This is a genomic window from Streptomyces sp. Ac-502 (assembly GCF_045222935.1).
In the GTDB taxonomy this organism is placed as follows: Bacteria; Actinomycetota; Actinomycetes; order Streptomycetales; family Streptomycetaceae; genus Streptomyces; species Streptomyces monomycini.
The window spans coordinates 7570001-7627671 of record NZ_JBHFFO010000001.1 but is presented as its reverse complement, the minus strand read 5'-3'; the positions used below and the strand labels follow the sequence as shown (position 1 = coordinate 7627671).

Annotated in this window: 38 protein-coding genes, 1 tRNA gene, 2 rRNA genes and 6 pseudogenes (2 of these 47 running past the window's edge); 19 read left to right on the top strand and 28 right to left on the bottom strand. The window is 71.6% G+C overall.

Annotated elements, in window-relative coordinates; translation table 11 throughout:
• On the bottom strand, positions 1-1453 hold the 5' portion of the coding sequence (gene miaB, locus ACEXOX_RS34790; RefSeq protein ID WP_406524863.1) for a tRNA (N6-isopentenyl adenosine(37)-C2)-methylthiotransferase MiaB. The gene continues 32 nt to the left of window position 1, outside the view; only the first 1453 of its 1485 coding nucleotides appear in the window; its start codon is at positions 1451-1453; the stop codon falls past the left edge of the window.
• 78 nt (positions 1454-1531) lie between these two features.
• On the opposite strand from miaB, the gene ACEXOX_RS34785 reads away from it, so the two are divergent.
• Positions 1532-2530 (top strand): TAXI family TRAP transporter solute-binding subunit, encoded by a 999-nt coding sequence (locus tag ACEXOX_RS34785; RefSeq protein ID WP_406524862.1) that lies wholly within the window; start codon positions 1532-1534, stop codon positions 2528-2530.
• A gap of 84 nt (positions 2531-2614) precedes the next feature.
• Here the strand turns inward: ACEXOX_RS34785 and ACEXOX_RS34780 are convergent, their stop codons facing one another.
• The 4 genes and pseudogenes from ACEXOX_RS34780 to ACEXOX_RS34765 form a co-directional block, all read right to left on the bottom strand.
• Positions 2615-4048: a DEAD/DEAH box helicase gene (locus tag ACEXOX_RS34780; protein ID WP_406524861.1), complete on the bottom strand. Its 1434-nt coding sequence runs from the start codon at positions 4046-4048 to the stop codon at positions 2615-2617.
• Positions 4049-4281: 233 nt separating this feature from the next.
• Positions 4282-4485, bottom strand: a complete 204-nt coding sequence (locus ACEXOX_RS34775; RefSeq protein ID WP_030020343.1) for a cold-shock protein — start codon at positions 4483-4485, stop codon at positions 4282-4284.
• A 359-nt stretch (positions 4486-4844) separates the two neighbouring features.
• Positions 4845-6250: pseudogene (locus ACEXOX_RS34770) on the bottom strand (sensor histidine kinase).
• A gap of 18 nt (positions 6251-6268) precedes the next feature.
• Positions 6269-7009 carry a response regulator transcription factor gene (locus tag ACEXOX_RS34765; protein ID WP_406524860.1) on the bottom strand — a complete coding sequence of 247 codons (741 nt, stop codon included), beginning with the start codon at positions 7007-7009 and terminating at the stop codon, positions 6269-6271.
• Between the two features lie 339 nt (positions 7010-7348).
• On the opposite strand from ACEXOX_RS34765, the gene ACEXOX_RS34760 reads away from it, so the two are divergent.
• The 8 genes and pseudogenes from ACEXOX_RS34760 (at position 7349) to ACEXOX_RS34725 (ending at position 14609) form a co-directional block, all read left to right on the top strand.
• A complete protein-coding gene (locus ACEXOX_RS34760; RefSeq protein ID WP_030020340.1) occupies positions 7349-8134 on the top strand; it encodes an amino acid ABC transporter ATP-binding protein in 786 nt (261 codons plus the stop codon).
• A gap of 55 nt (positions 8135-8189) precedes the next feature.
• Positions 8190-9098, top strand: coding sequence for a glutamate ABC transporter substrate-binding protein (locus ACEXOX_RS34755; RefSeq protein ID WP_406524859.1), 909 nt, complete (start codon positions 8190-8192; stop codon positions 9096-9098).
• 289 nt (positions 9099-9387) lie between these two features.
• Entirely contained in the window at positions 9388-10035 is a 648-nt protein-coding gene (locus tag ACEXOX_RS34750) for an amino acid ABC transporter permease (protein WP_406524858.1), read from the top strand.
• Positions 10032-10997, top strand: coding sequence for an amino acid ABC transporter permease (locus ACEXOX_RS34745; RefSeq protein ID WP_406524857.1), 966 nt, complete (start codon positions 10032-10034; stop codon positions 10995-10997). The genes ACEXOX_RS34750 and ACEXOX_RS34745 overlap by 4 nt, the downstream gene beginning before the upstream one ends.
• 163 nt (positions 10998-11160) lie before the next feature.
• Positions 11161-12980 (top strand): annotated as a pseudogene (locus tag ACEXOX_RS34740) (FAD-dependent monooxygenase); the annotation flags it as partial.
• A 539-nt stretch (positions 12981-13519) separates the two neighbouring features.
• On the top strand, positions 13520-13606 hold the full coding sequence (locus ACEXOX_RS34735) for a putative leader peptide (protein ID WP_324607239.1): 87 nt from the start codon (positions 13520-13522) through the stop codon (positions 13604-13606).
• A 77-nt stretch (positions 13607-13683) separates the two neighbouring features.
• Positions 13684-14223 (top strand): cysteine dioxygenase, encoded by a 540-nt coding sequence (locus ACEXOX_RS34730; protein WP_030020334.1) that lies wholly within the window; start codon positions 13684-13686, stop codon positions 14221-14223.
• Positions 14220-14609: a rhodanese-like domain-containing protein gene (locus ACEXOX_RS34725; RefSeq protein WP_406524856.1), complete on the top strand. Its 390-nt coding sequence runs from the start codon at positions 14220-14222 to the stop codon at positions 14607-14609. Before ACEXOX_RS34730 ends, ACEXOX_RS34725 begins: the two co-directional genes overlap by 4 nt.
• 138 nt (positions 14610-14747) lie before the next feature.
• Here the strand turns inward: ACEXOX_RS34725 and ACEXOX_RS34720 are convergent, their stop codons facing one another.
• From ACEXOX_RS34720 to ACEXOX_RS34700, 5 genes and pseudogenes are all read right to left on the bottom strand, one after another.
• Entirely contained in the window at positions 14748-16055 is a 1308-nt protein-coding gene (locus ACEXOX_RS34720; RefSeq protein ID WP_406524855.1) for a hypothetical protein, read from the bottom strand.
• Positions 16056-16399: 344 nt separating this feature from the next.
• The gene (gene recX / locus ACEXOX_RS34715; protein WP_406524854.1) at positions 16400-17065 is read right to left on the bottom strand and encodes a recombination regulator RecX; all 666 of its coding nucleotides are present in this window, start codon (positions 17063-17065) and stop codon (positions 16400-16402) included.
• A gap of 6 nt (positions 17066-17071) precedes the next feature.
• Positions 17072-18226 carry a recombinase RecA gene (gene recA / locus ACEXOX_RS34710; RefSeq protein ID WP_406524853.1) on the bottom strand — a complete coding sequence of 385 codons (1155 nt, stop codon included), beginning with the start codon at positions 18224-18226 and terminating at the stop codon, positions 17072-17074.
• 268 nt (positions 18227-18494) lie between these two features.
• Positions 18495-19705 (bottom strand): annotated as a pseudogene (locus ACEXOX_RS34705) (AI-2E family transporter).
• A gap of 271 nt (positions 19706-19976) precedes the next feature.
• Positions 19977-20171, bottom strand: a complete 195-nt coding sequence (locus ACEXOX_RS34700; RefSeq protein ID WP_361155678.1) for a DUF3046 domain-containing protein — start codon at positions 20169-20171, stop codon at positions 19977-19979.
• Between the two features lie 434 nt (positions 20172-20605).
• Here ACEXOX_RS34700 and ACEXOX_RS34695 point away from each other — a divergent pair, with 434 nt between their 5' ends.
• The 3 genes from ACEXOX_RS34695 (at position 20606) to ACEXOX_RS34685 (ending at position 23391) form a co-directional block, all read left to right on the top strand.
• Positions 20606-21532 carry a hypothetical protein gene (locus ACEXOX_RS34695; protein ID WP_406524852.1) on the top strand — a complete coding sequence of 309 codons (927 nt, stop codon included), beginning with the start codon at positions 20606-20608 and terminating at the stop codon, positions 21530-21532.
• A 465-nt stretch (positions 21533-21997) separates the two neighbouring features.
• Positions 21998-22990 (top strand): MFS transporter, encoded by a 993-nt coding sequence (locus tag ACEXOX_RS34690; protein WP_406524851.1) that lies wholly within the window; start codon positions 21998-22000, stop codon positions 22988-22990.
• Positions 22987-23391, top strand: a complete 405-nt coding sequence (locus ACEXOX_RS34685; protein ID WP_406524850.1) for an MFS transporter — start codon at positions 22987-22989, stop codon at positions 23389-23391. The genes ACEXOX_RS34690 and ACEXOX_RS34685 overlap by 4 nt, the downstream gene beginning before the upstream one ends.
• Positions 23392-23430: 39 nt before the next feature.
• On the opposite strand, the gene ACEXOX_RS34680 is transcribed toward ACEXOX_RS34685, so the two are convergent.
• From ACEXOX_RS34680 to ACEXOX_RS34670, 3 genes are all read right to left on the bottom strand, one after another.
• The gene (locus ACEXOX_RS34680; protein WP_406524849.1) at positions 23431-23739 is read right to left on the bottom strand and encodes an AzlD domain-containing protein; all 309 of its coding nucleotides are present in this window, start codon (positions 23737-23739) and stop codon (positions 23431-23433) included.
• Positions 23736-24533, bottom strand: coding sequence for an AzlC family ABC transporter permease (locus ACEXOX_RS34675; RefSeq protein WP_406526563.1), 798 nt, complete (start codon positions 24531-24533; stop codon positions 23736-23738). The genes ACEXOX_RS34680 and ACEXOX_RS34675 overlap by 4 nt, the downstream gene beginning before the upstream one ends.
• Positions 24534-24654: 121 nt before the next feature.
• Entirely contained in the window at positions 24655-25611 is a 957-nt protein-coding gene (locus ACEXOX_RS34670; protein WP_406524848.1) for an AraC family ligand binding domain-containing protein, read from the bottom strand.
• A gap of 134 nt (positions 25612-25745) precedes the next feature.
• On the opposite strand from ACEXOX_RS34670, the pseudogene ACEXOX_RS34665 reads away from it, so the two are divergent.
• From ACEXOX_RS34665 to ACEXOX_RS34645, 5 genes and pseudogenes are all read left to right on the top strand, one after another.
• Positions 25746-30561: pseudogene (locus tag ACEXOX_RS34665) on the top strand (ATP-dependent helicase).
• A 316-nt stretch (positions 30562-30877) separates the two neighbouring features.
• Positions 30878-31713: pseudogene (locus ACEXOX_RS34660) on the top strand (Fpg/Nei family DNA glycosylase).
• A gap of 861 nt (positions 31714-32574) precedes the next feature.
• Positions 32575-33186 carry a hydroxymethylbilane synthase gene (gene hemC, locus ACEXOX_RS34655; protein ID WP_406524847.1) on the top strand — a complete coding sequence of 204 codons (612 nt, stop codon included), beginning with the start codon at positions 32575-32577 and terminating at the stop codon, positions 33184-33186.
• Positions 33183-33596 carry a hypothetical protein gene (locus ACEXOX_RS34650; RefSeq protein WP_406524846.1) on the top strand — a complete coding sequence of 138 codons (414 nt, stop codon included), beginning with the start codon at positions 33183-33185 and terminating at the stop codon, positions 33594-33596. Before hemC ends, ACEXOX_RS34650 begins: the two co-directional genes overlap by 4 nt.
• A 103-nt stretch (positions 33597-33699) precedes the next feature.
• Positions 33700-34209 carry a hypothetical protein gene (locus tag ACEXOX_RS34645; RefSeq protein ID WP_406524845.1) on the top strand — a complete coding sequence of 170 codons (510 nt, stop codon included), beginning with the start codon at positions 33700-33702 and terminating at the stop codon, positions 34207-34209.
• Positions 34210-34419: 210 nt separating this feature from the next.
• Here ACEXOX_RS34645 and ACEXOX_RS34640 read toward each other — a convergent pair whose 3' ends face one another.
• The gene (locus tag ACEXOX_RS34640) at positions 34420-34839 is read right to left on the bottom strand and encodes a PPOX class F420-dependent oxidoreductase (RefSeq protein WP_406524844.1); all 420 of its coding nucleotides are present in this window, start codon (positions 34837-34839) and stop codon (positions 34420-34422) included.
• Positions 34840-35200: 361 nt separating this feature from the next.
• Here ACEXOX_RS34640 and ACEXOX_RS34635 point away from each other — a divergent pair, with 361 nt between their 5' ends.
• Entirely contained in the window at positions 35201-36421 is a 1221-nt protein-coding gene (locus tag ACEXOX_RS34635) for a methyltransferase domain-containing protein (RefSeq protein ID WP_406524843.1), read from the top strand.
• Between the two features lie 73 nt (positions 36422-36494).
• On the opposite strand, the gene ACEXOX_RS34630 is transcribed toward ACEXOX_RS34635, so the two are convergent.
• The 10 genes and pseudogenes from ACEXOX_RS34630 to ACEXOX_RS34585 form a co-directional block, all read right to left on the bottom strand.
• Positions 36495-36965: a Dps family protein gene (locus tag ACEXOX_RS34630; protein WP_030024639.1), complete on the bottom strand. Its 471-nt coding sequence runs from the start codon at positions 36963-36965 to the stop codon at positions 36495-36497.
• Positions 36966-37332: 367 nt separating this feature from the next.
• Positions 37333-37716, bottom strand: coding sequence for a helix-turn-helix domain-containing protein (locus tag ACEXOX_RS34625; RefSeq protein WP_406524842.1), 384 nt, complete (start codon positions 37714-37716; stop codon positions 37333-37335).
• Positions 37717-37806: 90 nt separating this feature from the next.
• Entirely contained in the window at positions 37807-38382 is a 576-nt protein-coding gene (locus ACEXOX_RS34620; RefSeq protein ID WP_406524841.1) for a CinA family protein, read from the bottom strand.
• A 159-nt stretch (positions 38383-38541) separates the two neighbouring features.
• A complete protein-coding gene (gene pgsA / locus ACEXOX_RS34615; RefSeq protein ID WP_406524840.1) occupies positions 38542-39285 on the bottom strand; it encodes a CDP-diacylglycerol--glycerol-3-phosphate 3-phosphatidyltransferase in 744 nt (247 codons plus the stop codon).
• Positions 39282-40775, bottom strand: coding sequence for a 30S ribosomal protein S12 methylthiotransferase RimO (gene rimO / locus ACEXOX_RS34610; protein WP_406524839.1), 1494 nt, complete (start codon positions 40773-40775; stop codon positions 39282-39284). Before rimO ends, pgsA begins: the two co-directional genes overlap by 4 nt.
• Positions 40776-40877: 102 nt before the next feature.
• Positions 40878-41693, bottom strand: coding sequence for a helix-turn-helix domain-containing protein (locus ACEXOX_RS34605; RefSeq protein ID WP_406524838.1), 816 nt, complete (start codon positions 41691-41693; stop codon positions 40878-40880).
• Positions 41694-41735: 42 nt separating this feature from the next.
• Entirely contained in the window at positions 41736-44186 is a 2451-nt protein-coding gene (locus ACEXOX_RS34600; protein ID WP_406524837.1) for a DNA translocase FtsK, read from the bottom strand.
• A gap of 5 nt (positions 44187-44191) precedes the next feature.
• Positions 44192-44830 (bottom strand): hypothetical protein, encoded by a 639-nt coding sequence (locus tag ACEXOX_RS34595; RefSeq protein WP_406524836.1) that lies wholly within the window; start codon positions 44828-44830, stop codon positions 44192-44194.
• A 229-nt stretch (positions 44831-45059) separates the two neighbouring features.
• Positions 45060-45719 carry a two-component system response regulator gene (locus tag ACEXOX_RS34590; RefSeq protein WP_030024631.1) on the bottom strand — a complete coding sequence of 220 codons (660 nt, stop codon included), beginning with the start codon at positions 45717-45719 and terminating at the stop codon, positions 45060-45062.
• Between the two features lie 253 nt (positions 45720-45972).
• A pseudogene (locus ACEXOX_RS34585) lies at positions 45973-51482 on the bottom strand (HAMP domain-containing protein).
• 257 nt (positions 51483-51739) lie between these two features.
• Here ACEXOX_RS34585 and ACEXOX_RS34580 point away from each other — a divergent pair.
• Positions 51740-54412 (top strand): SpoIIE family protein phosphatase, encoded by a 2673-nt coding sequence (locus ACEXOX_RS34580; protein WP_406524835.1) that lies wholly within the window; start codon positions 51740-51742, stop codon positions 54410-54412.
• Between the two features lie 88 nt (positions 54413-54500).
• Here ACEXOX_RS34580 and ACEXOX_RS34575 read toward each other — a convergent pair.
• The 4 genes from ACEXOX_RS34575 to ACEXOX_RS34560 form a co-directional block, all read right to left on the bottom strand.
• A tRNA-Thr gene (locus ACEXOX_RS34575) sits at positions 54501-54576 on the bottom strand.
• Positions 54577-54686: 110 nt separating this feature from the next.
• Positions 54687-55385 carry a DegT/DnrJ/EryC1/StrS family aminotransferase gene (locus ACEXOX_RS34570; protein WP_406524834.1) on the bottom strand — a complete coding sequence of 233 codons (699 nt, stop codon included), beginning with the start codon at positions 55383-55385 and terminating at the stop codon, positions 54687-54689.
• A 114-nt stretch (positions 55386-55499) separates the two neighbouring features.
• Positions 55500-55616 (bottom strand): 5S ribosomal RNA (gene rrf / locus ACEXOX_RS34565).
• Positions 55617-55690: 74 nt separating this feature from the next.
• Positions 55691-57671, bottom strand: a 23S ribosomal RNA gene (locus ACEXOX_RS34560) (it continues 1140 nt past the right edge of the window).

The following is a 57671-nucleotide window of genomic DNA, read 5'->3' as shown; positions in this document are numbered from 1 at the left end:
GGGCGGGCGCCGGGGCGCCGATCGTCGGCAGGCCGAGCATGACACCGGCCGGCTTGTCGGCCGGGGCGGCGTTGCGCTTCTCCCAGGCGTCGCCCGCGCGCGTACGGCGGACGGCCTGGGACGGGCCCTCGGCGAGCAGGTGGTGCGGCGCGGCGTAGGTGATCTCGACGGTCACCATGTCGCCGGGGCGGACCGGCTCCTCGGGGCGGGTGAAGTGCACCAGGCGGTTGTCGGGCGCGCGGCCGGACAGGCGGCGTGTGGCATCGTCCTTGCGCCCCTCGCCTTCGGCGACCATGACTTCCAGGACGCGGCCGACCTGCTTTTTGTTCTCCTCCCAGGAGATCTCCTCCTGGAGGGCCACCAGCCGCTCGTAGCGCGCCTGGACGACCTCCTTGGGGATCTGGCCGTCCATCGTGGCGGCCGGGGTCCCGGGGCGCTTGGAGTACTGGAAGGTGAAGGCCTGCGCGAAGCGGGACTCGCGGACCGTGTGCAGGGTCTGCTCGAAGTCCTCCTCGGTCTCGCCCGGGAAGCCGACGATGATGTCCGTGGAGATGGCGGCGTCCGGCATCGCGGCGCGCACCTTCTCGATGATGCCGAGGAAGCGCTCCTGGCGGTACGAGCGGCGCATCGCCTTGAGGACCGTGTCCGAGCCGGACTGCAGCGGCATGTGCAGCTGCGGCATCACGTTCGGCGTCTCGGCCATGGCGGTGATGACGTCGTCGGTGAAGTCGCGGGGGTGCGGCGAGGTGAAGCGCACCCGCTCCAGGCCCTCGATCTTCCCGCAGGCGCGCAGCAGCTTGCTGAACGCCTCACGGTCGCCGATGTCCGAGCCGTACGCGTTGACGTTCTGGCCGAGCAGGGTGATCTCGGAGACGCCCTCGCCGACCAGCGCCTCGATCTCGGCGAGGATGTCGCCGGGGCGGCGGTCCTTCTCCTTGCCGCGCAGGGCCGGGACGATGCAGAAGGTGCAGGTGTTGTTGCAGCCCACGGAGATCGAGACCCAGGCCGCGTACGCGCTCTCGCGGCGGGTGGGCAGCGTGGAGGGGAACGCCTCCAGCGACTCCGCGATCTCGACCTGGGCCTCCTCCTGGACACGGGCCCGCTCCAGGAGCACCGGCAGCTTGCCGATGTTGTGCGTCCCGAAGACCACGTCGACCCAGGGGGCCTTCTTGACGATGGTGTCGCGGTCCTTCTGGGCCAGGCAGCCGCCGACGGCGATCTGCATCCCGGGCCGCGCGGCCTTCTTGGGCGCGAGCTGGCCGAGGTTGCCGTAGAGCCGGTTGTCGGCGTTCTCCCGCACCGCACAGGTGTTGAAGACGACGACATCGGCCCCGTCGGCGCCCTGCGGCGCGGGGACGTATCCGGCGTCCTCCAGCAGGCCCGACAGCCGCTCGGAGTCGTGGACGTTCATCTGGCACCCGTAGGTGCGCACCTCGTATGTCTTCGCACTCATCTCAATCGACCAGGGTACGTGCTCCCGCCGCCGCCTCGCCCCTCCCTTTCCCGGTGGCGGGCTGGCAGGATCCCGCCCATGGTTTCCGCACTTCCCCGCTCCGGCGGCCGCCGGGCGCTTCTCGCGGTCGCCGCGGTGCTGGTCGTCCTCGGCCTGCTGTGGTGGCTGCCGTCCGCGTTGTCCAGGCCGCCCGCGCCCGGCGGGCAGTTCACGCTGTCCACCGGCGTGCGCTCCGGGGTGTACGCGCGTTACGGGGAGCTTCTCAAGCAGGATCTGCGCCGGGACCTGCCGCGGGTGGACGCACGGCTGATGAACAGCGCGGGGTCGCTGGACAACCTGGAGCACCTGGCGAGCGGGAAGGCGCAGTTCGCGATCGCGACGGCGGACGCGGTGGCCGAGCGGCAGCGTCTGCATCCGCGGCAGGCGGCCGGGCTGCGGGCCTGCGCGCGGCTGTACGACGACTACCTACAGCTGATCGTCCCCGCCGGCTCACCGGTCGGTTCGGCCAGGGACCTCGGGAAGCTGCGCGTCGGCGTGGGGGCGGACGGCTCCGGCGTCCAGCTGACCACGCGGCGGCTGGTCGCGGCGGCGGGGCTGGACTTCGACCAGGACATCGAGGCGGTACGGGTGGGCATCGACCGGATGCCGAAGCTGCTGGAGGAGGGGAAGCTGGACGCCTTCTTCTGGTCGGGCGGGCTGCCGACCTCGGCCGTGCAGCAGGTGGCCCGGCGGACGCCGATACGGCTCGTCCAGCTCGGGGACCTGATTCCGGCGCTGCACCGGCAGGGCGAGCGGAGCCGGTACTACCGGGCGGCCGTGATGCCGGCCGACGCCTATCCGCTGGTCCAGAAGGGGCAGGCGGTCAGGACGATCGCGGTCGCGAATCTCCTGGTGACCACCGAGGGGCAGGACCCGGTGCTGACGGAAGCGATCACCCGGACCGTCATACGGAGCCGGGACCGGATCGGTACCGAGGTGCACGCCGCGCAGAAGGTGGATCTGCGGACCGCGGTGTTCACCGATCCGCTGCCGCTGCACGAGGGTGCGCGGCGGTACTACTTGTCGGAGAAGCCGTGACGGGCCGCTTCCAGGGAGGGGCGGCTTCCGAAGGCCCGAAGGCGCCGGGGCGTGCGCGGAACTCCGCACACGCCCCGGCACGCGTCACGCCTTGGGCGCCCGCGGGGTGCGCGGCCCCTTGGGGGCGCGGGAGGGGCGCCGGGACGGACGGCCGCCGCCCGACGCGCCGGTGCCGGCGCCTGCCGAGCCGCCACCGGAGCCGCCGCGGCGCGGACGCCGCCGACCGCCGGAGCCCGCGGGCTTGGGCCGCTCCTGCTGGACGGGGACGGCGATCACGACCGGCTGGCCGGACGGCGCCTGCGCGCCCGTGATCCGTATCAGTTCACCGTCGCCGGGCCGGACCCGGGCCGTACCGGGGGAGATCTTCGCTTGGGACATCAGCCGGGACATGTCCCGGCGCTGGCCGGGCGTGACCAGGGTGACGACGGTGCCGGACTCGCCGGCCCGCGCGGTGCGGCCGCCGCGGTGCAGGTAGTCCTTGGCCTCGGTCGGCGGGTCGACGTTGACCACGAGGTCGAGGCCGTCGATGTGGATGCCGCGGGCGGCGACGTTGGTGGCGATCAGCGCGGTGGCCTGGCCGGTGCGGAACTGCTCCAGGGTGCGGGTGCGCTGCGGCTGGGACTTGCCGCCGTGCAGGGCCGCGGCCCGTACGCCCTGCGACAGCAGGTGCTTGGTGAGCCGGTCGGCGCCGCGCTTGGTGTCCACGAACATGATCACGCGGCCGTCGCGGGCGGCGATCTCGGTGGTGGTGGCCCGCTTGTCGGTGTCGTCCACGTACAGGACGTGGTGCTCCATGGTGGTGACCGTCGCGGCCGACGGGTCCACGGAGTGGGTGACCGGGTCGGTCAGGAACCGGCGCACGAGCTTGTCGACGTTGCGGTCCAGCGTCGCGGAGAACAGCATCCGCTGGCCGTCCGGGTCCACCTTCTCCATCAGGCGGGTGACCTGCGGCAGGAAGCCCATGTCGGTCATCTGGTCGGCCTCGTCGAGGACGGTGATGGTGACCTGGTCGAGCTTGCAGGCGCGGCGGTCCAGCAGGTCGGCGAGCCGGCCCGGGGTGGCGACCAGGATCTCGGCGCCCCTGCGCAGGGCGTCGACCTGGCGGTTGATCGAGGTGCCGCCGACGACCGTGGTCGTGCGCAGGCCGACCGCGGTGGCGTAGGGGGCGAGCGCCTGGGTGACCTGGGTGGCCAGCTCACGGGTGGGCACGAGCACCATCGCCAGCGGGCTCTTGCTCTCGGCGCGGCGTCCGGCCGTACGGCTGAGCATCGCCAGCCCGAAGGCCAGGGTCTTGCCGGAGCCGGTCCGGCCGCGGCCGAGGACGTCCCGGCCCGCGAGGGTGGCGGGCAGCGTCGCGGCCTGGATGGGGAACGGCTCGGTGACGCCCTGCGCGCGCAGCGCGGAGAGAAGGGCCGGTGCCAGCGGCAGCTCGTCGAAGGAGACGACGGGCGGCTGGGGGGCCGTCCGCGGGGACGGCTTGGATGCGGCGCTCTGTCGCGGTGCGGTCGCTCGGGTCACTGAAAGCCCTTCTGTGGCGGGGAGGCCGAGCGCGTACGGCACGGTGCCGTGCGGTCTCGGGCCGCACGGGTACGGGGCGTACGCATGCGGGTCGTGCGGCGGCGGTGTGCTCGCACGAAGACGGTCGGCGCGGTCGGCGAGCCGCGCGAGGGGGGCGTACGGCGGCGGGCCGTACGGATACGGACGGGGCCCGCACCGGCCGGTGCGGGCCCCGTCCGCGGACGTGCGGACCGTCAGGCGGGGACGATGTTCTCCGCCTGCGGGCCCTTCGGGCCCTGGGTCACGTCGAAGCTGACCTTCTGGCCCTCCAGGAGCTCACGGAAGCCCTGGGCCTGAATGTTCGAGTAGTGGGCGAAGACGTCGGGGCCGCCGCCGTCCTGCTCGATGAAGCCGAAGCCCTTTTCCGCGTTGAACCACTTCACGGTGCCGGTGGCCATGTTTTTCTCCTTCTAGGGGCAAACCGGAGACCGCACTGCGCGGCCTCCCTGTCGCCGAGATGATCGCCCCACACCGGAGAAAGGTCCGGAAAACAATGAACGCCCGGAGCTTCCAGCCTCCGGGCGCGCACAAAGTTCATGGGTACCACAACTGCAACACCGTCAACGGTAACACACCTTCACGGTCCTGGCAGGGCCGTCCGGGGACGGGGCCGGGAGACGGGGCCAGGACCGGAGCCAGGGCCAAGGGCCGGGGCCAGGATGCGGGCCGAGGCCCAGACCGGAGCCGGGGCCAGGGCCGGTGCCAGAGCCAGGGCCGGTGCCAGAGCCAGGACCGGAGCCGGATCCAGTACCGGCGTTCACGGCCCACTCCGCGGCACCACCACGGTCACCCGCAGCCCGTGCGGCCGGTGCGGCGCGAAGGAGAGCGTGGCGCCGCCCGCGGTGAGCAGCGCGCGGGTGATCGACAGACCCAGCCCGGAGCCGGAGACGTTCTGGTGGCGGCCGCTGCGCCAGAAACGGTCGCCGATCCGGGCCAGCTCCTCCTCGGTGAGGCCGGGGCCGTGGTCGCAGACGGTGATCCGTACGCACTCGCCGTCCGGCGCCACACCGACGGTGACCCGTTCCCCGGCAGGCGTGAACTTCAGGGCGTTGTCGACCAGCGCGTCCAGGCCGCTGGACAGGGCGACCGGGTCCGCCCAGCCCGTCACGGCCCGCTGGCCCTCGTAGGACAGCAGCACCCCTTCTCGTCGGCCAGCGGACTCCAGGAGTCGACCCGCTCGGCGGCCAGCGCGGCGACATCGGTGAGCTGGAGGTCGGCGGCGGCGTGCTCGGCCAGCGCCAGGTCCAGGAGGTCGTCCAGCACCCGGGCCAGGCGCTTGCCCTCCGTACGGACGGAGGCGATCTCCTCGTTGCCGTCGGGCAGCTCCAGGGCGAGCAGTTCGATGCGCAGCAGCAGTGCGGAGAGCGGGTTGCGCAGCTGGTGGGAGGCGTCGGCGACAAAGGCACGCTGCTGTTCCAGCACCTCCTCGACGTTGTCGGCCATCTCGTTGAACGAACGGGCCAGGCGGCGGAGTTCCGGTGGCCCGGAAGCGGCGGCGACCCGGGACTTCATCCGGCCGGTGGCGATGTCGTGGCTCGCGGCGTCCAGGACGCGCACCGGGCGCAGCACCCAGCCGGTGAGCCGGAAGGCGGCGCCCACCGCGACGAGCATGGCCGCGCACTCCCCCGCCCCGATCAGCAGCCATCCGTGCAGGATGCGGGAGCGCATCCGCCCGGTGGGCGAGTCGGTGACGACGACGGCCACCACGTCGCCGTCCCGGACGACGGGTGAGGCGACGGGGATCCGGCCGCCGTCGTCCCAGGGCCAGATCTGGTGGGGGTCGTGGCTGCGGCGGCCCGCCAGTGCCTCGCTGAAGGCCCGCGCGCCCTCCCCTTCCTCCGGTACGCCCCAGCCGGCGGGGGCCGCCGCCATGGGCGTCCCGTCGCGGAAGAACACGCCGGCGCGGATGCCGTACAGCTCGTGGTAGCGCTTGAGTTCGGCGCTCAGCGTGGACTGCCGTTCGTCCTCGTCGGGGGTCTTGCCGGCGCCCGGGCGGGTGGTGACGTACTGGGCGAGGGAGGCGAAGCGCGCCGCGTCGTCGATCCGGTCGACGACCACCCGCTGCTGTTCGACGCCCGCGGTGATGCCGGCGAGCGGGAAGCCGAGCGCGAGCAGCACCCCGGCCAGCAGGACGATCAGGAGCGGGAGGAGTCGGGTGCGCACGGTGCGGGCCGCCGGCCGTCAGGAGGCCGGGCCGGCGGGCGACACGGCGGCGGGCGGCGTCACGAGCCGGTAGCCGACGCCGCGCACCGTCTCGATCAGCGCGGGCATCCGCAGCTTGGCGCGCAGTGACGCGACGTGCACTTCCAGGGTCCGGCCGGTCCCCTCCCAGCTGGTGCGCCACACCTCGCTGATGATCTGCTCACGCCGGAAGACGACACCTGGCCGCTGCGCGAGCAGGGCGAGCAGGTCGAACTCCTTGCGGGTCAGGGGTACGGCGGTGCCGTTCACGGACACCTGCCGGGTGGACAGCTCGATGGTGACGGTGCCGAGCCGCAGGCCACCGGGCGGGGCGCCCTCCTGGGCGGACGGCTCCCCGGCGGCGGCGGGCGCGGCGGCGCGGCGGCGGCTGACGGCGTGGATACGGGCGAGCAGTTCGCCGGTGTCGTAGGGCTTGACCACGTAGTCGTCGGCGCCGAGGTTCAGGCCGTGGATCCGCGACCGTACGTCCGCCCGCGCGGTCACCATGATCACCGGGCTGCCGCACATCCGCCGGATCCGGCCGCAGACCTCGAAACCGTCCTGGTCGGGCAGGCCGAGGTCGAGCAGGACCACCCCGAAGGGCTCCCGGTCGCCGGGCAACAGGGCCTGCAGCGCCTCCTCGCCGTTGCGGGCGTGGGTGACGTCGAAGCCGTGCCGGGACAGCACGGCGGACAGGGCGGCCGCGACATGGTCGTCGTCCTCCACGAGCAGCAGCCGCACCGGCCCCCTCCTCACGATGTGTGCCCGGCCGCGCATACCTGGACGCGCGGGTGCATAGGTGTACATCCGTACGCGGGCGCGTACGGGTCGCGGGCTGTCCACGGGACGGCCAAAAGGCATCTACGACGATGGACGGCACGCACGTCAAGGGGGTATTCCCGAAGGGACGGTTCCGTTATGCAGCCGGTACACCGGGGCGCCCGGCCCGTGCGCCCCGTGCACGCCGTGTGTCCCTTCGCGGCCGTATCGTTATGCTCAAATCCCGCTCAGATGTAATGACGCTGGTCGCAGTGCGTTACTAGGGTCCTCCCCAACCGAGGAGGACGGAGCTGTACGCCGATGAGCGAAGTATCGGTGACCAAGAGCGACAAGGGGCCCGCGCCGGCGGGCGACCCGCTGGTCGTGCTGGACAACGTGAACAAGCACTTCGGCGCGCTGCACGTACTCCAGGACATCGACCTGACCATCCGGCGCGGTGAGGTGGTCGTGGTGATCGGGCCCTCGGGGTCCGGCAAATCGACGTTGTGCCGCACGATCAACCGGCTGGAGACCGTGGACTCCGGCGCCATCACGATCGACGGCAAGCCGTTGCCGCAGGAGGGGCGCGAGCTGGCCCGGCTCCGGGCCGACGTGGGCATGGTCTTCCAGTCCTTCAACCTCTTCGCGCACAAGACGGTGCTGGAGAACGTGATGCTGGGCCAGACCAAGGTCCGCCGCACGGACAAGAAGGCGGCCGAGGAGAAGGCCCGGGCCCTGCTGGACCGGGTGGGGGTCGGCACCCAGGCGGACAAGTACCCCGCCCAGCTGTCCGGCGGACAGCAGCAGCGGGTGGCCATCGCCCGGGCCCTGGCGATGGACCCCAAGGTCATGCTTTTCGACGAGCCGACCTCCGCACTCGACCCGGAGATGATCAACGAGGTGCTGGAGGTCATGCAGCAGCTCGCCCGGGACGGCATGACGATGGTCGTGGTCACGCACGAGATGGGCTTCGCCCGCTCGGCGGCCAACCGCGTCGTCTTCATGGCGGACGGCCGCATCGTCGAAGAGGCCGAGCCGAACCAGTTCTTCAACAACCCGCGCAGCGACCGGGCCAAGGACTTCCTTTCGAAGATCCTCCACCACTGACCCCGCGGCCGGTCATCATGATTGCCACCTTCCGCTGAATCAAAGGATGTTCACCATGAGGATTCGTAAGACGGCCGCGGCGGGTGCGGTGGTGCTCGCGCTGACGGCGACCGCGACCGCCTGCGGCGGCGAGTCGGGCACGGCCGGCGACAAGGCGTCCGGCGGGGACGTCTTCAGCGGTACGTACGCGGTCAACGCCAAGGCGAACGTGAACTCGCCGGCCTGGAAGAAGGCCAAGCAGGCCGGGAAGATCACCATCGGCGCCAAGGCCGACCAGCCCTACCTCGGCTTCCAGGACACCACCGGCAAGCGGTCCGGCTTCGACATCGAGATCGCCAAGATGATCGCCGCCGAACTGGGCTTCTCCGAGAAGCAGATCGAGTTCAAGACGGTCGACTCCAACGTCCGGGAGACCGCGATCTCCAAGGGGCAGGTCGACTACTACGTCGGCACGTACACGATCAACGAGGAGCGCAAGAAGCAGATCGACTTCGCGGGCCCGTACTACACCGCGGGCGCGGACCTCCTGGTGCGCAGGGACGACAAGTCCATCACCGGCCCGGACACCGTCAAGGGCAAGAAGGTCTGCTCGATCGTCGGCTCCACCCCGCTCCAGGAGATCAAGAAGCCGAAGTACGGCGCGCAGACCACCGAGCTGGCCAAGTACTCGCTGTGCGTCAAGCAGCTGCTCGACGGCCAGGTGGACGCGGTCACCACGGACGACGCGATCCTCAAGGGGTACGCGGCCGAGCGGCCCAAGAAACTGCGGGTCGTCGGCAAGCCGTTCACCAAGGAGCCGTACGGCGTCGGCCTGACGAAGGGTGACAAGGCGCTGCGGGACGCGATCACCGACGCGCTGGAGAAGCACATCAAGAACGGCGACTACAAGAAGGCGTACGAAGGCACCCTCGGCAAGTCCGGGACCAGCTTCGTCACGCCGGAGACGCCGCTGCCGCGCGACTGACCCGGGTCGCGCACCCGCTGGCCGTCGCCGCACGCCCCGTACGCCGCTTCGGCGGGCGTACGGGGCGTGGGTGCCTGAGGATCCACGCGCCGGGACGCCCGTGCGCACGCCGTCGCGGGCCGCGCCCGCGCTCCCGGCCGAACACCGGTACGCCGCGCACGCGAGCACCCGTACGCCGGATCGCGCTCCCGCACCCCGCGCACAGCCCGCACGCCCCGCGCATCCCGCACGCCCCGCACCGGGCCGTCCACCCGTCCGCCGCTGACCTGACCGCTACCGCGGAGAACCCATGAACGTACTCCTCGACTATCTTCCCGAGTTCCGCACCGGGTTCCTCGGAACCGTGTCGCTCACCGCGGCCGGCGGGGCGCTCGCCATCCTGCTGGGCCTCCTCATAGCCGGTTTCCGGGTCTCGCCGGTGCCCCCGCTGCGCGCCTTCGGGACGGCCTGGGTGACGCTGCTGCGCAACACCCCGCTCACCCTGCTGTTCCTGATCGCCTTCTTCGTCGTCCCGCAGATCTTCTTCCCGGGCATCAGCCCGTTCGTGCTCGCGACGCTGGCCCTGGGCTTCTACACGTCCTCGTTCATCTGCGAGGCCGTCCGCTCGGGCATCAACACCGTGCCGCTGGGCCAGGCGGAGGCCGCCCGCAGCATCGGGATGACCTTCGTACAGACGCTGCGCATCATCATCCTGCCGCAGGCCACCCGCACCGTGATCCCGCCGCTGAGCAGCATCCTGATCGCGCTCACCAAGAACTCGGCCATCGCGGGCGCCTTCAGCAACGCGGAGCTGTTCAACGTCTCCAAGCTCCTGAACGACCAGGGCCGGCCGATCGGCTGGATCTTCCTCTGGATCGCCCTCGCCTACTTGATCATCACGTTCGCCATCAGCGGCATCTTCCGGCTGCTCGAACGCCGCCTGGAGGTGGCCCGATGACCAGCGTCCTCTACGACGCCCCGGGGCCCAAGGCCAAGCTCCGCAACCGCGTCTACACCGTCGCCGGCGCGCTCGCCGTGCTCGGCCTGCTCGTCTTCGCCGTGCTGCGGCTGGCCGCCAAGGGCCAGTTCGAGCCGGAGATGTGGAACATCTTCAACAACGCCGGCGTGCGGGCCAACATCCGCAACGGTGTCCTGACGACCCTCCAGGTCTTCGCGGTCGCCGCGGTGCTCTCCCTCGCGCTCGGCGTGCTGCTCGCCGTCGCCCGGCTCTCCGACCACCGGCCGGTGCGCTGGCTGGCGACCGGGTTCATCGAGCTGTTCCGGGCCGTCCCGCTGCTGATCACGATCTACGCCCTGTGGGTGATCCTGCTCTCCTACAAGGAGGAGCTGGGCCTGACCGGCGACAGCCCGCAGTTCTGGGCCCTGGTCGTCGGCCTGACCGTCTACAACGGCTCGGTGCAGGCGGAGGTGCTGCGCGCCGGCATCAACGCGGTGCCCCGGGGCCAGCGCGAGGCGGCGTACGCGCTCGGCATGAGCAAGACGCAGGTCATGACGACGGTGCTGATGCCGCAGGCCGTCCGGACGATGCTCCCGACGATCATCAGCCAGCTGGTGGTGACCCTCAAGGACACCTCGCTCGGTTACGTGATCACCTTCGAGGAGCTGCTGTACACGATCCAGCAGATGGCCAGCACCATCGTCGTCAACGACGAGAACCCGTACGTGCCGATGATCATCGTGGCCGGTGCGATCTACGTGACGATGTGTCTGGCGCTGTCCGCGCTGGCCAACTGGATCGAGCGGCGCGGCCGCCGGGCCAAGACCGGCATCGTAGTGGCCGGGGCGGCCGAGCCGATCACCGCGTCGGACGCGCTGGAGGGCACCGACGGCACACCCGGCGGGCCGATCGACACCCGGCGCCCCCCGGGCCTGGGCGGCGGGGGCGGCTTCACGCCCTGACGGTGTGACACCGTAGGCGGGGGCAGTGCCGCGTGCGCCGCTGCCCCCGTCACTTGACGCGGGCGCCCGCAATGGGTTGCATACGCTGTGTGATCGCGCACCGGGCTCCAACTGCCAGCTCCTGTACGTCCCGTAAGAACCCGCGGACCGGGGGAGCCACGCCGTGGACCCGGTGATCGTCGTCGGGGCCGGCCCCGTCGGCCTCGCGCTCGCCCTCTCCCTCGCCCGCCTCGACGTCCCGTGCGTGGTACTGGACGAAGCCCCCGGTGCGATCGATCCGCGGCCCGCCCGCACCGTCGTCCTGCGGCCGGACACCACCGCGTTCCTGGAGCGGCTGGGTTGCGGCCCGGCCCTGGCCTCGGCGGGCACCCGCTGGACGGCCTGGCGCTCGGTGCGGCGGAGGCGGCTGCTGGAGCGGGTGGAGTTCGGTCCGGAGGAGCTGTTGCCTGGTTCCGCCGTTTCTTCCGGATCTCCGGGTTCTCCCGGCGCTCTCGTTTCTGCCGCTTCTCTCGGCTCTTCCGCTTCTCTCGGCTCTTCCGCTTCTCCCGCTTCCCCTGTTTCTCCCGTACACGTGCCGCAGCACGCGCTGACCCGGGCGCTGCGCACCGCGCTCGCGGCGCAGCCCGGCGTCCGGATCGTCGCCGGCAGCCGGCTCGACGAACTGCGGCAGGACGAATACGGGGTCAGCGCCCACACCCGCGGCGCCAACGGCGCGTGGTGGCGTGCCAGTTACCTGGTCGGCTGCGACGGCCCGCGCTCGACGGTCCGCAAGCTGCTGGAGGTCCGCTTCCCGGGGCGTACGGCGGTCGAGCGGCACGCGGTGGCGGCGCTGCGTACGGAACTCCCCTGGCCGGGCGAGGCGTTGCTGCACCGCTCGCCCGCACGGCAGGGCGGCGGCGGGTCCGGTGGCGAGGTGACCGCCCGGCCGTTGCCCGGCGGGGTGTGGCGGCTGGACTGGCTGCTGCCGCCCGGCCGCGACCTGGTGACGCCGGACGCGCTGGTGGCCCGGATCCGCGATTCGCTGACGGTGTGGGCGGCTGAGGCGGGGGGCTGGGCGGGGGCTGGGACCTGGGCCGGGGCGGGTGACGGGCCGGCGAGCGGTTCCGGTTCCGGTTCCGGTGGGAAGGGTGGGGGCCGGCGTGGTCCGCACGTCCCCGCCGTACCGCCGTACGAACTCCTCGACACCGGTGTGCACACGGTGCACCACCGGCTGGCCCGGCGCTGGCGGCGCGGCCGCGCCTTCCTCGCCGGTGACGCCGCCCACCTGCTCGGCGCGCTCGGCACCCAGGGCCTGGACGAGGGCCTGCGGGACGCCGAGAACCTCGCGTGGAAGCTGGCCCTGGCCTGGCACCAGGGCGCTTCGGAGGCCCTGCTGGACAGCTACCAGGCCGAGCGCAGGGGCGCCGTGACGGCCCGGCTGCGCGCCGCCGACCGGGCCCTGCCGCTGCTGCGCGACGGCGAGCGGGGCGGCCGGTGGCGGGCCGTCCTGCCCGGGGCCGCCCGCGGGCACACGGCGATGCTCACCGACGGGCACTTGGGGCGCGGGCCGCTCGGCGCGCCCCCGCGTACGCCCGCTCTCCGCTCGCCCCGGCCGTCGATCCGTCGTACGCGATGACGGTGGGCACGCAGGTCGGCGCGCCGGTCGCGGACGTCCCCGTGACGGCCTCGGACGGCTCCCATGTACCGCTCCGTACCCGGTTGGGGCGGGGGCTGCTGGTGGTGCTGGTGGCGCCCGGTACAGGTGTGTGGGACCGGCGGCACTGGAAGTCGGCCGGCCTGATGCCGCGCCTCTCGAAGACGGTGGACGCCCTGCCGATGCCCGCCGAGGTACTGGTCGCCGAGTCCTACCCGGGCGCGGTGGCCCACACCGTCCTGGTCGTACGGCCGGACGGGCACCTGGTCACGGCCATGGGAGGCGTCCGGCCGGCGGAACTGTACGCGTGCGCGGAGGCGGTACGGGGTGGGGGCGGGGACGCGGGGAGTGGCGGCCCGGGGGACGGGTCGAAGGGTGACCCCGGGGGCGGCGTGGGGGACGGTGTGCGGGACGGTTCGAGGGCTGCGGGGTCGGTGGGACCTGCGGGGTCGGTGGGACCTGCGGGGCGCTCGGAGGGCGCTGCGGCGTTCGACGGTGTGGAGCGGGCCAGGGCTGAGACCGGGAGCGGGGCCGGGATCGAATCTGGGCTCGGGGTCGGGACCGGGAGCGGGGTCGGTCCTGGGCTCGGGCTCGGGACCGGGAGCGGGGTCGGGACCGGGAGCGGGGTCGGCGCGAGTTCGGAGGGGCCGTTCGCGCACCCGGCACGGCCGGACGACGGGCCGGAGCCTGCCGAGGGAGCGGCGTCCCCGCAGGCCGACAGGGGCACGGCCCGGGACGTGACGGAGGCGGAGGTCCGGTCGGGGGGCGGAACCGGTCGGTGAGCGCTCCCGCGCGCGCCGTGGCGCCGGTCGGCGAGCGCCCCTGCGCACGCCTCCGCGCCACCGTCGGCGGTTGACCCTGCGGGAAACCCCGTGCTTGACTCCGGAACGTGACGGAGAACGGTTCGCGCTTCTGGCGGAGGGTCCATCTGGACCTGGTCCGCTACGCGGGCTGCGTGTGTCGTCCGTCCTGCTGATCCGTATCCCTCCCCCGCGCGCCGCCGCGTCTCCCGCCTGCCCGCGCGCCTCTTCGCGATCACTCAGGACGGTTCCTGTGCCCGACGTACGTACTCCCGCGCGCCCGCGTCCGGACGCCACCGGCGGCCCCACCGCCGCCGAACTCCTCGACTTCGCCCGCCGTACCGCCGCCGACACCTCACTCATCGCTTCACTGCCCCTCGACCCCGAAGGCCGGACCTGGATCCGGCTTGACGGTCCCGGCGGCAGCGAGGCGTGGCTGATCGGCTGGCCGCCCGGTACGGGCACCGGCTGGCACGACCACGGCGGCTCGCACGGCGCGTTCGCCGCCGCCGCGGGCGAGCTGACCGAGCAGTCGCTCGCCGCCCAACTGCCCACCGAGGGCTGGAAGACACTGGAACTGGCGGACGGCGTGGACCGGCAGCGGAAGCTGGCCGACGGCCGCGGCCGCGCCTTCGGCCCCCACCACGTCCACCAGGTGCTCAACCCCTCCGAGGACGCGCACGCCGTCTCGGTGCACGCCTACTACCCGCCGCTGCCGCTGATGCGCCGCTACAGCCGCACCGGTCCCGTCCTGCGCCTCGAAGAGGTCGAGCTGCCCGAGGACTGGCGGTGAGCGCCGTCGACGCGCTACTGGAGGCGGCACGGGCCGGACTGGACCGGGTGTCCCCCGAGCAGGCCGCCACGGTCCAGCGGGACGGCGGTCTGCTGGTCGACATCCGTTACGCGGCGCTGCGCGAACGTGACGGCACCATCCCGGGTGCGCTGATCGTCGAACGCAACGAACTGGAGTGGCGTCTGGACCCCACCGGCGCCCACCGCGCCCCGGAAGCCACCGGCCACGACCTGCCGGTGATCGTCGTCTGCAACGAGGGCTACGCGTCGAGCCTCGCGGCCGTCTCCCTGCGGCAACTGGGCCTGTACCGGGCGACCGACCTGGTGGGCGGCTTCCAGGCATGGCGGGCGGCAGGACTGCCGGTCCGCGCCCGCGTCCACGACTGAGGTGACGGCGGGTCCGCCCGAAGCGGGCCCGCCGCCGGCTCGGTGCGGCGTCTCGGTGCGGCGTCTCGGTGCGGCGTCTCGGTGTGCGGCGTCTCGGTGTGCGGCGTCTCAAATGGTGGCGCCTCAGGTGATGGCGTCTCAGCGTGCGGCGTCGAACTGCCGGACCACGAGCGGCAGGGCCTTGCGCACCGTCCCGTTGTGGTCCACGTCCCCGATGTCCGTGAGCCGGTGGGCGGCCCCGTTGGCGGTGAGTTGCCGCTCGCAGTGGCGCGCGTTCTCGAACGCCACGTCCTTGTCACCCTTGGCGTGGTAGAGGTGCACCGGCACCTCCGGGCGCCAGTCGCAGGTGGTGTCCAGCGCCTTCAGCTGTTGCCGCAGCTTCCCCCGCGGGCTGCGCATCGTGTCGAGGAACTCCGGCGTGAACAGTTCCTCCGAGGTCGCCGGCAGCGCGGCCGCGATCTCCGACGTCTTGTGATCGCCGTCGAACAGGGACTCCACCGTCTGGTCGTACGGCGCGCGGAATGCCTGCCCCGGTGTGTCGTACAGCCCGTACATCCGGTCCCACGCGGTCGCGAAGTAGGCCAGGTAGAGCGACGACCGGACGATCTTGTCGTCGGCCGCCGCGGCCTCGAAACCGCTCAGGTCGAAGGGCCCGGCGATCGGGGCGAGCGCTCCCGGCCGGAAGTACGGGTCGGCGCCTCGCTGGAGGGCCCGGCCGACCATCATGGTGGCGGGCCCACCCTGGGAGAAGCCGCTGACCAGCACGTTCCTGTCGAGGATGCGCTGCTCCCGCCGGGCGAACACACGGGCCGCGCGCAATCCGTCGACCGAGGCGGTGACGGTCGCCCGCGGATGGTCGTACGGGTGGATGCCGGGGCCCTCGCCCAGGCCCAGGTAGTCCGGCGCGGAGACGGCCCGGCCGGTCGAGGCGAAGAGCAGGGCCGCCGCCCGGTCGGTGGACTGCTCGTTCACCGAGGCCACGTCGCCTCGGTACACGGTCGTCCCGTGCAGCCAGGACACGGTCTGGAGGACCCGCTTGCCGTTCTTGGGTACGGCGACCAGCTGGCTGGCCGTGGTGGGCTCGCCCCGGAGGCCGCGGGTGCGGTAGACGACGCGGTGGGCGCGTACGCCGTAACGGACCTGGGCCGCCTCGATACCGGCCTTCTCCAGACGGGCCGCGACCTCCTTCGCGTCCAGGTCGGCGACGAAGGTGACGGAGACCACCGAACCGGGCACCGAGCGCTGCTCGGCGGCGTCGGGTCCGGCCGTGGGTGAGGTTCTGGTCGCGGCCGTCGTGCCTGTGCCAGAGCCCGCACCCGGGCTCTTGGGTGTCGCTGCCGCCGTGGTCGTCGCCACTGCTCCGGTAGCCAGTACGGCCGCGGCGCACCCCAGGACGAGGATGCCGGGCGCGGCGGACCGTCCACGGCATTTTCGAGTGAAGATCATGCACCGCACTCTGCCGCCCACGGCACGCACAGCACATTGCAGCCAGCCTCCTCGTCGGAGGGGGCTTTCCCCGGAAGCCGGTCGGTGCAGCTCCGGCCACCGACGAGAACGGACACGGCTGCGGGAACCGGTCCGTCACCGGCCAACCTGTCCGTCACGAGCCGGACGGCACGTCGTGTACCGGACCGCACGTCACAGGCCGTACCGACCGTCGCAGGCCACGGCTCGCGTACCCATCGGCACGTGCCCCTTCCGGCCCACACCTCCGCCGGGCCCCGCCCCCATCGGCTCACACCCCGCCGCGATCACGCCTCCGGATCACGCCTCCGGCAAGTGGTACTCCATCAGCTCCGGGTCCTCCCCTCCTCCTCCAAGGCCTGCCGGACCACCCGCAGGGCGAGGCCCTCCGGATACCCCTTGCGGGCCAGCATTCCCGCGAGGCGCCGTATCCGCTTCTCCCGGTCCAGGCCCCGGGTCGTCCGCAGCTTGCGGTCGACCAGCTCGCGGGCCGTGCGCTCCTCCTGCTCGGAGTCCAGCTGCCCGAGGGCTTCGTCGACCGTCGAGGGGTCGACGCCCTTGGTGCGCAGCTCGCGGGCGAGCGCCCGGCGGGCCAGCCCCCGGCTGTGATGCCGGGACTCCACCCAGGCATCGGCGAACTTCGCGTCGTCGATCAGCCCCACCTCCTCGAAGCGGGACAGCACCTCCTGTGCGGCGTCCTCGGGGATGCCCCGCTCGCGCAGGGCGTCCCCGAGCTGCTTGCGCGTCCGCGCCGACCCGGTGAGCAGGCGCAGGCAGATGGCCCGCGCCTGCTCCTCGGGCGTACGCGGCGGTCCCGCCTCGGCCCTCGACGAGGAGGAACCACCGCCGTCCTTGCGTTTCCTACGGTTCTCGGCGCCGCCCGCGGCGCTGCCGCTCCCGCCCCGGCCGTCGTCGTCACGCCCCCCGTCGTGACCGACTCCCGCACCGGGGCCGTGGCCATGGTCGTCGGGCCATTCCGTTCGCCGCGTCACGATGGACTAGCTCTTGGCCGCGGCGGCCTTGGTGCCCTTGACGCCCTTGGCGGCCGGTGCCGGTACGGACTTGGCCGGGGCCTCCGCGTCGGCCGGCGCACCCGCCGCACCCGCCGCACCCGCCGCACCCGCCGCGTCCGCACCCGGCTCCGCCAGGTCCGCCGGCTTGACGCCGATGCCCAGCTTCTCCTTGATCTTCTTCTCCACCTCGTTGGCGAGGTCGGGGTTGTCCTTGAGGAAGTTGCGGGCGTTCTCCTTGCCCTGGCCGAGCTGGTCGCCCTCGTAGGTGTACCAGGCGCCGGACTTGCGGATGAAGCCGTGCTCCACACCCATGTCGATCAGGCCGCCCTCACGGCTGATGCCCTGGCCGTACAGGATGTCGAACTCGGCCTGCTTGAAGGGCGGGGCGACCTTGTTCTTGACGACCTTGCAGCGGGTGCGGTTGCCGACCGCGTCGGTGCCGTCCTTGAGGGTCTCGATACGGCGGATGTCGATGCGCACCGAGGCGTAGAACTTCAGGGCGCGGCCACCGGTCGTGGTCTCCGGCGAGCCGAACATCACGCCGATCTTCTCGCGGAGCTGGTTGATGAAGATCGCGGTGGTCTTGGACTGGTTGAGCGCACTGGTGATCTTCCGCAGCGCCTGGCTCATCAGCCGGGCCTGGAGACCCACGTGGGAGTCGCCCATCTCACCCTCGATCTCGGCCCGGGGCACCAGCGCGGCGACCGAGTCGATCACGATGAGGTCGAGCGCGCCGGAGCGGATCAGCATGTCCGTGATCTCCAGGGCCTGCTCGCCGTTGTCCGGCTGGGACAGGATCAGCGCGTCCGTGTCCACGCCCAGCTTCTTGGCGTACTCGGGGTCGAGCGCGTGCTCGGCGTCGATGAAGGCGACGGAGCCGCCGGCCTTCTGCGCGTTCGCCACCGCGTGCAGGGTCAGGGTCGTCTTGCCGGAGGACTCCGGGCCGTAGACCTCCACCACACGGCCGCGCGGGATGCCGCCGACGCCGAGCGCGACATCGAGTGCGGTCGACCCGGTGGGGATGACCTCGATGGGCTCGTTCGGGCGCTCGCCCATCCGCATCACGGCGCCCTTGCCGAATTGCCGTTCAATCTGTGCGAGCGCGGCGTCCAACGCCTTCTCGCGGTCCGTGCCTGCCATGGCTTCCACCCGGTTTGCTTGAGTCGATCGCTTCACATCCATGACGCTAACCCCTGCCACTGACAACGCGCCCGGACCCGGCTCCGGCCTGTGGATAACTCCCGGGAACTCCGGGCGGAAACACGGGTCGGACGTCTCATGAGAATAGATGTTCGATTTTGGTGTCAAGCGCACCACGCGGGGCCCGTCGCCCCGGTCGTCTCGAGCGTGACCGGGTGAACGGTCATGTACGGCGGGAAGGCGGGGCCCGGCCCGGCCGCCCGGCCCCTCAGCTCTCCTTGCCCCCCGCGCCGGGCCCGCTCCCGTCGCTCCCACCACTTCCGCCTCGCCCGTCCCGATCGCCCTCGTCCCCGTCCCCACCGGTCCCCCGGCCCTCCAGCGGCGCGGCCGGCGGCTCGTCGTGCAAGGACCGGCGCAGCCGCCGCAGGGCCGAGGTCGCGCGCCGACGCCGGTTGCCGCCCCGTACCCGTACCTCGTCCGTGACCTCGTACCGCTTCACGTACGCCCCCAGGAACGCCTGCAGCGTCGCGGTCGCCGGGATGGCGATCAGCGCGCCGACCGCACCCATCAGCGCCGTACCGGCGATCACCGACCCGAAGGCGACGGCCGGGTGGATGTCCACGGTCTTGGCCGTGATGCGCGGCTGGAGCAGGTAGTTCTCGAACTGCTGGTACACCACGACGAACCCGAAGACCCACAGGGCGTACCAGGGATTGACGGTGAAGGCGATCAGGATCGGCAGCGCGCCGGCGAGGTACGTGCCGATGGTCGGGATGAACTGGGAGACGAGCCCGACCCACATGCCGAGCGCCGGTGCGTACGGGACGCCCAGGATCTCCAGCAGGACGTAGTGCGCGATGCCGGAGATCAGTGCCATCAGGCCGCGGGAGTACAGGTACCCGCCGGTCTTGGCGACCGCGATCTCCCAGGCGCGCAGCACCTCGGCCTGCCGGGACGGCGGCAGGACCGAGCACAGGGCGCGGCGCAGCCGGGGCCGTCGGCGGCGAAGTAGAAGGAGAACAGGGCCACGGTCAGGAGGTTGAACAGGCTGCCCAGGACGGTCGCGGAGACGGCGAGCACGTTGTTGGCGCTGTCCTGAACGTACTTCTGCAGCCAGTCGGACTTCAGCAGATTGTTCTGCACCTCGACCCGCGAGAGGTGGGTGTGGAAGGTGGTGTTGATCCAGCTGATCACCGAGTCCAGGTACTGCGGGAACTCCTGGACCATGGTGGCGATCTGGCCCGCGAGCATCGAGCCGAGCAGCGCGAAGAAGCCCGCGGTCCCGACGAGTATGCCGAGGAAGACCAGTCCGGTGGCGGCTCCACGCCGCATCCCGCGGGCCGCCATCCAGTCCACGGCCGGCTCGACGGCCAGGGCGAGGAAGAAGGCGATCAGGACGTTCAGCAGCAGCGAGATGAGCTGGTGGAACGCCCAGCTGGCGAGCTGGAAGCAGGCCACGAGGGCGAGCGCCAGCACCATGGCGCGGGGCAGCCACCGTGGCATCCGCTGGGCGGCACCTCCGGGGCGCGGGTCGTCGTGACGGGTGGGATTCTCGGTCGCTGGCACGGGCCCAGTGTCGCTCACAGGTCCGACAACTCCCGCCCTGCCCCGCTCGGCACCGCCGCCCGCCCCCGGCCGATACCTCCGTCCGATACCTCCGTGCGGCCCTCCGCCGTCGCCTGAGCCGCCGTCCACGGGGCCGGCGCTCCCGGACCCTGCTCCCGGGCCCTCCCCGGAGCCGTCGCTCCCGTCAGCGCTTGTCGTACGGCACGTCCATCGTCGCGCAGACCACCCGCCACACGTCCTTGGCCTCCCACCCGTCCGCCAGCGCCTGGTGCACGGTCCGCCCGCCGAGCCCGGACATCACATGATCGCGCGCGAACGAGTCGGCGTACGCCTCACCGAAGTGATCCGCCATCCGCTCCCAGAAGACCGTCAACCGCATGAAACCCACTCCGCACTCGCCTTGACCTGCACGTTTCCCATACCTCGCACTCCCGGCAGGGCCGCGCCACCCTGCCGGCGCGGCCTCCCGCGCCGACGTGAAGGACGTGAATGTACGCAGAGTAAAGCCCAGGCCGGCCTGGCGGAGAGGCCGAAGGGTGGAAGGGCGCAGCAACGGCGTGCACGCGGGCGCTCCGAGGACGGACACAAACCGGCGCCCCCACCAGTTGGGCCGGCCGGCGTGCCAGGAATGCGGACCGCCCGGTGCCAGGACTACAGACCGTCCGCTGCCGGGTCTGCGGACCGCCGCTGTCGAGGCCGGGGCCCGTCCGCTGCCAGGCGACCGTCAACCGCGCACGTCCGGTACCCCGCCCCTGAGAGTGCAGCCACGTCCACGCCGGTGCCGGGCGGCGCGCGCGGCCCTACCGTCGGTCCATGGCGGAAAACGGAGCACCACAGCCGACCTCACTGGCACGTGCCGAGCGTTTCATCTGGCTCACTGCCCGGGTGCTCGAACAGCGCCGTTTCGCGTACCACTTCCTGGAAGGCAGCGCGGACGGTGTCGACGCCGCGCTCACCGCCTACGAGAACCCCGACGGCGGTTACGGCCACGCCCTGGAACCCGACCTGCGCGGCCCGGTCAGCCAGCCGCTGCACACCGCGCACGCCCTGTACGTCCTCGACCTCATCGGGCGCTGCGGTGGCCGGCGGGCCGAGCGGATCTGCCGCTATCTGACCGGGGTGTCCACCCTGGAGGGCGCGCTGCCCGCCGTGCGTCCCGAGTTGCGCGACTATCCGGCCGCGCCGTGGCTCCCGGTGCCCGACGACCCGCCGAGCGCCCTCCTGACCACCGGTCCCGTCGTGGGCCTGCTGCACCACAACGCGGTGTGGCACGCCTGGCTCTTCCGGGCCACGGACTTCTGCTGGCAGGCGGTGGAGTCCCTGGAGCGGACCCATCCGTACGAGGTCCAGGCGGCGCTCGCCTTCCTGGAGGGCGTCCCCGACCGGCCGCGCGCCGAGGCGGCCGCACAGCGCCTGGGCGTCATGGTGCGCGAGCAGCGGCTGGTCCTCCTGGACCCGGACCGCACGGCGGACGCCCCCGTACCCGACGGTTACGCGCCCGGTGAGCACCATTTCGCGTACGACTACGCGGCCACGCCGGGCTCCCTCGCCCGCCGCTGGTTCACGGACGCGGAGACGGACCGGGCGCTGGACCACCTCGCCGCCCTCCAGCGGGAGGACGGCGGCTGGCCCGTGAGCCGGCGCGTGTGGGCCCCCGGAACGGCCCTGGAGGGCCGCCCGATGGTGACGGTCAAGGCGCTGCTGACGTTGCGCGCGTACGGGCGCCTCGCCGCCCGGTAGCGGGTACGGGTGTGACACCGGCGGGTGCCGTCGGGCCCTCGGGGGCACCGGACTCGCGCCGACGGGGCAGGCCGGAGAACCGACGGGAAGACCGACCGGAGGGCCGACCGGAGGACCGACCCGAGGACCGACCCGAGGACCGACAGCGGGTGCCTGACCAGCCCAGGTGCCCGGCGCGCATGAGGAGCTGCCCGGCATGACGGATGGTTTGACGCAGCACAGTCCGCACAGCCCGCACAGTCCGCACGGGGAGAGCACCAGGACGGGGGCCGGAGCCCCCGGGCCCGCCCTCACGGCCATCTCCGGTGCGGCCCCTGGGCACACGGGCGCGTACGCCAGGGCAGGGCTGGTACGACCGGAATCCGGCTCGCCTCAAGCCGGGGCCGGAGACGCGGATCGGGACAGGGGGGCCGTTCGGTGACCCGTGCGACCGGGCCCGGGGCGTACCCCGGCGAGCTCTCTGGAATGACCGCTTCCGAGCACCGGCGGGCCTGGCGCGCCACCTGGCTGCTGGTCGCCTTCATGCTCGTCAACTTCGCCGACAAGATGGTGATGGGCCTGGTCGCCAACCCGGTGATGACCGAACTGCACCTGACCCGCGAACAGTTCGGCTCCGCGTCCGCCGCGTTCTTCGCGCTCTTCAGCCTGGCGGCGCTCGGCGGCTCCTTCCTCACCCGTACGGTGCGCACCCCGGTCCTGCTGCTCGGTATGGCGCTGCTCTGGTCCGCCGCCCAGTTGCCGATGCTGCTCGGCGTGGCCGGGTTCGGCGTCCTGGTCGCCACCCGGGTGCTGCTGGGCGCGGCGGAGGGACCGGCGACCCCGGTGGCGGTGCACCACCTGCACGGCTGGTTCGAGGAGCGCGACCGTACACTGCCGACCGCGATCTTCCTGGTCGGCGCGGCGGTGGGCGTCGCCGTCGCGGCGCCGGTGCTCGGCGCGGTCACCGCCGCGTGGGGCTGGCGCTGGACGTTCGGCGTGGTGGGCCTCGTCGGCCTGGTGTGGGCGGCGGTGTGGCTCCGGTACGGCGAGGAAGGGCCCCTGGCGCCTCCGGTGGGACGGCGGCGCGTCAGCGATGCCCCGGTGGGGCAGCGATCCGCCGACAGCGCCCCGGTGGGACGGCGGTCCACCGACGGCGCCCCGGTGGGAAAGCGTCCCGCCGGTGACACCTCCCTCGGCGGCGGCTCCGTCCCGTACCGGAAGCTGCTGTTCTCCAGGACCTGGCTGTCCGCGGCGCTCGGCGCGTTCGCCGCCTTCTGGACGGTGTCGGCCTCGCTCACCTGGGCCGTGGACTACTTCCAGGAGGTCGGCGGGCTGGGGCTGCGCCAGGCGAGCCTGTTGATCATGCTGGCCGCGCTGGCCAAGGGCACCGCGATGCTGACCCACGGCCTGCTCGTACAGCGCGCGGGCAGGCGCGCGGCGGCCGGTCTGCGCCCCCGTGCCCCCTCCCCTCCGGCGTGAAGAACGGGCTGGTGCTGCTCCTCTCGGGCGCGGCGACCCTGGCCTTCGCCGCGACGGACGTGCTGTGGCTGAAAGCCGTCCTGCTGCTCGGCCCGATGGCCGTCTCGGACATCATCATGACCGTGGCGCAGACCTCGGTCTCCCGGATCTCTCCCGCGAACCGGCGCGGCGTTACGCTCGGTTCGTTGACCTGCGTCTTCGCTCTGGCCGGCGTACTGGCTCCCGCGGTGACGGGCCGACTGGTGGACGCCGGGGAGACCGTCGCGGACGGGTACCTCGGCGCGTACGGGACGATGGCGGGCCTGACGGTGCTGGCCGGAGTGGCCGTGATGCTCTTCCTGCGCCCCGAACGGGACGCGCGGCGGCTGGGGGTCGCGGAGGCGAGGGTCGTACGGGGGTGACCGCTTCCCGTCCTCGCCTCCCGCACCCGCCCGGTGCCCTCACCCGCCCAGCGCCCGTATCCCCGCCGTCACCGCCACCGCGACCGCCACGACCAGCAGGAACGGCGCGCGGAGCAGCAGCGCGACCACCGCGGCACCGACGCCCGCCAGCTTGGCGTCGAACAGCAGCTGCTGCCCGTCACTGAAGGTCTCCTGGGCGGTGAGCGCGGCGAGCAGCGCCACCGGCACCAGGGCGGCGAGGCGCTTGACGAGCGGCCGCTCCAGGGCACCCGCCGGTACCAGGAGGCCGAGGTACTTCACCAGGTAGCAGCCCACGGCGGTGACGCCGATCGCGATCCAGACACTCATCGTGCGTCCACCTCTCCCGCGCTGTTCCCCCGTACGTGCGTATCCACGCCGGTTTCGGGCCGGTCAGCGGTACGCGTACGGGCCCGGCGCCCCTCCGCATACAGGACCGCCGGTGCGGCGAGCGCCGCGACCAGGACCGGCACACCCGCCGGCAGCAACGGCAGCGACATCAGGAGCAGTACGACCGCGAGCCCCGCGGCAAAACGTTCCACCGCAGAGGTGAGCAGGGGAGCCAGCAGCGCCACGAAGACCGCGGGTCCGGCCGCGTCCAGGCCCCAGGCCGCTCGGTCGCCCAGGGCCCCGGCGCCCTTGGCCCCGGCGAACGTGGTGAGGTTCCACAGGAGGTACAGGGTCAGCCCGGTGACCGCGAACCCGAGGCGTGCGCTGCGCCGGTCGGGCTGGACCAGGGTGACGGCCGAGGTCTCGTCGATGACCCAGTGGGCGGCGAACGGCTTGACCGCGGCCCGGAGCCCGAGGAGGCCGGACAGCCGCAGTCCGTAGAACGCGTTACGAGTACCCAGGAAGAACGCCCCGGCCGCGGCGGTGAACGGATTGCCGCCCGCGGCCAGCGCGCCGACCAGCGCGAACTGCGAGGCGCCGGTGAAGACCAGCAAACTCAGCGCACAGGTCTGCAACAACGACAGGCCCGAGCCCACCGCGGTCACCCCGAAGGCGAAGCCGGACAGCCCGACGGCGACGCCGACGCCGAGCGCGTCCCTGACGACCGCGGAAGGAGGCTTGGCCGGCCGTGGCTGATGTGTCTGTTCCGGCTGGTGTTGCTGATGAGATTGGATTGTCTGGTGCGCTTGGAGTGTCTGCTGGGGCTTCCCGTCCTGTCGCAACTCGTCTGTCCCTTGGGACTGTTGCGACTGCCGGTCGTATTCTCGCTGCGTTTCCTGTGCCACGCTCCGGACCCTAGGAAGCGCCCTCCCCCGCGGTCTTGTACGTTCTTGCGCCGCCCGCCCGCTCACGCCGGTACGCGCCCGGCGGCACACCCACGATCCGGGTGAAGTGCCGGTTCAGATGCGGCTGGTCGGTGAACCCGACGGCGACGGCGGCGTCCGCCGGTGCCGTGCCGGCTTCCAGGAGCCGGCGCGCCCGGCGTATGCGGGCGTTCGTGAGCCAGGTGTGCGGGGGCATCCCGTACGTGTTCTTGAAGGCGCGCAGCAGGGCGAACGGGCTGGTGCCCAGTTCCCGGGCCAGGTGCTCCAGGGTCGGTGGCGCGGTCAGCCGCGCTTCCAGGAGCGCTCTGGCGCGCTGGGCGGTACGGGTTCCCGCTGTGGCGGGCATACGGGTCGGCAGCGGACCGCCGTGGCGCCGCAGCAGCCGGGCCACCACGATGCGCAGCAGGCTGTCGGCGGCCAGCGCGTTGCCTTCCTCGGCCGCGCGGTGCACGGCGTTGACGAGGTGGACGGCGAGGGTGTCGTCGACGAGGGTCTCGGTGAACGCGGCGGTGCCGGTCAGGCCGGTCGTCTCGGCCGCGATGCCGGCGACGAGCTGTTCGGAGGGGTAGAGCGTGGAGTACGACCAGCCCTCCGGCGCACCGGCCTGCGCGGTGTGCGGCACCTCAGGGTTGATCATGATGATGCCGCCGTGCCCGGCGTCCGTGACGCCGCCCGGCAGTCCGACCCGCTCGACGCCGCCGGTGACGGCGCCCAGGACGTAACCGTCGTGGGAGTGGCGGGGGAAGGAGTGCCGTACATAGCGGGCGCGCAGCAGGTCCAGGCCGGGGAGTTCGGCGTACTGCCAGTGCCGGGCCCACTCGCCGCCCTTGCGGCCGGCGGGCGCCGCGGCCGGAGGCCCGCCCGTACACGCTTCCGGGCCCGGCCCGCCTTCCGCGCCCCGCATGTCCGCCGCCCCGTGCCCCGTCATGGCTCAATTGTGCTGCGGCCCGGCCTGCCGGGGGCTGTCCGTCCGGCACGTGGACGGCGCCGACCGCCGCCGCTCACCCGCATCAGCGCAGGTGAACGGCGGGTCACCGGCGATTGTCAGTGGTCCGTTGCACGATGGGGGACATGGCCAAGGCAGCGCTCGACTCGTTCTCCCCCGCGACCCGCGACTGGTTCACGGGGGCGTTCCGCGCGCCCACCGCCGCGCAGGAGGGTGCCTGGCGGGCCATCGGCGAGGGATCGGACGTATTGGTGGTCGCGCCGACCGGCTCCGGCAAGACGCTGGCCGCCTTCCTCGCCTCGCTCGACCGGCTCGCGAGCGTCCCGGTGCCCGCCGAGCCGAAGAAGCGCTGCCGCGTGCTGTACGTCTCCCCGCTGAAGGCCCTGGCGGTCGACGTCGAGCGCAACCTGCGCAGCCCGCTGACCGGCATCCGCCAGGAGTCCGTGCGTCTCGGGCTGCCGGAGCCCGACATCCGGGTGGGCATCCGCTCCGGTGACACCCCGGCCGCCGAGCGCCGGGCGATCGCCAACCGGCCGCCGGACATCCTCATCACCACCCCCGAGTCGCTCTTCCTGATGCTGACCTCCTCGGCCCGGGAGGCTCTGGAAGGCGTCGAGACGGTCATCGTGGACGAGGTGCACGCCGTCGCGGGCACGAAGCGCGGCGCCCACCTCGCGCTCTCCCTGGAGCGGCTCGACCATCTGCTGGAGCGTCCGGCCCGGCGCATCGGCCTGTCGGCGACCGTGCGCCCGGTGGAGGAGGTCGCCCGCTATCTGTCGCCGCAGCGCCGGGTGGAGATCGTCCAGCCGCCGTCCGGCAAGGAGTTCGACCTGTCGGTGGTCGTCCCCGTCGAGGACCTGGGCGAGCTGGGCGGCTCCCCGTCCAGGAGGGCGACACCGGCGAGAAGCCCTCCATCTGGCCGCATGTCGAGGAGAAGATCGCCGATCTGGTGCAGGCGCACCGCTCGACGATCGTCTTCGCCAACTCCCGGCGCCTCGCCGAGCGCCTGTGCAACCGGCTCAACGAGATCGCGTACGAACGCGCCACCGGCGAGGCGCTGCCCGAGAACCACTCCCCCGCCGAGCTGATGGCGGAGGCCGGTGCCGCCAAGGGGGCGCCCGCGCTGCTGGCCCGCGCCCACCACGGCTCGGTGTCCAAGGAGCAGCGCGCCCAGGTGGAGGAGGACCTGAAGGCGGGCCGGCTGCCGGCCGTGGTCGCCACGTCCAGTCTGGAGCTGGGGATCGACATGGGCGCGGTCGACCTGGTGGTACAGGTCGAGTCACCGCCGTCGGTGGCCTCCGGACTCCAGCGGGTCGGCCGCGCCGGTCATCAGGTCGGCGCGGTGTCCCGGGGCGTGGTCTTCCCCAAGTACCGCGGCGACCTCGTGCAGGCCGCGGTGGTCACGGAGCGGATGCGCGCCGGGTCCATCGAGTCGTTGCGCGTCCCCGCCAACCCGCTCGACGTGCTGGCCCAGCAGCTGGTCGCGATGGCCTCGATGGATACGTGGGACGTGACCGAACTGCTGGCCCTGGTCCGCCGGTCCGCCTCCTTCGCGGCGCTGCCCGAGTCGGCGTTCAACGGCGTGCTGGACATGCTCGCGGGCCGCTATCCGTCCGACGCCTTCGCCGAGCTGCGGCCGCGCGTCGTGTGGGACCGGGTGGCGCAGACGGTCACCGGGCGCCCGGGGGCGCAGCGGCTGGCCGTCACCTCCGGCGGCACCATTCCCGACCGGGGCCTCTTCGGCGTCTTCCTGGCCGGCTCCGAACCGGCGAAGGGCGGCGGCCCGTCGGACACCGCGACGCGCGGCGCCTCCGGTCGGGGTGGTGGGCGACGGGTGGGCGAACTGGACGAGGAGATGGTCTATGAGTCCCGCGTCGGCGATGTCTTCACCCTCGGTACGACGTCCTGGCGCATCGAGGACATCACCCGTGACCGGGTGCTGGTCTCCCCGGCCCCGGGCGTGCCCGGCAGGCTGCCCTTCTGGAAGGGTGACCAGCTCGGCCGCCCCCTCGAACTGGGCCGCGCGCTCGGCGCGTTCCTCCGTGAGATCGGCGCGCTCGCTCCGGAGGCCGCCCGCGAGCGGCTGGCCGCCGCCGGCCTGGACGACTGGGCGACGGGCAACGTCCTCGCGTACCTCGCCGAGCAGAAGCAGTCCTGCGGCCATGTGCCGGACGACCGCACGATCGTCGTCGAGCGCTTCCGCGACGAGCTGGGCGACTGGCGGGTGGTGGTGCACTCCCCGTTCGGCGCGCAGGTGCACGCCCCCTGGGCGCTCGCCCTCGGCGCCCGCCTCGCCGAGCGCTACGGCATGGACGCACAGGTCATGCATGCCGACGACGGCATCGTGCTGCGCCTGCCGGACGCCGACCTGATGGGCCTGGACCTGCTCGACAGCGACACCGGCGACTTCGACCCGGCGGCCCGCGGCATGGAGTACGACCCCGAGCAGTCCCCCGTGGGCGCCGCCGACGTCGTCTTCGACAAGGGCGAGGTCGACCAGGTGGTCACGGACCAGGTGGGCGGCTCGGCCCTGTTCGCCTCCCGGTTCCGCGAGTGCGCGGCCCGCGCCCTGCTGCTGCCCCGCCGCAGCCCCGGCAAGCGCACCCCCTGTGGCAGCAGCGGCAGCGCGCGTCCCAGCTCCTCCAGGTGGCGGGCGAGTTCGGGTCGTTCCCGATCGTGCTGGAAGCCGTCCGCGAATGCCTCCAGGACGTCTTCGACGTACCCGGCCTGACCGAGCTGATGGGCGACATCGAGGCCCGCCGCGTCCGTCTCGTCGAGGTCACCACGCCCGAGCCCTCCCCCTTCGCCCGCTCCCTGCTGTTCGGGTATGTGGCCCAGTTCCTGTACGAGGGCGACTCCCCCTCGCCGAGCGCCGGGCCGCCGCCCTCTCCCTGGACTCCCGACTGCTGGCCGAACTGCTCGGCCAGGCCGAACTGCGCGAACTGCTCGACGCCGACGTCCTGGCCGAGCTGGAGAGCGAACTTCAGTGGCGCACCGAGGACCGCCGGGTCAAGGACGCGGAAGGCGTCGCCGACCTGCTGCGGATGCTCGGCCCGCTCACCGACGAGGAGCTGGCCGAGCGCGGCGCCGAGTCCGGATGGGTCCGGGAGCTGGCGTCCGCCCGCCGGGCCATCACGGTCCGGATCGCCGGCCGGGACCACTGGGCCGCGATCGAGGACGCGGGCCGGCTGCGCGACGCCCTGGGCACGGCCCTGCCCGTGGGCGTCCCCGAGTCGTTCACCGAGCCCGTCAAGGACCCGCTCGGCGACCTCCTGTCCCGCTATGCCCGTACGCACGGCCCGTTCACCTCCGAGCAGGCCGCCACCCGCTTCGGCCTCGGCACGGCCGTCACCGACGGCGCCCTACAGCGCTTGGCCGCGGCCGGCCGCGTCGTCCAGGGTGAATTCCACCCCTCCGGCATCGGCCAGGAATGGTGCGACGCCCAGGTGCTGCGCCGCCTGCGCCGCCGCTCCCTGGCCGCGCTCCGGCACGAGCTGGAGCCCGTACCGCCCGCCGCCCTCGCGTCCTTCCTCCCGCAGTGGCAGCAGGTGGGGCCCCTGCTCCCCCGGCACACCACGGTGCGGGGGCGCGGCGCGGCGGCTCGTACGGTCTGCGCGGCATCGACGGCCTGGTTCGCGCCGTCGAGCAGCTGCAAGGCGCGTCCGTGCCCGCCTCCGCCCTGGAGAAGCTGGTCCTGCCGTCCCGGGTCGGCGACTACGCCCCGGCGCTGCTGGACGAGCTGACCTCCACCGGCGAAGTGCTGTGGGCCGGCGCGGGAGCGCTGCCCGGCAAGGACGGCTGGGTGTCCCTCTACCTCGCCGACACCGCCCCGCTGCTCCTGCCGCCACCGCACCCGCTGGAGCTGTCCCCGCTGCACGAGTCCGTCCTCCAGGCTCTCGCCCCCGGCTACGGCCTCTTCTTCCGCCAGCTCGCCGACCAGGTCCGCGCCACCACCCACCCCGAGGCGACCGACCCCCAACTCGCCGACGCCCTGTGGGACCTGGCCTGGTCCGGCCGCCTCACCAACGACACCCTCGCCCCGCTCCGGTCCCTCCTCGGCTCGGGCCGCACGTCCGGCTCCACCGCCCACCGCGCCAAGCGCGCGGTCCCTCGCGGCCGGTACGGCACACTCACCGCCGCCACCGGCCGTACGGGCCGCCCCACCGCCTCCCGCTCCGGCCCGCCGACCGTCGCCGGCCGCTGGTCGCTGCTCCCCGCCCCCGAACCGGACCCCACCCACCGCGCCCACGCCCTGGCGCGCGCCCTCCTGGACCGCCACGGCGTCGTCACCCGTGGCGCCGTGGCCGCCGAAGGCGTCGAGGGCGGCTTCTCCGCCGCCTACCGCGTCCTGGCCGTCTTCGAGGAGACCGGACAGGCCCGGCGCGGCTATGTGGTCGAAGGGCTGGGAGCGGCGCAGTTCGCGATGGACGGTGCGGTCGACCGGCTCCGTGCCGTCAACACCGGCCGCGAGCGGGTCGCCGACGAGTACGCCCAGGACGGCCCGGGGGCCGCCGCTCCGCCGGACCGCAGCGGACCCTGGTACTGGCCGCCGCCGACCCGGCGAACGCGTACGGAGCCGCCCTGTCCTGGCCCGAGCCGCCCGACGGCTCGACGCACAAACCGGGCCGCAAGGCGGGCTCCCTGGTCGTCCTCGTCGACGGCGAACTGACGCTCTACATGGAACGCGGCGGCAAGACCCTGCTGGCCTGGACGCGCGCCACCGACGGCACCGCACCCGACAGCGGCTCCCCCGCCGGCACCCGCCTGCGGCTCGCCCTCGAAGCGCTCACCGACGCGGCCCGCGCGGGCGCCCTCGGCACGATCACCGTGGAGCGCGTCAACGGCGTCGCCGCCCTGACCGCCCCGCTCGCCCCGGCCCTGGAGGCCGCCGGTTTCCACCCCACACCACGCGGCTTCCGCCTCCGGCCATGACCGTCATGACGCGGCCAGCCGCAGACCGCTTCCGTACGCCGTGCCGGGGCGCCATGTCCGTACGTCGCGTCCGCGCGTCGCCACCGCACACAACGTACGTACGTGGAAGGCGTCCGCACACCGCATCCGTACGCGATCCATGGCTCGCCCGGCCGCCCGGACCAGCCGAACCCACGGCCCCACATCCGGTACCCGGCTCCCCACGCCCCGGCTCCCGCACCCAGCCCCCGCATCAGCCCCCAGCTCCCACATCCAGCTTCTTCTTCCGGCCTCCACCCGCAGCCCGCCACCCACCCCCACCCGGCACAATGTCCCCATGCCCGAAGGCGACACCGTTTGGCGTACCGCCCGCCGTCTGCACGAAGCGCTGGCCGGCAAGCCGCTGACCCGATCCGACCTGCGCGTGCCGAAGCTCGCCACCACCGACCTGTCCGGCCGTACGGTCCTGGAGGTGGTCCCGCGCGGCAAGCACCTCCTCACCCGCGTCGAAGGCGGACTGACCCTCCACTCCCATCTGCGCATGGACGGCGCCTGGAAGATCTACGCACCCGCCGAGCGCTGGCGGGGCGGCCCCGCCCACCAGATCCGCGCGGTCCTCGCCACCGCCGACCGCACCGCCGTCGGCTACCGCCTCCCCGTCCTCGAACTCCTGCGCACCGCCGACGAGGACGACGCCGTGGGCCACCTGGGCCCCGACCTGCTCGGCCCCGACTGGGATCCGGCCGAGGCCCTGCGCCGCCTGCTCGCCGACCCCGCCCGCCCCCTCGGCGAGGCCCTGCTCGACCAGCGCAACCTGGCCGGCATCGGCAACGTCTTCAAGTGCGAACTGTGCTTCCTGCTGCGCGCCTCCCCTGGCTCCCGGTCGGCCGTCTGCCGACACCGGAACGCGCGACGACCCTCGCCAAGAAGCTCCTGGAAGCCAACAAGGACCGCCTCGCCCGCGTCACGACGCCGAGCGCCCGCCCGGACCGCCGCCAGTGGGTCTACGGCCGCGCGGGCCGCCCCTGCTTCCGCTGCGGTACACCGATCCGTACGGGCGAACAGGGCCCGCCCACCCAGGAACGCGTCACCTACTGGTGCCCCACCTGCCAGCCGGAGGAGGACGGGGCGGCGTCGGAGGGCGACAAGGCCGCCCCGGAACACGGCGCCTGACGCCACGTCACCTCGCGCCATTTCCCCTACGCGCCGCCGCCCTCGTCACCCCGTAGCGCCGTCACCGCAACGCCCCGCTCCGTCACGTCATCGAAGCAATCGTCACCGCGCCACCACCCGGCTGTACCGCGCCGCCCCGGCTACCCCGCCCTCCCGCCCCTTCGGCCAATCAGGTGACCTTCCCTCTCCCCCATCCCCCCTTCTCCCCTACCACCAGCCGCCGGGACCTCCACCCCGCCCCCGGCCCCGCCCACCCGGCCTCCTGCCCCTGTTCCCGCCTTTGCTCCCGCCCCCGCCCCTCCCCCGCATCCGATCCGCCCACGGCACGCAGTGCACCGGCAACAGGCTCAGCCCCCACCCTCCGGCCGCCACCGCTCCCTCGACGATCCCTTGTGTGCCCGGCCACAGCGTCAGCCGCAGTACGGCCCACCACCACAGACCCGCGGCGGCAACCCTGGCCGCCAGCCGGGCCGGAGATATGCCGAACCGGGCGAAGAAGTCGTGCCTAGCCATGGCTGCCTCCTCCGTCCGACGCTAGACGGACGCAGCCGCCCAGCGGGAGGGCGCACCGGGGCACAACCGGCGCGAACATTTCGACGGGGCCCGCTCGTCCATGCCCCGTTCTCACGGATCTCTGTCTTCCCGGTATTTTCGCGCGCCACCACCCGGCCCGCATCCAGACGCCCGCAGGCCGGCTCCCGGCCCGACGGACGCGCACCCCGGCGCGTCCGCCGCCTTCCGCCCCGTACACCAGCCCGAACCCGTACCTCCCCGGCCCGTCGCCCGGTGTCTCCTACGCTGCACTGAATGATCACCGCCGACGGCGGGCACCGCCCGAGATCCACCGAACGGAGGCCGCCCGTGAGCACCGATTTCCCCGCCCGCGAGCTGCGCATCGGAACCCGTACGAGCCCCATGGCCCTCGCCCAGACCGCCCAGGTCACCCAGCTGCTCCACCAGCTCGACCCGCGGCTGCGGACCGTGGCCGTCCCGGTGCGGACCGAGGCCGATCTCTGGCAGGGCGAACTGTCCGGCATCGGCGGTAAGGGCCTGTTCGTGAAGGCGCTCGACGCGCGGTTGCAGAGCGGCGACATCGATCTCGCGCTGCACTGCCTCAAGGACGTGCCCGGTGATGTGCCGCTCCGCGCGGGCCTGGTCGTCGCCGCCCACCTGGAGCGCGCCGACGCCCGGGACGTCCTGGTCGTCCCCGACCACTCGGCGGTGCGTCATCTCGACGACCTCCCGCCCGGCGCCCGGGTCGGCACCGCCTCCGTACGCCGCCGGGCCCAGCTCCTGCGCACCCGCTCCGACCTGCGGATCATCCCCGTACGCGGCGCGGTGGGCACCCGCCTCGACCTCCTGGACGGCAAGCACCACACCCCCACCGCCCTCACCGACTCCTCCCAACCCGATCAACCCACTCGCCCCACGGCTCCCACCAACCCCACCCAACCCCCACCCTCGACGCCTTGATCCTGGCGAGTGCCGGACTGGCGCGGCTCGGCCTGAGCCACCGGGCGCGGCAGGTCTTCGAGGTCGAGGAACTGCTGCCGGCCGTCGGCGCCGGTGTCCTGTCCCTGGAGTGCCGCCGCGACGACAGCGCCGTAGCCGCGCTGCTGGCGCAGCTCAACCACGAGCCCACCCTCACCGAGGCGACTGCCGAACGCGTCATGCTCCAGGGCTTGCGCGGGCACTGCAACAGCCCCATCGCGGGCTACTGCGTCACCGGCCCGGGCGGCCGCTCTCGCTGCGCGGCATGGTCTTCTCCCCGGACGGCGCCGCCTTCGCGCAGGTCCATCTGTGCAGCGACGCCCCGCACGACCCGGCGGCACTCGGCGCGCACGCCGCCACCGAACTCCTCAGCCAGGGTGCCCGCTCCCTGATCGACACCGGAATCCCGCTCTGAACCGCCTTCCCGTACCTCCCGCATTTCGCACACCGACCCCGGCCCGAAAGGCCGGTGAAGGCAGGCGTACGCTCCCGATCATGGAGGGGCGTAAGGCGCTTCGGCGCCGTATTCGTATCTGGCTTGTCGTCTTCATCATCGGTCTCGTGCTGAGCGGTCTGACGGCTTTTCCGCTCACCACGGAAATCCGGTGGGCCGACGAACTGCTGCGGTCGGACGCGTCATCACTCGCCGGGCATTTCCCGGGACTGGTGGAGTGGATCGGCAGGGCCCGGGAGGGGTTGGAGGCGACCGACGCGAAGTATCCGTTCATGCTGTACGGAACGGACTGGCTGGCGTTCGCCCACCTGGTCATCGCGGTGGCGTTCTACGGCCCGTTCCGCGATCCGGTCCGCAACATCTGGGTCATCGACTTCGGCATGATCGCCTGCGCGGGAATCATTCCACTGGCCCTCATCTGCGGCTCGATCCGCGGAATTCCGTTCTACTGGCAGCTGATCGACATGTCGTTCGGCGTCTTCGGCGTGATTCCCCTGCTGGTGGTCCGCCGAATGATCAAACGCCTGGAGGCGTACGAACTCGCCGCCTAGCGGTCCAGCCGTGGATTGCGACCTTGCCGGCCAGGGTTGGTGTGCAGGCGGATGCGGCCACCGTTGTACCTCGTGAGCCGTATCGGCATACGAAGAGCAAGCAGTGGCCGCCGACGACAGCGAAGTGCCGGCCGCAGGCCGGACGCAGAATCGCACAGCTTCAGCACAAGACCTCCCCCGCATCCCGGGGGAGGTCCGTGCCATGGAACGTCAGCCGGCCTGGCTGCTGTCCTTGAGCGTGCCCCAGCCGTGCCAGCGGTCGATCTCGATCCAGGCGCTGACCCGGGCGCGGTCGCGCTGCGGGTAGGAATCGTCGAGGTAGTGACGGGCCAGCCGGTCGATGTCGGCCAGGTCCTTGTCCTCACGGAACTCGGTGACGCGGCCGATGATGCTGATGTGGGTGTACCAGCTCGACTCGTCGAGGATGGTGATCGTCACCCGGGGGTCGTTGCGCAGGTGCTGCAGGCGCTTGCGGCCCTCGTCCATGTTGACGAGCACCCGGCCGTCGTCCCAGAGGTACCAGGTCGCCGTGGAGACCGGCTGACCGTCCGACCGCAGGGTCGTGATGACGGCCGGGTTGGCCTTCTCCAGCATGGCAACCGCCTCTTGCGGCAGCGGGGGTTTCGACATAGCGGACACTCCTCCATACGTTGCTGATCCGGGGTTCGTTTCCCCGACATGATCGTCCGCCCACACCTTCCCGATTCACAGACACGCCACCCGCACAGTCACCTCGGTCGGCCGCCCCCGGCAGTGTTCTGACAAGAACAGCAGCGCGCGTCGGGTGCTTCCGAGCGCGATCACACGCGTCCGGTGCGCTGGTCGTGCGCCCTCGCAAGGCCCCATCACGCTCCGCTACCGTCGGCGTCTCGGACCATGGTCGACGGGAGCGCGTCGTGGACATCAAGCACAGGAGCCCGATCGGGGATGACGGGCAACAGCCAGGTCGGCCGATTCCGCCACCTGAGCCACAGCCCGAGCCGGACCAGAAGTGACCCCCACCTCCCCCGCCTCCAGCCCCACAACCACCCTCCTGACCCAAGTGGCCGCCTCGCTCGGTCGCCCCGTTCCTGCTGTGTGGGCCGACGCTGTGCGGGCCGAGCCGCGGGACCGGTTTCTGCCGGGCCTGATCTGGCTCCGTGACGGTGCCGGCGGTTACGTGTCCTGCGACCGCGCCACGGATCCGGTCCGCTGGGCCGAGGCGGCGTACCGCGACGTGCCGATCGTCACGCGGATCACCGAGGACGCCGACGGTTTCCAGGAGCCCACCTCGTCCGCTTCGGCGCCCGGCACGGTGCTGCGCATGCTCGCGGACGCCGCGCTCGGCGACGGGCAGCGCGTACTGGAGATCGGCACCGGCACCGGCTTCCACGCGGCCCTCCTCGCCCACCGGCTCGGGGCCGACCGTGTGGTGAGCGTCGAGATCGACCCGCTGCTCGCCGAGACGGCCCGCGCCAACCTGAAAGCCGTCGGCCACGCCCCGACGGTGATCACCGGTGACGGGGCTCACGGTCACGCCCCCGCCGCCCCGTACGACCGGATCATCTGCACCTGCTCCGTACGGTCCGTCCCCGCCGCCTGGCTCGCGCAGACGCTGCCCGGCGCACGCCTCGTCGTGCCGTGGAGCACCAGCTGGATCACGTACGGCACGCTCGTCCTCACCCGGCGCCCGGACGGCACGGCCGCCGGGCAGTTCGCCGGTTACGGCTCCTACATGGTGATGCGCGGCCAGCGGGCGTCCGCCGACCTCGATCGCGACCTCCTGCGCGCGGGGCAGCGCCCCAGCCTGAGCAGTACGGCCCTCTCCCCTGGTCGGTGGCCGGCGACAGCCTCGACGCGCAGTTCGCGATCGGGCTGCGTGTGCCCGACGTGTGGCACTCCTGGGCCTCCGACAGCGGTGAGGCGCACACCCGCCTCTGGCTGGCCGACGACGCCGCTACGTCCTTGGCCTCGGTGGATTACGACGGCCGGCAGACCGCCACCTACCGCGTGCGGCAGCACGGGCCGCGCCGGCTCTGGGACGAGATCGAGGCGGCCCACCGGCGGTGGGTCCGTGCCGGCGCACCGGAGATCGCCCGCCACGGCCTCGTCGTCACCCCCGAAGGGCAACGCCTCCGGCTCCGCCCGTAACGGCCGAGCGCCTGGCCCGGCCCCGCCCGTGACGGCCGAGCAACCTGCCCGGCTCCCCCCGAAACGGCCAAGCGCCCCCTGACGACATCAGAGGGGCGCTGAAGAGGCTGGTCACGCTGCATACGGACCGGTCGGCCAGGAAGGGCCACGACCGGTCACGCGGACTCGGCTTGGAACATCCAGTGGTGCTTCTCCAGGTCGGCGGTCAGGCCGATGAGGATGTCCTGCGAGACCGGGTCGGGCTCGTCCGTGACACGGATGCGCTCACGCATCCGGGCGATGACGGCGCCGAGCGCGTCGGTCACGACCCGGACGACCTCGGCGTCCTTGATCCAGTTGTCCTGCACCGTGTCGATGCCGCTGGTCTTCGAGACCGTCTCGGCTCGGCCGTCCGGCGAGACACCGATCGCCGAGGCGCGCTCGGCCACCGTGTCGGCGTAGGCGCGGGCCGTGTCCACGACATCGTCGAGCTGGAGATGTACGGACCTGAAACGCGGGCCGATGATGTTCCAGTGGACCTGCTTCGCCACGAGCGAGAGATCCACCAGGTCGACGAGGGCTCCCTGCAGTGCTTCCCCGACCACCTTGCGCGCGTCGTCGGACAGCGTGCTCTTGACGACAGACATCCATTTACTCCTTTTCAGGGCGAATGAATACGTTCGCCCGTCGTACAAACGATTGGTCCTGTCTGTACGGATCGGGTACCCAGATGTGCTGCGGTAATGCGCGGACACCTCACCTTCAGGACGAAGGTCCTCACCGCCCCGTCCGTCGCCCCGGACACTCGGGCCACACGGCCCCAGAACGCCGCGAACCCCGCCCGGCGGCGCCGGACGGGGTTCAGGGAAGTTCAGGAAAGTCGACAGGGCGCGTAAGGCACTCACCGGCGCGCAGGAAGCTCGCGGTAACGCACTCACAGGTGCTCGGCGCACTCAGAACACTCGGGAGGAGCACTCGGGAAGACGGACGCGGAAGGGCCCGGAGCCCATGGCCTCAGGCCGCCACGACGTCCACGGCCTCCGCGGGAGCCTTGATCGTCACGCGGTCCTCCGGCACCCCGGCCAGCGAGGTCACGGACACCGCGTTCAGCTTGGGGCGGACCGGTGCGGGCACCGGGTCGCTCGCGGCGGCGGAGCGCGCCAGCTCGGCGAGCGCCAGCTCGTCGCTGACCTCCCGCATGAGCTCGGACATGCGCACGTCCAGCGCGTCGCAGATCGCCGAGAGCAGTTCGGAAGAGGCTTCCTTCTGTCCCCGTTCGACCTCGGACAAGTAGCCGAGCGACACCCGGGCGGAGGAGGAGACCTCGCGCAGGGTGCGGCCCTGGCGCTGACGCTGTCGGCGCAGCACGTCACCCAGCAGGCGACGAAGCAGAATCATCGCTGGCTCCCTCCTCGGACCTCGGATCCGGATCCTTCTCGCCCCACCGTACCGCCTCGGGCCGCGGCCGTGCGGGGCGCGAGTTCGTGTTCACTCAGGGCTGCAAACATCAAATTTCCCCCGTTGTTCCGTATCCTGTGCGGCCGCGTTCTCTGTCAGTTGGCTCACCAGCAGCCGGAGCGCCCCCGCCACCGTGTCCCGGCGAATCCGCCGGCGGTCGCCGTCCAGCGTGAGGCGCAGCACACCGCCCGCTCCGCCGGGGCCGTCGGCCGCGACGAAGACGGTGCCCACGGGCTGTCCGTCCTGGGGGTCCGGACCGGCGACCCCTGTAGTGGCGATACCCCAGTGCGCGCTCAGCACACGCCTTACACCACGGGCCATCTGGCGGGCAACCTCCGCGTCCACGGCTCCGCGCGCGTCGAGCAGCGGCCCGTCGACCTGGAGAATGTCCCGTTTGAGCTCGGTCGCGTACGCCGTCACGGAGCCCCGGAAGACCCGGGAGGCTCCGGGTACCCCGGTGAGCGCTCCGGCCACCAGCCCGCCCGTGAGCGACTCGGCGACGGCCAGGCTCTGCCCGCGCGCGGCGAGGATGTCGAGCACCTGGGCCGCCGCGGACGCCGCCTCGGCGGTCGGCTCCCCGTCACCCTCGCCCGCCGAGGCACGCACGGCCTCGGGGGTGTCAACAGCGTCAGGGGCGTCAGCGGCCTCAGGGGCGTCCAGAGCGCCGGCGGACTCGCCACCCGCTTCTCCGCCCGCCTTCCGGCCCGTATCAGCGCGCATTTCCGCTGCCACTTCGGAAGGTCGCCCGGGCGGTCGGCTCCGGATTCACCGTACGGAGTTCCCGTCGTCCGCCACGGCCCCGGACCGGCCCGCGGCCCCCGCGCTCCCGGCAGGGCCGTCACCGTGCGCCTCCGCGGCCGCCCTGGCCCGTTCCTCGGCCTGTACGGCCCGTGCCTCGGCCAGCCCGGCGCGCCGCAGGGCGACCGCCTGCCGTACGTAGTCCAGGCCGGTCACGACGGTCAGCGCCACGGCGACCGCCATCACCCACCACCGGAACGACGCCAGCGGCCCGGTCAGCATGAGCACGTACATGCCGACCGCGGTGCCCTGGGCGAGGGTCTTCAGTTTTCCGCCGCGGCTGGCGGGGATCACCCCGTGCTTGATCACCCAGAACCGCATCAGGGTGATGCCCAGTTCCCGGAAGAGGATGACGCCGGTCACCCACCAGGGAAGGTCGTCCAGGACGGACAGGCAGATCAGCGCCGCACCCATGATCGCTTTGTCCGCGATCGGGTCGGCGATCTTCCCGAAGTCCGTCACCAGGTCGTACTGGCGTGCCAGGTGGCCGTCGAACAGGTCGGTGATCATGGCGATGGCGAACGCCGCCCAGGCGAACGAGCGCCAGGCCGGGTCGTAACCGTCGCCGTGCATCAGCAGCATCACGAAGGCCGGTACGAGCAGCAGCCGCACCATGGTCAGGACGTTGGCGATGTTCCACAGTCCGGCCGTCCGGACGGCCGGCGCCGGGCGGTGGTGCCCACCGGCCGCGGAAGCCGGGACTCCGGTCATCTGCCCGCCTCCTCAGTACACGGCGCGCCGTCCACCGACAGCACCTCGGCCACCAGGTCGACGCCCTCGCTGGACACGACCTTTGCTTCGACCATACGACCCGGCGCGAGATCGAGTGAGGTGCGCAGCAAGGTGACGCCGTCGGTCTCGGGGGCCTGGTGCGCCGCGCGCCCCACGACCCCGTCCTCCTCGTCGACGCTGTCCACCAGGACCCTGAGGGTCTCCCCCAGCCGCTCCTCGGCGCGCTGCGCGGTCAGCTCCTCGGCCAGCCGGGAGATGTGCGCGAGACGCTCGGCGACCTCGTCCGGGTCGACCTTCTTCTCGTACGTGGCGGCCTCCGTGCCGTCCTCGTCGGAGTAGCCGAACACGCCGATCGCGTCCAGCCGGGCCCCGGTCAGGAAGCGCTCCAGCTCGGCGACGTCGTCCTCGGTCTCGCCGGGGAAGCCGACGATGAAGTTCGAGCGGGCACCGGCCTGCGGCGCCTTCCCGCGGATCTGCTCCAGCAGGCCCAGGAAGCGGTCGGTGTCGCCGAAGCGCCGCATGGCGCGCAGCACGCCCGGCGCCGAGTGCTGGAAGGACAGGTCGAAGTACGGGGCGACCTTGTCGGTCCCCGTCAGCACGTCGATCAGGCCGGGGCGCATCTCGGCGGGCTGGAGGTAGCTGACCCGGACGCGCTCCAGGCCGTCGACGGCGGCCAGCTCCGGCAGCAGCGTCTCCAGCAGGCGGATGTCGCCCAGGTCCTTGCCGTAGGAGGTGTTGTTCTCGGAGACCAGCATGATCTCCTTCACGCCCTGCTCCGCCAGCCAGCGGGTCTCGCCGAGCACGTCGGAGGGACGGCGCGAGATGAAGGAGCCGCGGAAGGACGGGATGGCGCAGAAGGAGCAGCGGCGGTCGCAGCCGGAGGCCAGCTTCACGGAGGCGACCGGGCTGGTGCCCAGCCGTCGCCGGAGCGGCGCACGGGGCCCTGAGGCGGGCGCCACGCCCTCCGGCAGGTCCGCGGGGGCCGGAGCCGGTTCCGCGGCGCCGTGGCCGGGCAGGGCGACGCCTGCGGCGTCCTGGCGCTCGGCGGGGCTGATCGGCAGCAGCTTGCGGCGGTCGCGCGGAGCGTGCGCCTCGACGTTGCCGCCGCTCAGGATCGTCTGCAGCCGGCCGGAGATGTCGCTGTAGTCGTCGAAGCCGAGGACGCCGTCGGCCTCCGGGAGGGCGTCGGCCAGCTCCTTGCCGTACCGCTCGGCCATGCAGCCGACGGCCACCACCGCCTGGGTGCGGCCGTGGTCCTTCAGGTCGTTGGCCTCCAGCAGGGCATCGACGGAGTCCTTCTTGGCGGCCTCGACGAAACCGCAGGTGTTGACGACGGCGACATCGGCATCGGCGGCGTCCTCGACGAGGTCCCAGCCGTCCGCTGCCAGGCGGCCTGCGAGCTCCTCCGAGTCCACCTCGTTACGGGCGCAGCCAAGAGTGACAAGGGCGACGGTACGGCGTTCGGGCATGGAGTCAGCGTACTTTGTCCCGGCAACCTCCATCGCTGCCAGGGTTGCCGGGTCCGGCCGGCACCCCGGCCCCGGCCCGCCTCGGGCCCGGTCCCGGCCTGGTCAGCCCGCCTGCGGGCCCGCCGAGTAGCTCAGCCGCTCGACCGCTCCCTTGTCGCCGACCTTCTCGACCTCCTTGCCGTTGACGAACAGCTGCACGACCCCGGCGTTGCCGACGACCAGGTCGATCCGCTTCTTGTCGGTGAAGGTCTTGGACTCGCCCTTCTTGAGCAGGCCGTCCTCCAGCAGCCGGCCGTTGGCGTCCTTGGCCGAGATCCAGCTCTGCCCGTCCTTCGCGGTGATCTTGATGGTGACCTTGTCCTTCGGCACGCCCGCGATGGCGCTCTCCGAGGGCCCGGGGCCGGGGACGGTGCTGGGCCTGGCGGTCTTGCCGGACTTGCCGGCGGCGGGCTTGGTCGGCTGCACCGGCGCCACGGTGTTCTCCCCGTCGGCGACCGCGCTCCCCTTGCCGCCGCCGCTGAAGAGGGTGAAGCCCACGAAGCCCACGACCACGACGATGGCCGCGACCATCGCCGCCGTCCAGTTCGGGCGGCCCCGCTCGGGCCGGATGCGCTCGGCCTCGAAGAGGGGCGCCGCGGGGGTCGGCTCGGGGCGGCCGCCGCGGTCCCCGTCGAACTGCGCGATCAGCGGTTCCGGATCGAGTCCGACGGCGCGCGCGAGCGTGCGCAGGTGCCCTCGCGCGTAGACGTCGCCGCCGCAGCCTGAGAAGTCGTCCTGCTCGATGCCCTGCACGATGGGCACGCGCACCCGGGTGGTGGTACTGACCTCGTCGACGGTCAGCCCCGCCGCGATACGGGCCTGCTGGATGGCGTGGCCGATGGAGGGCCGGTCGTCTTCGGGGGAGTTGCCGATGGACACGTGGGCGCCTTTCGAGCGTGAGCCACCTGCTGGAGGTTCAGTCTAGGGGTGTACCGAAAGGGTCGGGCAAGCGGAAGAGCGGACTTTGTACGCCATCAGAAGGCCGGGGAGGCCGCCGGACGCCCGGTCCGGTTGCCGAGGCTGCATCATCCTCCCACCACCTCCCTCAACTTGACGTAGCGACGGAGGAAACGGTTGCTTTCGATCTCCGACAGCCGCTCCGGACCGCCCGTACGAGTGAACTTGGGACGCGGCTCCTGGACTTCCGCCGCCGTCGCCCCGCGCCGGGTGACACACCCGGACGACGGCTCCCGGAGAACAGCGGCCGCTACGAAGGCGTCTCCCCCGGATGACCGCCAGTACGCCCTCCAACTCGTCCGGCTTGACCATGACGTCGCGCGCCTTCGACCCCTCGCTCGGCCCGACGATGTTGCGCGACTCCATCAGGTCCATCAGCCGCCCGGCCTTGGCGAAGCCCACCCGCAGCTTCCGCTGGAGCATGGACGTGGACCCGAACTGGGTGGAGACCACCAGCTCAGCGGCCTGGCACAGCAGGTCCAGGTCGTCGCCGATGTCCTCGTCGATCTCCTTCTTCTTGGCCGTGCCGACCGTGACGTCCTCCCGGAAGACCGGCGCCATCTGGTCCTTGCAGTGCTGGACGACCAGCTGGACCTCGTCCTCCTGCACGAACGCGCCCTGCATGCGCACCGGTTTGTTCGCGCCCATCGGCAGGAACAGGCTGTCGCCCTTGCCGATGAGCTTCTCCGCGCCCGGCTGGTCCAGGATGACCCGGCTGTCGGCGAGCGAGGAGGTCGCGAACGCCAGCCGGGACGGCACGTTCGCCTTGATCAGACCGGTCACCACGTCCACCGAGGGCCGCTGGGTGGCCAGCACCAGGTGGATGCCGGCGGCGCGCGCGAGCTGGGTGATGCGGACGATGGAGTCCTCCACGTCGCGCGGCGCGACCATCATCAGGTCCGCCAGCTCGTCCACGATCACCAGCAGGTACGGGTACGGCGACAGGTCGCGCTCGCTGCCCTCCGGCGGCTCCGCCTTGCCGCTGCGCACGGCCGCGTTGAAGTCGTCGATGTGCCGGTAGCCGTAGGCCGCCAGGTCGTCGTAGCGCAGGTCCATCTCGCGCACCACCCACTGCAGGGCCTCGGCGGCCTTCTTGGGGTTGGTGATGATCGGGGTGATCAGGTGCGGGATGCCCTCGTACGCGGTCAGCTCGACGCGCTTGGGGTCGACCAGCACCATCCGCACCTCGTCGGGGGTGGCGCGCGCCATCACCGAGGTGATGAGGCAGTTGATGCAGGACGACTTGCCGGAGCCGGTCGCGCCGGCCACCAGGATGTGCGGCATCCGCGCCAGGTTGGCCGAGACGTACCCGCCCTCGACGTCCTTGCCGAGGCCGACCAGCAGCGGGTGGTCCTCGCCCGCCGACTCCGCCGAGCGCAGCACGTCGCCGAGGTTGACCATCTCCCGGTCGCTGTTCGGGATCTCGATGCCGACCGCGGACTTGCCGGGGATCGGGCTGATGATCCGGACGTCCGGACTGGCGACCGCGTACGCGATGTTCTTGGCCAGCGCGGTGATCTTCTCGACCTTCACCGCGGGGCCCAGTTCGACCTCGTAGCGGGTGACCGTCGGGCCACGGGTGAAGCCGGTGACCGCCGCGTCGACCTTGAACTCCTGGAAGACGGTGGTCAGCGACTCCACGACGGCGTCGTTGGCCGCGCTGCGGGTCTTGCCGGGACCGCCGCGGGTGAGCAGGTCCAGCGACGGCAGCGAGTAGGTGATGTCGTTGGACAGCAGCAGCTGCTCGGCCCGCGAGGGCAGCTCGCCGGACGGTTCCGGCGCGGACTTCGTGAAGTCCGGCACCGGGCCCGAGGGCTTGTCCCCACCGCCCTGGCCCGGGCCGCGGGCGGGCGGCACCGCGCCGCTGTCCTGCTTCTTGCCGGCCGTGGGCCGCTCGTCCTCGTGGTGCTCACCGTCCCGGCGCTCGCCGGAGATGCTGCTGCTGAGGTCGGCGACCAGGGGCGAGGGCTGGACGCCGTGCAGGACGGCCCCGTCCAGCGAGGCGGCGGCCGCCGCGGCCACGTCGACCGCGTCCATGGGACGGTCGACGGGCTGCAAGGGTGTACGGCGCCCGCGACGGCGCTTCGCCAGCGCCGCCTCCTCTATGGCGTCCGGATCGTCCGCGGGGACCGGCCCGGCGGCGCGCCGCGCGCCCCGCCCCGACCGGTCGCGCCAGTCCTCGGCGTACTCCTCGGGCTCCGCGGCCACCGGCTCGGGCTCGTACACCTCGACCAGGCCCAGCCGGGCACCGAGCAGCCGCAGCCGCTGCGGGATGGCGTTGACGGGTGTGGCGGTGACGACGAGCAGACCGAAGACGGTGAGCAGCACCAGCAGCGCCACCGCCAGGGTCTGCCCGACGGTGAAGATCAGCGGCTTGGACGCGGCCCAGCCGACATAGCCCCCGGCGTCCTGCACGGCCGCTATGCCGTCCCCCGGCCCGGCGACCCGCAGGCCATCGCGACCTGCCCCAGGATGCCGATGACCAGGGCGGACAGCCCGATCACGATCCGCCCGTTGGCCTCGGGCTGCTCCGGGTGCCGGATCAGCCGCAGCGCGATGCCGCCGAGGAGGATCGGCACGACCAGGTCCAGGCGGCCGAAGGCGCCGGTGATCAGCAGCCGGACGAGGTCGCCGACCGGGCCGCTGAGGCTGGACCAGGTGCCCGCCGCGATGACCAGGGCGAGGCCGAGGAGCAGCAGCGAGAGCCCGTCCTTGCGGTGCGCCGGGTCGAGGTTCTTCGCGCCGCGCCCGAAGCCGCGGAACATCGCGCCGACGCCGTGCGCCAGCCCGAGCCAGCAGGCCCGCACCAGGCGGTAGACGCCGCCGGTGGGCGACGGCGCGGGTCTCGGCGGCGCCTTCCTGGCGGCCGCCCTCTTCGCCGGCGCGCGCTTGGCCGGCGCGGTCTTCTTGGCGGGCGCCCTCTTGGCCGGAACCGGCGCCTTCTTCGCCGGCGCTTTCTTCGCGGCGGCCTTCTTGGCGGCGCCTCCGGGCTGTCCGGCGCGCTGCTTCGAGGGGCCCGCCGTGCTCTGGGAACCCTTGCCGGACGTACGTGAGGCCATGGTGACGAGATTACAGGCGACGGCCACAGTGACACGAGCGCTCGGCCCTTCACCCATTCGTGTCGCGCTCCGCGCCGGACACTTCACGCCGACGGCTCACGACACCGGCACCGCACACGGCTGGTGATGGCCCGTCAGGGGCACGCCGGGGCCGGGGACCCGCCGCCATGGCCCGCAGGCCGCCCAGCGGGCCGCTGGAACGCCTGACGGCGCCGTGGCAAGGCGCGCGTCAGGACGCGCCGTTGCCCGTGCCGGGCTCCAGGGCGTCCAGCGCCCGCCGCAGTCCGGTGAGCTTGCGCTCCAGATGGGCCGCGGTCGCGATGGCCGCCGCGTCCGCCGACTCGTCCAGCTGCTTGGACAGCGCCTCGGCCTGCTCCTCCACGGCCGCGAGCCGGGCGGACAGCTCGGCGAGCAGCCCGGCGGGCTCCCTGGCCTCGTCCGCCGCGGCACGGCCGCTCTCCAGCTGGAGCCGCAGCAGCGTCGCCTGCTCCCGCAGTTGACAGTTCTTCATGTACAGCTCGACGAAGACCGAGACCTTGGCGCGCAGCACCCACGGGTCGAACGGCTTGGAGATGTAGTCGACCGCACCCGCCGCGTAACCACGGAAGGTGTGGTGCGGGCCGTGGTTGATGGCGGTCAGGAAGATGATCGGGATGTCCCGCGTCCGTTCGCGCCGCTTGATGTGCGCGGCCGTCTCGAACCCGTCCATCCCCGGCATCTGCACGTCGAGCAGGATCACCGCGAAATCGTCGGTGAGCAGTGCCTTGAGCGCTTCCTCCCCGGACGATGCCCGCACCAGTGTCTGATCGAGCGCGGAGAGGATCGCCTCCAGCGCCAGCAGATTCTCCGGCCGGTCATCGACCAGGAGGATCTTGGCCTTCTGCACCATGGCCCGTCCTCCTCGCCCCGGCAATGAACCGGACGCCGCCCCAGGGGACGGCTCTGTCATGCCGCCCGTCCTTGTGCCGGTCATCGTAGCCGCACCCCGCCTGTCGCCACACCCTGTCACCGCGATGTCACTGTGCACGTAGCACAAACGCAGTGAGAGACCAGAAGGTTCCCCGAATACCGCTCTCCCACACGTGGCCGGCCACACTGAGTCAACATGCGGGGAACCTTACGAGCCTCATTTGACGAACGTGTCACCGCGTGCGCATCCATTGCTCCATCACCGTCAGCAGGTGGTCGGTGTCCACCGGCTTGGTCACGTAGTCGGACGCCCCGGCCTCGATGCTCTTCTCCCGGTCGCCCTTCATCGCCTTCGCGGTCAGCGCGATGATCGGCAGCCCGGCGAACTGCGGCATCCGCCGGATCGCGGCCGTGGTCGCGTAGCCGTCCATCTCCGGCATCATGATGTCCATCAGGACGAGCACCACGTCGTCGTGCTGCTCCAGGACCTCGATGCCCTCCCGGCCGTTCTCCGCGTACAGCACCGACAGCCCGTTCTGCTCCAGCACGCTGGTCAGCGCGAAGACGTTACGGATGTCGTCGTCGACGATCAGCACCTTCTCGCCGTGGAAGCCGCCGTCGAACCCGCCCGACACCAGGTCCTGGCCGTTGCCGATCCAGGGCTCCTCGACGGACGCCTGCGCGGGCTCCTCCGCGGGCCGCGGCGCCGCCGGTACGGGCGCGGCCGGCAGCTCCGGCCGCGGCGCCTCGACGGCGGCCGGGCGGCGGCGGCGCCGGGCGAGCCCCGGGCCGCTGCCCCGGGACGGCGCGACACCGGTCTGTGCGGCCTCCTCCGCGGCCTGCCGCCCGAGCTCCGCGTCCCGCGCCTCGGCGTCCATCGCGAGGCCGCCCGCGACCAACTGCGGGTAGCCCTGCGGCGGCAGCCCGCCCGGGTTGTACGGCAGGTAAAGCGTGAAGGTCGAGCCGCGGCCCGGCTCACTGGCGGCGTGGATCTCGCCGCCGAGCAGCCGCGCGATCTCCCGGCTGATGGACAGGCCCAGGCCCGTACCGCCGTACTTGCGGCTGGTGGTGCCGTCCGCCTGCTTGAACGCCTCGAAGATCACCCGCATCTTGCTGGACGCGATGCCGATACCGGTGTCCGTCACCGAGAACGCGATCATGTCGGCGTCCGGCTCGCGCAGCGCGCCGTGCTCCAGCAGATGCTCACGGATGTCCGTCGGCACGTCGTCGCCGGCCGGCCGGATGACCAGCTCGACGGCGCCGCTGTCGGTGAACTTCACCGCGTTGGCCAGCAGGTTGCGCAGGACCTGGAGCAGCCGCTGCTCGTCGGTGTGCAGCGTGGCGGGCAGCTCCGGGGAGACCCGTACGGAGAAGTCGAGTCCCTTCTCCGCGGTCAGCGGCCGGAACGTGGCCTCCACGTAGTCGACGAGCTGGACCAGCGCGATCCGGGTCGGACTGACGTCCATCTTGCCCGCCTCGACCTTCGACAGGTCCAGGATGTCGTTGATGAGCTGGAGCAGGTCGGAACCGGCGCCGTGGATGGTCTCGGAGAATTCGACCTGCTTCGGGGAGAGATTCCCCTCCGCGTTGTCGGCGAGCAGTTTGGCGAGAATCAGCAGCGAGTTCAGCGGCGTCCGCAGCTCGTGCGACATGTTCGCCAGGAATTCCGACTTGTAGCGCATCGAGACGGCGAGCTGCTCGGCGCGCTCCTCCAGGACCTGCCGCGCCTCCTCGATCTCGGTGTTCTTCACCTCGATGTCGCGGTTCTGCGCGCGCAGTTGCTCGGCCTTCTCCTCCAGTTCGGAGTTGGACAGCTCCAGCGCCTTCTGGCGGCTCTCCAACTCGCCCGAACGCTCCTTGAGTTGTTCGGTCAGCTCCTGCGACTGCTTGAGCAGCACCTCGGTCTTGGTGTTGACGGAGATGGTGTTGACGCTGGTCGCGATCATCTCCGCGATCTGGCTGAGGAAGTCCTTCTGGATCTGGGTGAACGGCTGGAAGGAGGCCAGCTCGATCACGCCGAGCACCTTGTCCTCGAAGAGCACCGGCAGCACGATCACATTGGCCGGAGGCGCCTCGCCCAGCCCGGAGGCGATCTTCAGATAGCCGGAGGGCACGTTCTCCACCAGGATCGTGCGCTTCTCCGCCGCCGCCGTGCCGATCAGGGTCTCCCCGGCCGGAACGTCGTCGGCATGGTGCCCATCGAGTAGCCGTACGAGCCCATCAGCCGCAGCTCGTAGGCGCCCGGCTCACCGCCGTCCGCGCCGATCTCGTTGCTGTCGCCGGGCTGCGCGGCGAGGAAGAACGCGCCGTGCTGCGCCGAGACCGCCGGGGACAGCTCGCTCATGATCAGCGTCGCCACGTCCTTGAGGTCGCGGCGGCCCTGCATCAGGCCGGAGATCCGGGCCAGGTTGCCCTTGAGCCAGTCCTGCTCCTCGTTGGCCAGGGTGGTCTCGCGGAGCGTGGAGATCATCGTGTTGACGTTGTCCTGGAGCTCCAGGATCTCGCCCGCCGCGTCCACGTCGATGCGGACGTTGTGGTCGCCCAGGGTCACCGCGGCGGCGACGGCGGCGATCGCCCGCACCTGACGGGTCAGGTTGCCCGCCATCTCGTTCACCGACTCCGTCAGGTCCTTCCAGGTGCCGGCCACGCCGCGCACCTGGGCCTGGCCGCCCAGCTGGCCGTCCGTACCCACCTCGCGGGCCACCCGGGTGACCTGCTCGGCGAAGGAGGAGAGCTGGTCGACCATCGTGTTGATGGTCGTCTTCAGGGCCAGGATCTCGCCCCGCGCGTCGATGTCGATCTTCTTGGTCAGGTCGCCCTTGGCGATGGCCGTGGTGACCATCGCGATGTTGCGCACCTGGCCGGTCAGGTTGTTGGCCATCGAGTTCACCGACTCGGTCAGGTCCTTCCACGTACCGGCGACACCGGGTACGCGGGCCTGGCCGCCCAGGATGCCGTCGGTGCCCACCTCACGGGCCACCCTGGTGACCTCGTCGGCGAACGACGACAGCGTGGTGACCATCGTGTTCACCGTGTCGGCGAGCTGCGCGACCTCGCCGCGGGCCTCGACCGTGACCTTCTTGGTCAGGTCGCCGTTGGCGACCGCCGCCGAGACCTGGGAGATGTTGCGCACCTGGATGGTCAGGTTGTTGGCCATCAGGTTGACGTTGTCGCTCAGGTCCTTCCAGATGCCGGTGACCCCGGGGACCCGCGCCTGGCCGCCCAGCTGGCCTTCCGTACCCACCTCACGGGCGACGCGCAGCACCTGCTCGGCGAAGAGCGACAGCTGGTCGACCATCGTGTTCACGGTCGTGACCAGTTCGAGGATCTCGCCCTTGGCGTCGACGGTGATCTTCTTCGACAGGTCGCCGCGCGCGACCGCGGTGGTCACCTCGCCGATGCTGCGCACCTGGGACGTCAGGTTGTTCGCCATGAAGTTGACGGACTGGGTGAGGTCCTTCCACGTACCGCTGACGCCCTGCACCTCGGCCTGGCCGCCCAGGATGCCCTCGGTGCCCACCTCGCGGGCGACGCGCGTCACCTGGTCGGCGAACGACGACAGCTGGTCGACCATCGTGTTCAGGGTGTTCTTCAGCTCCAGGATCTCGCCCCGGGCGTCCACGTCGATCTTCTGCGACAGGTCGCCGCGGGCCACCGCCGTCGCGACCTGCGCGATGTTGCGCACCTGGGCGGTCAGGTTGCCGGCCATGCCGTTCACCGAGTCGGTCAGATCGCGCCAGACGCCCGCGACGCCCGGCACCTGCGCCTGACCGCCGAGCCTGCCGTCCGTGCCGACCTCGCGGGCCACTCTGGTGACCTGTTCCGCGAAGGCCGAGAGCTGGTCGACCATCGTGTTGATGGTGTTCTTCAGCTCCAGGATCTCGCCCCGGGCGTCCACGTCGATCTTCTGCGACAGGTCGCCGCGCGCCACCGCCGTCGTCACCTGCGCGATCTGCCGCACCTGGGACGTCAGGTTGCCCGCCATGAAGTTGACGGAGTCGGTCAGTTCCTTCCACGTACCGCTGACGCCGTCCACCCGGGCCTGACCGCCGAGGCGGCCCTCCGTGCCCACGTCCCGGGCCATCCGGGTGACCTGGTCGGCGAACGAGGACAGCTGGTCCACCATCGTGTTCACGGTGTTCTTCAGCTGGAGCATCTCGCCGGACACGTCGACGGTGACCTTCTGCGACAGATCACCGTTGGCCACCGCCGTCGTCACCTGCGCGATGTTGCGCACCTGACCGGTGAGGTTGCGGAAGGCCGTGTTCACGGAGTCCGTGAGGTCCTTCCAGGTGCCCGCGGCGCCCGGCACGGCGGCCTGGCCGCCCAGCTCGCCCTCGACGCCGATCTCCCGCGCGACGCGCGTCACCTCGGCACCGAACGAGGACAGCTGGTCCACCATCGTGTTCACGGTGTTCTTCAGTTCGAGCATCTCGCCCGCGACGTCGACCGTGACCTTCTGCGACAGATCACCGTTGGCCACCGCCGTCGTCACCTGCGCGATGTCCCGGACCTGCCCCGTCAGGTTGCGGAAGGCGTTGTTCACCGAATCGGTGAGGTCCTTCCACGTCCCCGCGGCGCCCGGCACCTGCGCCTGTCCGCCCAGCTGGCCCTCGGCCCCGACCTCGTTGGCGACCCGGGTGACCTCGTCCGCGAACGTGCGCAGCGTCTCGGTCATCGTGTTGATCGTGTCGGCCAGCTGCGCGACCTCGCCGCGCGCGCTGACCGTGACCTTCTGCGACAGGTCGCCGTTGGCGACCGCCGTGGTCACCTGGGCGATCCCGCGCACCTGGGCGGTGAGGTTGCCGGCCATCAGGTTGACGGAGTCCGTGAGGTCCTTCCAGACCCCCGCGACACCCGGCACCTGCGCCTGGCCGCCCAGCTCGCCCTCCGTACCGACCTCGCGCGCCACCCGGGTGACCTCGGAGGCGAAGGAGGAGAGCTGGTCCACCATCGTGTTGACGGTGTTCTTCAGCTCCAGCATCTCGCCGGCGACGTGCACGGTCACCTTGCGTGACAGATCACCCTTGGCGACGGCCGTGGTGACCAGCGCGATGTCCCGCACCTGCGCCGTCAGCCGGGACGCCATCGTGTTGACGGACTCGGTCAGGTCCTTCCAGGACCCGGACATGCCGCGCACCCGCGCCTGCCCGCCGAGCTTGCCCTCCGTACCGACCTCGCTGGCGACCCGCGTCACCTCGTCGGTGAAGGCCGACAACTGGTCCACCAGACCGTTGACCGTACGGCCGACCTTCAGGAACTCCCCGCGCAGCGGATGCGCCGAGGTCCCGTCCGTACCGCGCGAGCGCAGGTCCATCCGCTGTTCCAGGTCGCCCTCGGACACCGCGGAGAGCACCCGGCCCACCTCGGACACCGGCCGTACGAGATCGTCGACGAGGGCGTTCGAGGCGTCGACGGCCGCGGCCCAGGAGCCTTCGCAGGCGCCGGCCTCCAGCCGTTCCGTGAGTTTTCCCTCACGGCCGACGACCCGGCGCACCCGCGCCAGCTCTCCCGTCAGGTGCAGATTGCGGTCCGCCACCTCGTTGTAGACAGCGGCGATCTCCGACAGCACTCCGTCACCGGAGACCGTCAGCCGCTTACGGAAATTCCCGTCCCGCATCGAGACGAGAGCAGCCAGCAGCCGGTTCAGCGCAGCCGTATCCACCTCAGTCGTCCCGTTGCTCCGGGAACGTCCGCCTTTCGCGCGCGTGCTCGTGCCCCGCGCCGCTGCGCCAGACTCCACCGTGTCCCTCCCGCAGGGTCGACCGTTCTACCCGGGCCTTCTCTTTGAGCTTGCCCAGTGTTTCACCATGGCCCAACCAGGCCATAACAGTTCGGCAGCATCGCATACCGTCCCGAAGCACGATCGGGGCGCAAACAGACGTGACCGGCATCCGCACGCGCGGCGAAGGTAAGTAACCTGGCATCCGGCTGTCCACCCGCCCCGGCCGTCCAGCACGGGCAGTGGGGAGCACACCAGGCTTTCGGAGGGGCGCCGCCATGGTGGGAGAGCAGATCACCGACACACGCATGAGGAGACCAGTGATCACCGCGCGGGCCGCTGCCACGTTCGAGCCGGTCGGCCGCTCGGTCGCCACCGCCCGCGCCTTCGTGCGCGACACCCTCCAGGGCTGGGGCTACGGCGACATCGTCGACGACGCCGTCGTCCTGACCAGCGAACTGGTCACCAACGCCGTCGTCCACGCGGGCACCGCCGCCGACGTACTGTGCCTGCGCACGGACGGCGGCGTGCGCATCGAGGTCGCGGACCGCTATCCGGAGCGGGAGATCCCGCTCCAGAACGCCGGGCGCGCGTTCGCCCATCCGGATCGCGAGGGCGGCCGCGGACTGCTGCTGTGCGGCGCGCTGGCCAGCCGCTGGGGCGTGGAGTACACCGCCTCCCAGAAGCACGTCTGGTTCCAGCTCGACCTGCCCGAACGCCCGGCCGGCACCCGCTCGGCGGGCCCCGCCCTGCCCGTGGACGCCCTGCCGGTCGCCGACAGCCGGGTCCGCGTCGCCGTCGTCCAGATCGACCGCGGCGGCTGCATCAGCTTCTGGAACGAGGACGCGCGGGACCTCTTCGCCTACGACCCCGAGCAGGTCGTCGGCAAACCCCTCACCGACTTCGCCGCCTGGCCGCACACCCCCGGCACGGGCACCGGCATCGCCGAGGCGCTGCTGCTCTCCCGCTGGGAGGGCTCGTACGGCATACGGGGCGCGGACGGCCGGGTCGTCCCGGTGTACGCCTCCCACCTGCGCGTCCGCGACGCCGACGGCGAGCCGTACACGGTCTGCCTCCTGGTGCGCGACCACGAGCGCGCCGTCCTGCAGAGCCCGCTGCGCACACCCGCCCCCGACCAGGCGGCCCAGCCGCCCGAGGGCCGCGGCCCCGCCGACCCGTTCGAGGTCTTCATCGGCTCGCCGGCCCCCGACGACCTGGACGGCCTGCTCCAGCGCACGGTCGAACGCGCCCGCGACATGCTCGACGGCGACGCCGCGTACCTCCTGCTGGCCACCGACGACGAGACCGAACTGGAGGTACGGGCCTCCACCGGCCTGCCCTCCGCCCGCCAGCGCTTCGCCCGCGTCCCGGTCGAGGCGGGCTCCGGACGGTACGGCTCCGCCCGGATGCCGGCCGTCCACGAGGACCTGACCGCCGTACCGGGCGCCGTACCGCTGCTCTCCGGCACCGGCATGCGCTCGGTCGTCACGGTCCCCCTGAAGGTCGAGGGCCGCCTCACCGGCTCCCTGGGCGTCGCCGCCGAGGCCCCCGGCCGGTACACGAACGAGGAGGCCCTGCGCCTCCAGTTCGCCGCCGACCGCATCGCACTGGCCGTCGAACGGGCCCGCCTGACCGAACTGGAACGGCTGCGCCGCGGCTCCCTCTCCTTCCTCGTCGAGGCCTCCGACCTGCTCGCCGGCACCCTCGACCGGGACCAGACGCTGGCCCTGATGGCCCAGATGACCGTCCCCACCCTCGCCACCTGGTGCGCCGTCTACACCGTCGCCGACCAGGCGTCCGAGCCGGAGCTGTCCTACGTGCTGCACGAGGACGAGGACCGCATCGACGGCCTCAAGTCGCTCCTGATGAAGGTCGACCCGCCGGAGCCGGTGCCCACCCCCGGCGCCCGCCTCTGGAACGCGCCGACCGACGCCGCTCACGACGCGGCCCTGCGCACCTCCCTGCGCAGCCTGGGCCTCGGCAACTCGGCCCGCCCCTCCAAGGGCCCCGGCGCCACCCTCGCCACCGCCTCCGCGGTGGGCGGCGAGACCGTCGTCCTGCCCCTGGTCGCCCGCAACCGCGTCATCGGCATGCTCACCCTCGGCAAGCCCAGCGAGGAACACTTCCGCCAGGAGATCCTGGAACTCGCCGAGGACCTCTCCCGGCGGGCCGCACTCGCCCTGGACAACGCGCGCCTGTACTCGGAGCGCACGGCCATCAGCCAGTCCCTCCAGCGCAGCCTGCTGCCCCCGGAGCTGCCCGAGGTCCCGGGCGTCGAGGTCGAGGTCATCTACCGCGCGGCCGGCGAGGGCAACGAGGTCGGCGGCGACTTCTACGACCTCTTCCCCATCCGCGACGGCGCGTACGGCTTCGCCATCGGCGACGTCTGCGGTACGGGCCCGGAGGCCGCCGCCGTCACCGGCCTGGCCCGGCACGCCCTGCGCCTGCTCGCCCGGGAGGGCTTCGGCGGCCCCGCCGTCCTGGAGCGCCTGAACGCCGCGATCCTCGACGAGGGGGCCCGCAGCCGCTTCCTGACGCTCCTGTACGGCGAGCTGTGGCCGCAGCGCGACGGCAGCGCCGTCCTGAAGGTCGTCTGCGCGGGTCATCCGCTGCCGCTGCGCCTGCGCCAGGACGGCACGGTCGAGCCGGCCGCCGATCCGCAGCCCCTGCTGGGCGTCATGGACGACCTGGAGCTGTACGAGCAGACCGTCACGCTCGATCCGGGCGACGTCCTGCTGTGTGTCACCGACGGCGTCACCGAGCGCCGCGAGGGCACCCGGATGCTGGGTGACGACGGTCTCACCGACGTGCTGACGACCTGTACAGGTCTGACCGCCGGCGCCGTGGCCGCGCGCATCCTGCGCGCTGTGGAGCGCTTCGCCGCCGAACCGGCGTCCGACGACATGGCCATCCTCGCCATGCGTGTCCCCGAGGTCCCGCTCGACGCGTGACCCCCGGGGCCCGCCGGGCGGGGAGCCTTCGGGCCCTCCCTTTCCGGATACGAAAAGGCCCCCGCCGTACGGCGGGGGCCTTTCCCTCTGGAGCCCCAATACGGAATCGAACCGTAGACCTTCTCCTTACCATGGAGACGCTCTGCCGACTGAGCTATTGGGGCGCGGCAACGAGGAAAACTCTACCCGAACTCGTCCGATAAACCGAATCAAGGAACGCTCACCCGGAAGAGTGCCCGCGGACCGCACACCACTCCCCCGCAAAAGGGATTTTTCAGAACGCTGGTTGCAGCATCGGCCGCAGCAGTCCACCGAGCGCGTTGCACGCGCCGGCCATCTTCTGCAATTCGCGTCGCGACAGTTCGGGGCGCACCGGCAGGGTGAGCGTCTCGTCCACGGCCCGCTCCGTCTGTGGCAGGAAGACGTCCCGCCGCAGCCCCGGCAAGCGGTACACCGGCGCCTGTACGGGGACGCGGCAGGCGACGCCCCGGGAACGCAGGGCCCGCGCGAAGGCGTCCCGGTCCGGCCGCCCGTTGCCGGGCACCCGCACGACGTACTGCTCGTAGGTGTGGCCCGCGACGGCCGGCGGCGTCAGGACGCCGGTCAACCGTCCGTTCAGGTAAGCCGCACGGTCCTGTCGGCGCTGTACGTCGCCCTGGTCCGCCCGTCCGGCACCGGGCTCGTCGGCGGCGACGACCAGCAGCCCGTGCCGCCGCCCGGTCTCGCGTATCCAGCCCATGTCCGCGGGCCGGCCGAAGCGGTGTACGGCGACGACGGCAGCCGTGCGCGGGGTGACGGCGTCGGCCACCGCGGCCGGGTCGAGGCAGAAACTGTCCGCGTCCACGTCGGCGAAGACCGGCAGCGCGCCCAGCTCCACGACGGCCTCGGTGACTTCAGGGCTGCCGTACGCCGGCACCACCACCTCGTCGCCCGCGCGGACACCGGCCGACCTGAGCGTTTCGACTGTCCCCATGCCACGGAGCCTGACCACTTGAAGTGAACATGAAGTAACGCGCCGCACTGCACCGGAAGAACAAAAAGCTCCGGTCCCTGAACCATAAGGTTCAGGGACCGGAGCTGAAAAACTGTTCGGCGGCGTCCTACTCTCCCACAGGGTCCCCCCTGCAGTACCATCGGCGCTGAAAGGCTTAGCTTCCGGGTTCGAAATGTAACCGGGCGTTTCCCTAACGCTATGACCACCGAAACACTATAAAGTTGAACTCCAGCCGGCAAGGCGAGTTCGTTACTTCAGAACTAACACAGTGGACGCGAGCAACTGAGGACAAGCCCTCGGCCTATTAGTACCAGTCAACTCCACCCGTTACCGGGCTTCCATATCTGGCCTATCAACCCAGTCGTCTACTGGGAGCCTTAACCCCTCCAGGGGGTGGGAGCCCTCATCTCGAAGCAGGCTTCCCGCTTAGATGCTTTCAGCGGTTATCCTTTCCGAACGTAGCCAACCAGCCATGCCCTTGGCAGGACAACTGGCACACCAGAGGTTCGTCCGTCCCGGTCCTCTCGTACTAGGGACAGCCCTTCTCAAGACTCCTACGCGCACAGCGGATAGGGACCGAACTGTCTCACGACGTTCTAAACCCAGCTCGCGTACCGCTTTAATGGGCGAACAGCCCAACCCTTGGGACCGACTCCAGCCCCAGGATGCGACGAGCCGACATCGAGGTGCCAAACCATCCCGTCGATATGGACTCTTGGGGAAGATCAGCCTGTTATCCCCGGGGTACCTTTTATCCGTTGAGCGACGGCGCTTCCACAAGCCACCGCCGGATCACTAGTCCCTACTTTCGTACCTGCTCGACCCGTCAGTCTCACAGTCAAGCTCCCTTGTGCACTTACACTCAACACCTGATTGCCAACCAGGCTGAGGGAACCTTTGGGCGCCTCCGTTACTCTTTAGGAGGCAACCGCCCCAGTTAAACTACCCACCAGACACTGTCCCTGATCCGGATCACGGACCCAGGTTAGACATCCAGCACGACCAGAGTGGTATTTCAACAACGACTCCCCCGCCACTGGCGTGACGAGTTCACAGTCTCCCACCTATCCTACACAAGCCGAACCGAACACCAATATCAAGCTATAGTAAAGGTCCCGGGGTCTTTCCGTCCTGCTGCGCGAAACGAGCATCTTTACTCGTAGTGCAATTTCACCGGGCCTATGGTTGAGACAGTCGAGAAGTCGTTACGCCATTCGTGCAGGTCGGAACTTACCCGACAAGGAATTTCGCTACCTTAGGATGGTTATAGTTACCACCGCCGTTTACTGGCGCTTAAGTTCTCAGCCTCGCCCCACCGAAATGGAGCTAACCGGTCCCCTTAACGTTCCAGCACCGGGCAGGCGTCAGTCCGTATACATCGCCTTACGGCTTCGCACGGACCTGTGTTTTTAGTAAACAGTCGCTTCTCGCTGGTCTCTGCGGCCACCACCAGCTCAGAGTGCAAAACTCATCACCAGCAATGGCCCCCCTTCTCCCGAAGTTACGGGGGCATTTTGCCGAGTTCCTTAACCATAGTTCACCCGAACGCCTCGGTATTCTCTACCTGACCACCTGAGTCGGTTTAGGGTACGGGCCGCCATGAAACTCGCTAGAGGCTTTTCTCGACAGCATAGGATCATCCACTTCACCACAATCGGCTCGGCATCAGGTCTCACCCTTAACGTGCGACGGATTTGCCTACCGCACGGGCTACACCCTTACCCCGGGACAACCACCGCCCGGGCTGGACTACCTTCCTGCGTCACCCCATCACTCACCTACTACCACCTTGGATCAGCGGCTCCACCACTCCCCTTTGTCCGAAGACTCCAGGGCGGCTTCACGGCCTTAGCATTAATGGATTCGATGTTTGGCGCTTCAAAGCGGGTACCGGAATATCAACCGGTTGTCCATCGACTACGCCTGTCGGCCTCGCCTTAGGTCCCGACTTACCCTGGGCAGATCAGCTTGACCCAGGAACCCTTAGTCAATCGGCGCACACGTTTCCCACGTGTGTATCGCTACTCATGCCTGCATTCTCACTCGTGAACCGTCCACAACTACCTTCCGGTGCTGCTTCACCCGGCACACGACGCTCCCCTACCCATCACAGTCCCCGTTAGGGGTATCTACTGCAATGACACGACTTCGGCGGTGTGCTTGAGCCCCGCTACATTGTCGGCGCGGAATCACTTGACCAGTGAGCTATTACGCACTCTTTCAAGGGTGGCTGCTTCTAAGCCAACCTCCTGGTTGTCTCTGCGA

Coding starts and splice junctions, on each gene's coding strand:
- ACEXOX_RS34785 (WP_406524862.1), top strand. CDS start 1,532: ATGGTTTCCGCACTTCCCCGCTCCGGCGGCCGCCGGGCGCTTCTCGCG.
- ACEXOX_RS34775 (WP_030020343.1), bottom strand. CDS start 4,485: ATGGCCACCGGCACCGTGAAGTGGTTCAACGCGGAAAAGGGCTTCGGC.
- ACEXOX_RS34760 (WP_030020340.1), top strand. CDS start 7,349: ATGAGCGAAGTATCGGTGACCAAGAGCGACAAGGGGCCCGCGCCGGCG.
- ACEXOX_RS34755 (WP_406524859.1), top strand. CDS start 8,190: ATGAGGATTCGTAAGACGGCCGCGGCGGGTGCGGTGGTGCTCGCGCTG.
- ACEXOX_RS34750 (WP_406524858.1), top strand. CDS start 9,388: ATGAACGTACTCCTCGACTATCTTCCCGAGTTCCGCACCGGGTTCCTC.
- ACEXOX_RS34745 (WP_406524857.1), top strand. CDS start 10,032: ATGACCAGCGTCCTCTACGACGCCCCGGGGCCCAAGGCCAAGCTCCGC.
- ACEXOX_RS34720 (WP_406524855.1), bottom strand. CDS start 16,055: ATGATCTTCACTCGAAAATGCCGTGGACGGTCCGCCGCGCCCGGCATC.
- recA (WP_406524853.1), bottom strand. CDS start 18,226: ATGGCAGGCACGGACCGCGAGAAGGCGTTGGACGCCGCGCTCGCACAG.
- ACEXOX_RS34700 (WP_361155678.1), bottom strand. CDS start 20,171: ATGCGGTTGACGGTCTTCTGGGAGCGGATGGCGGATCACTTCGGTGAG.
- ACEXOX_RS34695 (WP_406524852.1), top strand. CDS start 20,606: ATGGCGGAAAACGGAGCACCACAGCCGACCTCACTGGCACGTGCCGAG.
- ACEXOX_RS34690 (WP_406524851.1), top strand. CDS start 21,998: ATGACCGCTTCCGAGCACCGGCGGGCCTGGCGCGCCACCTGGCTGCTG.
- ACEXOX_RS34680 (WP_406524849.1), bottom strand. CDS start 23,739: ATGAGTGTCTGGATCGCGATCGGCGTCACCGCCGTGGGCTGCTACCTG.
- ACEXOX_RS34670 (WP_406524848.1), bottom strand. CDS start 25,611: ATGACGGGGCACGGGGCGGCGGACATGCGGGGCGCGGAAGGCGGGCCG.
- ACEXOX_RS34645 (WP_406524845.1), top strand. CDS start 33,700: ATGGAGGGGCGTAAGGCGCTTCGGCGCCGTATTCGTATCTGGCTTGTC.
- ACEXOX_RS34640 (WP_406524844.1), bottom strand. CDS start 34,839: ATGTCGAAACCCCCGCTGCCGCAAGAGGCGGTTGCCATGCTGGAGAAG.
- ACEXOX_RS34630 (WP_030024639.1), bottom strand. CDS start 36,965: ATGTCTGTCGTCAAGAGCACGCTGTCCGACGACGCGCGCAAGGTGGTC.
- ACEXOX_RS34625 (WP_406524842.1), bottom strand. CDS start 37,716: ATGATTCTGCTTCGTCGCCTGCTGGGTGACGTGCTGCGCCGACAGCGT.
- pgsA (WP_406524840.1), bottom strand. CDS start 39,285: ATGACCGGAGTCCCGGCTTCCGCGGCCGGTGGGCACCACCGCCCGGCG.
- rimO (WP_406524839.1), bottom strand. CDS start 40,775: ATGCCCGAACGCCGTACCGTCGCCCTTGTCACTCTTGGCTGCGCCCGT.
- ACEXOX_RS34595 (WP_406524836.1), bottom strand. CDS start 44,830: ATGGCCTCACGTACGTCCGGCAAGGGTTCCCAGAGCACGGCGGGCCCC.
- ACEXOX_RS34590 (WP_030024631.1), bottom strand. CDS start 45,719: ATGGTGCAGAAGGCCAAGATCCTCCTGGTCGATGACCGGCCGGAGAAT.
- ACEXOX_RS34580 (WP_406524835.1), top strand. CDS start 51,740: ATGGTGGGAGAGCAGATCACCGACACACGCATGAGGAGACCAGTGATC.
- ACEXOX_RS34570 (WP_406524834.1), bottom strand. CDS start 55,385: ATGGGGACAGTCGAAACGCTCAGGTCGGCCGGTGTCCGCGCGGGCGAC.